Origin of the sequence: Butyricimonas hominis, assembly GCF_014287455.1 — a bacterium.
Taxonomy (GTDB): domain Bacteria; phylum Bacteroidota; class Bacteroidia; order Bacteroidales; family Marinifilaceae; genus Butyricimonas; species Butyricimonas muris.
In genome coordinates this window covers 865072-912044 of record NZ_JACOOH010000001.1, presented here as the reverse complement: position 1 = coordinate 912044, position 46973 = coordinate 865072, and the positions used below count along the sequence as shown (strand labels likewise).

The 46973-nt window shown below is 44.6% G+C and carries 30 protein-coding genes (1 of these 30 running past the window's edge); 1 reads left to right on the top strand and 29 read right to left on the bottom strand.

Features of this window, described 5'->3' with window-relative positions; genetic code table 11:
* Positions 1-67: 67 nt before the first annotated feature.
* From H8S64_RS03535 to H8S64_RS03400, 28 genes are all read right to left on the bottom strand, one after another.
* Positions 68-712, bottom strand: coding sequence for a RagB/SusD family nutrient uptake outer membrane protein (locus H8S64_RS03535; RefSeq protein WP_186974961.1), 645 nt, complete (start codon positions 710-712; stop codon positions 68-70).
* A gap of 12 nt (positions 713-724) precedes the next feature.
* Positions 725-4303, bottom strand: coding sequence for a SusC/RagA family TonB-linked outer membrane protein (locus H8S64_RS03530; protein WP_255469408.1), 3579 nt, complete (start codon positions 4301-4303; stop codon positions 725-727).
* 166 nt (positions 4304-4469) lie between these two features.
* Positions 4470-5639: a FecR domain-containing protein gene (locus tag H8S64_RS03525; RefSeq protein ID WP_186974959.1), complete on the bottom strand. Its 1170-nt coding sequence runs from the start codon at positions 5637-5639 to the stop codon at positions 4470-4472.
* A gap of 103 nt (positions 5640-5742) precedes the next feature.
* Positions 5743-6255: a sigma-70 family RNA polymerase sigma factor gene (locus H8S64_RS03520; protein WP_255469407.1), complete on the bottom strand. Its 513-nt coding sequence runs from the start codon at positions 6253-6255 to the stop codon at positions 5743-5745.
* Positions 6256-6483: 228 nt separating this feature from the next.
* Positions 6484-7752, bottom strand: coding sequence for a thioredoxin family protein (locus H8S64_RS03515; RefSeq protein WP_186974957.1), 1269 nt, complete (start codon positions 7750-7752; stop codon positions 6484-6486).
* A gap of 14 nt (positions 7753-7766) precedes the next feature.
* Positions 7767-8894, bottom strand: a complete 1128-nt coding sequence (locus H8S64_RS03510) for a retropepsin-like aspartic protease (protein WP_186974956.1) — start codon at positions 8892-8894, stop codon at positions 7767-7769.
* 3 nt (positions 8895-8897) lie between these two features.
* A complete protein-coding gene (locus H8S64_RS03505) occupies positions 8898-10619 on the bottom strand; it encodes a S8 family serine peptidase (protein ID WP_186974955.1) in 1722 nt (573 codons plus the stop codon).
* A 155-nt stretch (positions 10620-10774) separates the two neighbouring features.
* Positions 10775-11788, bottom strand: coding sequence for a peroxiredoxin family protein (locus H8S64_RS03500; RefSeq protein ID WP_186974954.1), 1014 nt, complete (start codon positions 11786-11788; stop codon positions 10775-10777).
* Between the two features lies 1 nt (position 11789).
* Positions 11790-12758 carry a hypothetical protein gene (locus H8S64_RS03495; RefSeq protein ID WP_186974953.1) on the bottom strand — a complete coding sequence of 323 codons (969 nt, stop codon included), beginning with the start codon at positions 12756-12758 and terminating at the stop codon, positions 11790-11792.
* Between the two features lie 11 nt (positions 12759-12769).
* The gene (locus H8S64_RS03490) at positions 12770-14311 is read right to left on the bottom strand and encodes a RagB/SusD family nutrient uptake outer membrane protein (protein ID WP_186974952.1); all 1542 of its coding nucleotides are present in this window, start codon (positions 14309-14311) and stop codon (positions 12770-12772) included.
* A gap of 12 nt (positions 14312-14323) precedes the next feature.
* Positions 14324-17869, bottom strand: coding sequence for a SusC/RagA family TonB-linked outer membrane protein (locus H8S64_RS03485; protein ID WP_255469406.1), 3546 nt, complete (start codon positions 17867-17869; stop codon positions 14324-14326).
* Between the two features lie 155 nt (positions 17870-18024).
* Positions 18025-19194, bottom strand: coding sequence for a FecR family protein (locus H8S64_RS03480; protein ID WP_186974951.1), 1170 nt, complete (start codon positions 19192-19194; stop codon positions 18025-18027).
* Positions 19195-19285: 91 nt separating this feature from the next.
* Entirely contained in the window at positions 19286-19837 is a 552-nt protein-coding gene (locus H8S64_RS03475) for a sigma-70 family RNA polymerase sigma factor (RefSeq protein WP_222621131.1), read from the bottom strand.
* A gap of 263 nt (positions 19838-20100) precedes the next feature.
* Positions 20101-21381: a thioredoxin family protein gene (locus tag H8S64_RS03470; RefSeq protein WP_186974950.1), complete on the bottom strand. Its 1281-nt coding sequence runs from the start codon at positions 21379-21381 to the stop codon at positions 20101-20103.
* A 52-nt stretch (positions 21382-21433) separates the two neighbouring features.
* Complete coding sequence (locus H8S64_RS03465; RefSeq protein ID WP_186974949.1) at positions 21434-22237, bottom strand: coiled-coil domain-containing protein; 804 nt, start codon at positions 22235-22237, stop codon at positions 21434-21436.
* A 12-nt stretch (positions 22238-22249) separates the two neighbouring features.
* Positions 22250-22951, bottom strand: coding sequence for a hypothetical protein (locus H8S64_RS03460; protein WP_186974948.1), 702 nt, complete (start codon positions 22949-22951; stop codon positions 22250-22252).
* Entirely contained in the window at positions 22936-24513 is a 1578-nt protein-coding gene (locus H8S64_RS03455; RefSeq protein WP_186974947.1) for a RagB/SusD family nutrient uptake outer membrane protein, read from the bottom strand. The genes H8S64_RS03460 and H8S64_RS03455 overlap by 16 nt, the downstream gene beginning before the upstream one ends.
* A gap of 11 nt (positions 24514-24524) precedes the next feature.
* The gene (locus H8S64_RS03450) at positions 24525-28058 is read right to left on the bottom strand and encodes a SusC/RagA family TonB-linked outer membrane protein (protein ID WP_255469405.1); all 3534 of its coding nucleotides are present in this window, start codon (positions 28056-28058) and stop codon (positions 24525-24527) included.
* Between the two features lie 118 nt (positions 28059-28176).
* Positions 28177-29322 (bottom strand): FecR family protein, encoded by a 1146-nt coding sequence (locus H8S64_RS03445; RefSeq protein ID WP_186974945.1) that lies wholly within the window; start codon positions 29320-29322, stop codon positions 28177-28179.
* A gap of 407 nt (positions 29323-29729) precedes the next feature.
* On the bottom strand, positions 29730-30272 hold the full coding sequence (locus H8S64_RS03440; protein ID WP_186974944.1) for a sigma-70 family RNA polymerase sigma factor: 543 nt from the start codon (positions 30270-30272) through the stop codon (positions 29730-29732).
* A gap of 108 nt (positions 30273-30380) precedes the next feature.
* Positions 30381-31034: a hypothetical protein gene (locus tag H8S64_RS03435; protein ID WP_186974943.1), complete on the bottom strand. Its 654-nt coding sequence runs from the start codon at positions 31032-31034 to the stop codon at positions 30381-30383.
* A 563-nt stretch (positions 31035-31597) separates the two neighbouring features.
* Positions 31598-32692 (bottom strand): TlpA disulfide reductase family protein, encoded by a 1095-nt coding sequence (locus H8S64_RS03430; RefSeq protein ID WP_186974942.1) that lies wholly within the window; start codon positions 32690-32692, stop codon positions 31598-31600.
* Between the two features lie 98 nt (positions 32693-32790).
* The gene (locus tag H8S64_RS03425; RefSeq protein WP_186974941.1) at positions 32791-36096 is read right to left on the bottom strand and encodes a metallopeptidase TldD-related protein; all 3306 of its coding nucleotides are present in this window, start codon (positions 36094-36096) and stop codon (positions 32791-32793) included.
* 53 nt (positions 36097-36149) lie between these two features.
* Positions 36150-37712 (bottom strand): DUF4998 domain-containing protein, encoded by a 1563-nt coding sequence (locus H8S64_RS03420; protein WP_186974940.1) that lies wholly within the window; start codon positions 37710-37712, stop codon positions 36150-36152.
* Between the two features lie 3 nt (positions 37713-37715).
* A complete protein-coding gene (locus tag H8S64_RS03415; RefSeq protein ID WP_186974939.1) occupies positions 37716-39050 on the bottom strand; it encodes a DUF4959 domain-containing protein in 1335 nt (444 codons plus the stop codon).
* A gap of 35 nt (positions 39051-39085) precedes the next feature.
* Positions 39086-41008, bottom strand: coding sequence for a RagB/SusD family nutrient uptake outer membrane protein (locus H8S64_RS03410; RefSeq protein WP_186974938.1), 1923 nt, complete (start codon positions 41006-41008; stop codon positions 39086-39088).
* Between the two features lie 17 nt (positions 41009-41025).
* Positions 41026-44319 (bottom strand): TonB-dependent receptor, encoded by a 3294-nt coding sequence (locus tag H8S64_RS03405; RefSeq protein WP_255469404.1) that lies wholly within the window; start codon positions 44317-44319, stop codon positions 41026-41028.
* Between the two features lie 288 nt (positions 44320-44607).
* A complete protein-coding gene (locus tag H8S64_RS03400) occupies positions 44608-45645 on the bottom strand; it encodes a FecR family protein (protein WP_186974936.1) in 1038 nt (345 codons plus the stop codon).
* 100 nt (positions 45646-45745) lie between these two features.
* Here H8S64_RS03400 and H8S64_RS03395 point away from each other — a divergent pair, with 100 nt between their 5' ends.
* Complete coding sequence (locus tag H8S64_RS03395; protein ID WP_186974935.1) at positions 45746-46291, top strand: RNA polymerase sigma factor; 546 nt, start codon at positions 45746-45748, stop codon at positions 46289-46291.
* Here H8S64_RS03395 and radA read toward each other — a convergent pair.
* Positions 46286-46973: the 3' portion of a DNA repair protein RadA gene (gene radA / locus H8S64_RS03390; RefSeq protein ID WP_186974934.1), read on the bottom strand. The gene runs 680 nt beyond the window's last position; only the last 688 of its 1368 coding nucleotides appear in the window; its start codon lies beyond the right edge, outside the window; the stop codon is at positions 46286-46288. The two genes, H8S64_RS03395 and radA, sit on opposite strands and share 6 nt — an antisense overlap.

The window sequence follows — 46973 nt, the reverse complement described above, 5'->3', positions numbered from 1 at the left end:
CTTTATCCATTCAGAGTGAGAGAAAGGGGGACATTGTCTCTCTTTCCTCTCTGAAAAATAAATGTTTTTATTGCTTATTATCCGCACCCAAAAAGTTGCATTTATAAGTTGAACTCAAGTGTTTATAAACTTCTTCCACCGTATTCCGGGCAATATCACTTTGTTCCACGCCACTATTCAATTTTAACGGGATACCGAGTGCCTTCGGGTTATAATTATAAGGCTCCCCAAAAATATTTACCAAATTGAAAAAATAGAACCCTCTTAAAGCATACGCTTGAGCTTGTACCAATGTTTTTTCATTATACGTACCGTTCACTTTATCTATATAATCCAGTACCCCATTTACCCCCAAGATAAATCTATAATGGGATTCCCATATATCTTTATAAAGCGAATAAACCTTATTAAGTTCCTCGAACATATCGGGATGCCATGAATATAAATATTTGATAGCATTTGCTTTAGGTTCATCATAACTTGATATCGTTCCCGTTTGGGACGTATAAGTAATATCATCATCCAGCAAGTTGAGCCCGGCACTCAGAACGGTATACGTACCAAGCGGTCGAGGGTAACCGACACCCAATAACATCTCGTCCAAAGAAACGATATCCTTGGGAATATACAAGGTGTCGGATTTGGGTTCCAAAAAATTATCACAACCCGCCAAACCGAGAATAACGATTATTAATAATAAATTCTTTTTCATCTTGTTCATTCATTAAAATCCTACATTAATACCCAAAGAATAAGTCTGCGGAATCACACTTTGCACTCCATTAGTCATCAATTCCGGATCATAACCGTCAAAACGTTTATTGGCGATCACGAACACGTTGTTCACGGTTGCACTTAAGGCAAGCGTTTTAATTCCCACACGTTTGCATAAATCCAACGGCATATTCCAAGTCAAATTAATCTGACGACAACGCAAGAAAGAAGCATCCACCACCAAAGCATCCGAATTTCCCCAAATCGAGTACCAATTCAATTCCGTTTTATCCGGGAGCATTATTTTCGGGTCTATAATTCCGCGAGTCAAAGCCGGTATATTCGTCTTCGTTTCATCACCCGGTTTTTTCCAACGCTTCAACAAATCACGACTTAAATTCGAGTAAGGTTCCGGAACTTTTCCACTCAAAAACGAACCATAGGGATTCGGAAGACGTTTCTTACCACCCAGTATAAGAGCGAAATCGGAACTCAACACGAAGCTCTTGTAACGTATTCCCAGATTCAAACCTCCCGTGAAATAAGGATCTTTCTGCCCGGACCAAACCATGAACTTGGTCGGATCCATATTAGCATCCCGTTCCTCCTCCGGAACATCCATATAATTAAACACTGGACGACCGTCCTCATCGCTTAACCCCTTAAATGAAAACGACCAGAAACTTCCCACGGGGTATCCTTTCTTTGCCAACTCCGTGGTTTTCGCGTTAAGTAACTCGTAATACTTCGGGTTTGCCTTTGTTGCCGATTTTGCTTTATTCCAGTTTTTCGATGAATTCAAACTGACACTTACAGCAAAGTCTTTTGTCCGGACAGGCGTGAAAGCGACCGTAAATTCCAATCCTTTATTATCTATCAATCCCCCGTTAAGTTCCAAAGAAGTTTTCCCGTATTCATAAGCGACATCCTGCATCACGATAGCATTCGACGAACGAGTATAATACTCGGCAGTCACGTTAAACATCCTGAAAAGTTCCAGATCAAGCCCCAGATTCCACGAAGTCGTACGCTCCCAAGACAAATGAGGATTCGGCAGATCGGCAACCGACGACCAATATTGCTGGTAAGTATTATCAATACTTTCTCTATTCAGAATCAAGTCCATCGATTTATTTGAAAGAGCATTTCCCTGTATACCATAAGTAACACGGAAAGCCGCATTATTCAACCAATCGAGAGTCGACGCCATAAAAGGCTCTTCGGTAACCCGCCACAGCAAACCAAATGAATAAGTCGGGTCCAAACGCTTTTTCACATCTTGCCCGAACCGGTTTGACATATCATTACGAATATTGGCATTCAACACGTAGCGGTTCTTGTAAGAATATGCCAATGTCCCGAACCATGAAAAATAATTGTCGGTCTGATCGCTTTTATTCCAAGAGGGACGACCGTAAACGGAATATATATCCTCCAGCGGTCCCAAGGGCTTTTGGGCTGCATAAGGAGCGTTTATCGGCACTAATTTATCAAAATCCGTGGGACGAGCCAATTTATATCCCCGCTCGGGCATATATCCCCATACCATGTTTTCAAGAGTCATGTTACGATTGGAACGCACCTCCATCCCCAACATCACGTTCAAACGATGATCCGTGTCAAACGTTTTCGAGTATAACAATTTATTCTGCACGTTGTAAGAAGCCTGCGTAATCTCGTTCGTGTACAAAGACCCCCCGTAAGGTAGCATGGCTGCTTTGAACTCCGGATCGCCTGTCCCCTTGGAACCATAATCATACCCCCTGTATTCCTTGGCAATGTAATAGGTACGTTCCAACGCCTCAACTTCACTATTTTTGGTATAATGGTTGTATCCGCCAGTAAATTGGTAAGTCAGCCCGCTAATAATCTCCCATTTGAAATCAACAGACGAAGCTATCGTGAAATTACGTACCTTGGAACCACTGTTATCCCGCTCGTTAATAATATTATATCCTAACGATTCCACGTTCCCGTTATACGTGTAACTTGCCCGTTGCTGGTAAAACAAAAGATCCCCGTGTGCATCGTAAGCCGGAATGGCACGGCTAGTGGAAAGAGCGTAATCCATCGGATTCACGCCAGGCCCAAAACCATTCGTGAGCACTGATGTCCCGTTAGCCGTAACATCCAAGGTGATATTATTCCGCAATTTCGCGTTAAAAGCAATTCTTCCGGTATACCTCTCGTTATCGTTCCCGGTCTCTTGACCGTTCTCTTTAGTATACCCCATAGACGCGTTATAAGTAAATTTCTCCGAACCCCCGGAAACACTGACACTGTGCTGATGACTAAAAGCATTGCGGGTAAGCAGCTTCAACCAATTCGTGTTCACGCTTTCCAGCTCCTGTTTGCGTTTCAAGAAATCAGTTCGTGAAATATCCTTTTCTAAAAACATCCGGTACAACCCCTCGTAAACATCCATCTGTTTTATGGGCTTATACGTATAGAAAGAACCTTCCTCTATGGTTTCGTCAGCAAACGTCACCCGTTCTTGAGAATTCATTAAATTAAATCGATCGTATGTGGGACGAGCCGTAAACGAAAAATTCCCCGAGTAATTCACCGTCATGCGATCGGCTTTCCCTCGTTTCGTGGTAATCACGATAACACCGTTGGAAGCCTTCGACCCGTAAATTGCCGTGGCGGATGCATCCTTCAACACCGTGATCGTTTCGATATCCTGCGGGTTCAACCATGAAATCTGGTTACCGATAATCGTGGATAAATCCTGCGTCATCACGGCTGTTGCTGTCAATTTAATCGGGTCAGCCTGAATAATACCGTCTACCACCCACAAAGGATCGGTATTTCCCAATAACGTGGAAGCTCCCCGAATCTGAATCTTTGGACTCGTTCCCACGCGACTGCTCGTGTTCATCACGATCATACCTGCTACACGCCCCTGCAACATCTGATCGAGAGAAGAATAGTTCGGCATCATAATATCATCCGCTTTCACCGAATTATAAGCCCCCACCATATACCGGCGGTTGATACTCTGATAGCCGGTAACGACAATTTCTTCCATCGTGTTCAACACCTCTTTCATCACCACGTTGATTGTGTCTTTCCCTTGATACTTCATCTCCACGGTTTCCATACCTACAAAAGAGAAAACCAAAGAAAATTCATCCAAATTAGGAATCTGAAGGCGATATTTCCCGTCTTTATCCGTGGCGGTACCTATCGACAAGCCTTTCACCATTACCGTAACACCCGGTAGCGGGGCTTTCTTAACGTCTGTCACCAAACCGACTACCCGCACGCTCTTCTGTTGAACAACGGCAGTTTTTTTCACCAGCATCACCACGTCCTTGTCATACTTGAACGTGAGGGAAGAGCCGGCAAGCACATCCGCCAACACGTCTTTAACCTTCTTGTTCTCGACATCCACGTCGACCGTGGGAATCTCGTTCATCTGCTCCGCGTTGTACAAAAAACGCAATCCCGTCTGCTTGTGAATAGCATCGAACAACTCGTACAAGCTGACCTTTGTTAATTTTAACGTCACGTTCTGTTCCTGTCCCAAACCTTCCGCGGCAACAGAAAACACGAAAAACATGACAAAGAAGACTGTTAATCTCATGATTTTCCAATTTTTTTCGCGCACTCGACCCAAAAAGAGGCACGATGTTCTCTTTTTTTTCATACTTTTGTATAAGAATTTTTGTGTTAAACATGATAACCGCATCCCCCAAGATGTTGTTATCGGATTATTACAATCCGGAGAGTCGCCAAACTCTCCGTTTTTTTTATTTAGCACTAACTATCACTATTCTATCTTTCACGCTGAAACGTGCGTCCGAGGTATTCTCCAAGAAAAACAACAATTCCTGAATATCGGCATACCGCTGCATATTCCCGAAGAAACGCAAATCCTTAAGCGATTCGTTCTGGAAGAACACGTTCACGTCATACCAACGTGCAGCCTTTTCCATGATCGACTCCAACCGCTCGTTCACGAACACCACATCCTGACTCTTCCAAGCAATATAAGGATACACGTCGACCTCCTTCACTTCTGCTTTCCCGGTCGCCTCGTTTGCCACTCCCAGTTGGTTCGGTTTCAACCGTACCTCTCCCGCGGTACGATTCGCCTTAAAACCGACCGAACCTTTCACCAGTACCGCTTGGATTTCATTATTCTTGTAAGTATTCAAGTTAAACTCCGTGCCGTACACTTTCAGTTGGTACTCTCCGGAACGAACCATGAAAGGCTTTTTCGTATCTTTCTTCACGCTAAAATAAGCCTCTCCTTTCAAACGTACTTCCCGCTTATCGGCAGTAAACTTCACCGGGTACTCCAACTCCGAATCGGCATTCAACCACACCTCCGTTCCGTCTGCCAGAATCACGAAAAACTCTCCTCCTCTCGGCACGATAATCTTGTTATATATCACTTGGTTTGCCGTTCCCGCCTGTCCCGTGTTGTACTCGATTCCTTTACCGTCCTTCATCTTCACAACAGAACCATCCTGTTCCAGAATCGCGTTTTTATTGTCCGCCAAATCAATGACTTCACCGGAAGAAAGTACAAGACTCGCTCGCGGGAACCCATGACAGATCACCTCATTCCGGGCAATCGACTTTTTTTCGGGCAAAGGTTTATTCATCAAGTACACTCCACCCAACGCCACAATGATCGCTATCGAAGCAACCGCACCGTACCATACCCGACGCACTTTCGTCCCGTTTATCCGGCGTAACATCAACTTCTTCCCTTTCACGGCATCCACCAGTTGTTCCTTCCCAGCCCACCGGATATGCAAGCAATCCTTCACCAACCTATCGAACTCTTCTCTGTTCTCGGGGGCAGCATCCAACCATCGCTCTACAACAGCACTCTGCGCATCATCCAACTCCCCGTTGAAATAATCCAGCAACAACGTTTCCTTTTCCAGACCCAATAAATCTTTTTCCATAGTCCAATTTGTTTTCACACATAATACCGGAAAACTTCAAAAAGGTCTAATGGACTTGTGATTTTTTTTCAAAATTATTTTTTATCGTACAGGCTCAGTCCCCTTATCTCCAGCGACAATAGAAAAGCAAAAAGCCCGAGAACAACTCTTTATTCAACCGCTCCCGCAACTTCTTCACGGAGTTCCCCAGCAATGTTTTCACCGTGGAAACGGAAATCCCGTACCGTTCCGCCACTTCACGATACTTCAGTCCTTCCAAGAAAACACAATTCATTATTTCCCGGCTCCGTTCCGGTAATAACGCCATTTCTTCCAACACTCTCGACACGAGCTGGTCATGCCGTTCATTATACTCTTCGAAAACCAGCTCCACGTGATCCAATACCGAGGCATTCCGAAAAACATCCCGCTTTTCAATCCGCTTGAAACAACGATTACGCACGGACACGTGAAGAAAAGAAGACAACGTCTCCGGCTTGAATCTCAGATAAACCTTATCTTTCCAAATAGAAACAAATAAATCCTGCACCACGTCCTCCGCCAGATTCATATCCCGCAAAAAGGTATCCGCCCAAACCACCAAAGGTTTATAGTACGCATCAAATAACAGATCCATTCCCTTTTGGTTCATGGAAGACAACATGACACATATCTCTTGATCCTTTTTTCTCCCGGAATTATTCACTCGCTTTATTTATAATAATTAACTACTCTTTCATCTCAAATCCATATTGACAAAATTAGAAGAAATTATCATACCACCAAAAAGGAATGCTTAAAAATCCATTCTAAGACTTTTAAGCATTCCAAAAGAAGTGAGCATCTCACTGGCTGTCACAAGCACTTATTTCAACAACCGCTCTTGTATAATCTTCTCGTATTTCTCGGGATCTGCCCCGATTTCAACAATAGGCTTTCCGTTCACGGGCAAAAAGAACAAGGTCGGCAACGCGTTTATATTAAATTTATTGCACAACTCTTTTTCCTTGTCTGCATTCACTTTCAAGAAAATCACTTGGTCTTTATATTTTTCCGCCAATTGCTCCATCACGGGCAATAATCTCATGCAGGGACCGCACCACGAAGCCCAGAAATCAATTACAACTGGCTTGTCGCCCTTGTACGTGAACTCCGTCCCGTTCTTGTAATCATGAATGTTCTCCCGGAAATAGATGCCCGTGATCTCGTTCAGTTTCCCGGGTTCCAGCTTGACTTTTTTCTCCGTCACCTCATCTTTCACTTCCACGAGGTCAAAAGGTTGGAAATAAATTGTCTGGCGAGTGAAATCCACCGAGAGAATCCCGCGTTTCAATATACCCGCACCCACCACGGAACGTAGAAGGGAACCATTCACGGGGATTACCGTTTCTTGCAAAGATTCCCGTACAAAATCACATCGTGATGCCACCTTAGCGGGACTAGATACCGGAGTTTTGCCGTACCCGTTATACACGGGAACCGCATTTCCCGACGCCCCCTTCAGACGAGCAAAATCAGCCTCGTTCAATTCCACCAATCCCGAGTTCCAAGTATCCAATATACAAGAGAACGTCATGCCGTCTATCGTTACCGGACATTCCATCCCGACGCCTTGTAGCAGTTTGGCATTCGCGCGATGATCCAATTTCATGTAAACGGGACGATAAGGCTGTGACATCGTTATCTTTTCCCGACGGGAATCAATGGTTAAAACCACCCCCCGGAAAAGAGCCCCTCCCATGACACCGGCAACACCCAACTCCCGCAGATATGGTTCATCTTCCAGTATAAAAGCCCCAAGCTCATTAGCGAAAGCGCTATTCCCGAAAGAAATCGAATGAATCGACACGACCTTGGACGTCGGTACTTTTTTGAACTGGAACGTACTGTACGGGAGTTTTCCATTGCTACTCGGGTCGATATTCAACTTCTCCACGTACTCCGGCAATATTGCCGGATGTCCTGCCAAGTCTAACACGAAATCGGCATCCATTCCGTTCACGACACACGTTATAATGATTTTCCCGTCTACCACCCGGTAATCTCTTACCTCGGAAACGTTATTTTTAACCTGCGCCCACGATACCACGGGGAGCAAGACCACCAAAAGCCACACGAATAATTTACTTTTCATCTCTTGTTTCGATTTTAATAAATAATCACTTTCTCCCCCTCTCGAGTTTGAATCGTCAATTTTGTTTTTTTCTTTGCCTTCAATTCCGGGATTCCGTTAAGGATGCTCTCGCAAAAATCATATTTTCCAACAGGCTTCCCGTTAATTTTAAGCACCTTGTCGCCCATCTCCACGACATCTTTCATATCTCCCCACACGGCTGCAACCACCAAATCACCGTCTTTCACCTGCAATCCCACGTTATGAGGTTTCTCCTCCAACTCATTCTCCGGCTTATAGGATTCAAAATAAAAACGGGCACGGGGATAATCTATCGTCACCTTACCGTAATCCAGTAATTTGACGCCTAACAACGTGTAAGGAGGCGTGGCAGTTTCCGCTATCACGTTCTTGAATTTAGTCCCCGCCACGGATAACAACGGGAAGTTCACTCGCCGTGAAACACGCTCCGCGGCTATTCCCCCCACGCCGATAGAGCCCACGCTACGCCCCTCGGACAAAAATTCATAAGCGGAGCCGGATGGCAATGCCTCGAAATCGGATTCCTTCAATGAAAGAAATCTCGGGCAACCCGTGTCAAACAGGCAAATAATGTTGTGTCCGCTTCCCACTTGAAGTGATATAACAGGCATTCTCGCTTGCATGAAACGAGCCATTTTCCGAAGCGACACGCTAGACTCTTTCTCGGCGGTGGTGATGGTCACGGTCTTCTTTTGCCCGTCGATCACCACGATTGATTGCGCCAACAAATCGCTCCCTATCAAACCGTCGATCGGAAAACAAGCCAAAGGCGACGGTTCCGGCAGTTTCATCGCCGGCACATTCTTGAAACGAAACACGTTATCGGGGGTTTCCATACTATCGATCTGCACAAGCGGGTAAAATGACTTGCGCCCGTTCGCGTCGGTCACTTCCAAGGAATCCGTCACTGCCAGCCCGTACTCCCGACAAAATTCACCCGTCAAGGTAGTTCGGGATGCCCCCGTGTCGAAAATAAACGAACGTAGAGTCCCGTTCAATTTCATCTCCACAACCATCTTGCCCCCGACCATCCGGTAGGGCAATTCAGCCTTGTATTGCTGCGCGATCGACGGGAAAACGCTCACGCAAAGCAAGCATAAAATGATAATCTTGTATCTCATAGCTTATTTGCTTAATTTATCAGCGGCTTTCACGGCTTCCAAAGCATTCACGATACCACCGGAAAGGCACAATTGTTCAAAAAGATACAGGTCGACGGCATTCTTCCCTCCTCTCGTGACGTTCTTTTCCAATTCCACGCCCTTCCGGGAGGTCACCGTCTGTAACAATATATCACGAATCTGGCTACCCGTCAATTTCGGATAATACGTCTTAATCAAAGCCGCAACACCCGCTACCATGGCGGAAGCCATCGGCACACCATTCCCGTACTGGTAGATATCTCCCGTGCAAGCGGACAATACTTTTATCCCCGGGGCGTAAATATCCAACTCCTTCGCCCCGAAATTCGAATTCGCAGACGGCATTCCTTCTTTGTCGGACATTCCCACCGTCATCAGGTTGGTCAATTCTTTTCCGCCATCCATCCAACGATTCGGGAAAAACGTTTCCTCGCTCATGTCACGGGACATCTCGTGCACGGGGACGATAACCAATACCCCTTTTTGTTCTGCATAGCGAATCGCCTCGCTTATCCATTGCTTTTGCACCTCCGGGTATAACGAGTTCTGTTGCGGCAACACCACGACAGAAGCCCCGTGCTCCACGGCATAACGAATCGCTAAAGCCATGTCTTTCAAGTAAGGTTCCCCCGCTCCGGCTTCTACCACCAAGGTCATGATCCTCGCTTGTTCAGCGATGGGATTGTTGCGTCCTTCCACATCCCGTTGTCCGGCAATCACCCCCGCGATCATCGTCCCGATAGCGGCATCCGCGGTCAACAACACGTTATTCCCGTACGCACGATCATTTATATCCAGATAATTGTCACCCACGATCGCTTGACGCCCGTCATTACCGTATCTCGCTACCGCCTGCTCATATTTCTTTTTTTGATCCGCGAGATAAGTCTCCGACAAAAAAGCATCGCGATTACGCTCCCACTCGTCATTTTTCATCATATGAGCCCTCATTTGCAACGCCGCAATCATTATTCCCCGGCTTGTGGGATCCTCTGCTGTTTTAGGCGAGCACATCTTCACGACATCTTCGACCGTGAATCCTGTCTTTTTTAGGGAAACCGCCCGTACCTCCCGGTCGAACAGCCCCATGTAATACCGGGAATTATACACCGAATTTATGGCTCCATAAGCCTGCAACAACCGGGACTCCCCCCGAATCACGGAATTGAAGTAATTATATTCTTCCATATTCTCGGGTGCAGCACACTCCTCTCTTTTCCCGCTGACAAAGGTGTAAAATTTACCCCCGTCTTTCATGATATCCCCGTACTTGTCTTTCAGGCGCAAGAACTCGCGTTCTCCCTCCCGGTTCACGAATGGCATCACCTGCCCGTCTTTGCCCCCGATGAAATTCCAGCCGTTCACGTCGTCCACGTACCCGTTTTTATCGTTATCCTTCCCGTCGGCTTTCTCTTTCGGATTCTTCCAGATATTCGCTTTCAACGCCTCGTGTTCCGTGTCGATACCCGTACCGATAAGCGCCACGATAGGTTTTGCTTTCGCTTTCTTTCCTTTCAAAAATTCATACGCCTCGTTTACACCAACGCCGTACACACCGTCTTTTTCAAAAGAACAATTATACCAGTCCCTATTCGACTGTTTTTGCTCTTCCACCTTTGAATTTTGTTTCACCAATTGAGCCTTTGCCGCACTACCAATAGCGACCAATACACTCATCATCAAGATTGTAAAATACTTTTTCATCATTACAGTTTTTTATTTTTTATACAAAACGAACCCTTATTCGATTCAGTGATTTAATGATTTACGATTCAGTGATTCACTCAAATCAATCACAAAACCAATAATCACTCAATCACCCAATCAAAAAAATCACCTAATCCAAAATCACTGAATCTCTAAATATTTCTCGCTTTTTCTATTGCCTTTTTCACCTCGTCGCCCCGCAAGTCACGGGCTATGATCTTACCCTCTTTATCGATTAGAACGATAAAAGGAATCTGATAAAAACCGTAGGCATCCTGAATTACATTTTGCTTGTTCCCTTTCGTGAATCCTTCCCGGTTCCACAAGGTCACCCAAGGCAGTTTATCCTCCTCGACCATCCTACGCCAATCTTTTTCCCGGTTGTCCATGGATATCGTGATAACGACAAGATCATCCCCTTTCATAGAGTCGTACTCTTTAACCAACTTTCTCGCTTCCGTGCGACATCCCCCGCACCAAGAGGCAGAGAAATCCAACAGTACCAATTTCCCCTTGAAATCACTTAAGCTCACGTCATTCCCGTCCAAACCCACGAAAGTAAAATTGTAAGCCTGCTGCCCCAAAGCAAATTTCCGGCGACGTGCCACCTCATCCACGAGGTATTTCACTACCCGCGATTCCCTCTCGTTCTCGGGAATCATATCCAATATCTGCCTGTAAGACTCGTAATCCAGATCAAAGAATCCCTTGTTCAAATACATCAACGAAACTCGTACCACGGGATCCAGTGCCGAATCGTTTTTCACGGGATTCTGGATCTCCTCCCGCCTAGAACCCGAAGCCCTGAATTTAGCCATAATATCCATATATTGCATATACAGATCAATCCCGTCGAACTCTATGGAACTCTCTTCCGGTCGGTCCTCATTCAAAAATCCTTTCAATATTATAGGACTATCCGTGAGGATCATCATTTCCGAGTAACTTCCGAAATGGACGTTATACAAATCTTTCTTGATACGTACCGGTTTGGTTTTGAATTCCTCTCCACTCTTCACCGAACACTCGACAATCGTATTCCCCGACAAATCGGTCACCTTGATTGTCAACGGACGTAGCGTCCGCAGTTTCCCCTTCAGGGAAAACTGCGCGGAAACGCTAAACGTCAATAACATAAATAAAGTAGATACGAATAATTTCATCATATTAATCTTCTTTCAAAGCCGCCATTCGAGTAATATCCCAATCGTATTTATCTTTCATGTATTTCACCGTGAAATCATAGTACCGGATGATCAACGGGTACTTGTCTTCCGGGTACTTGATCAATACCGAATCACGGGTGTAGCGCATTCCCAATTTCAAATAATTAGAGAAATTGGTTTTGGCATCCATGGTCAGCGTTGTCTGGAGAGGTGTGAAATCGTAAGCCGTCACGAGCATACTCCCGGGATAACCGAGTTTCATATAATAATTCTCGGCATTCACCGAAGTGCTGAATTTTATCGAATAATCGAAAACTCCTCCCGTTTGAAAATCTGCCGGAATCGCGATCGTACCTTTATCCACCATCTTGGTCAAAATGTTTTGCAGGATAACGGTACGCCGTATCTTATACTCCCACGGGGTTTTCGGCAAATCGTAAGGCTTATACGGTCTAATGATTATACTCCCGTAATCATAGTAAGCCAAATTTTCCTCCTTCGCACGGAAAGAAAACGCCCAATAATCCAATCCGCCCCAAAAACAGAGCAAAGGAGCGTATCCGCCTGTAAAACCTCCTGCTTGACGAAGATCATCGACCAAATAGATATAATTGGGTAACACACCTTTACACAATTCCGGTTTCAAGAAACCAAATACATGATTCTTGAAAAAATCGGTATAAAATATCGCGTACTCGTCACTCAAGGGTTCCCCGTAATATTTTATCGTGAACGTCCCGGACCAAGCTTGATTCAAATCCAAGGTATCGAAAGCCGTGTAAATGGGAATCGTTCCGAAGGTATTCGCGATTTCCAACAAATCTTGATCCCAAGCGTTATTCCCTTGAGGAAATTCAAAACGACTAATACTCGAAGCATCCTCAGAACGGGGATACAATTTATCCTCATCGTTACAAGCAACTAACGTTGCCAACAAGAATATCAAACTAAAGGCATACTTGTATTTCATGGTTCCTCGTTTTATTGTAATGTTTTCTCGGTTGTTAATTTATTCTGAGTCAGGGCGGAATTACGCTCTATCACGTTTACAGGGATCGGCAAGGTGTAGGCGGCATCACCCTCCTCCATCACGTACTTGCCTAAATTTACCCCCAACTCCACCCAGCGACGCTCGAAACGAGGCATCCCGTAACGACGCAAATCAAACCAGCGCTGTCCCTCGAAACAGAGTTCCCGACGACGTTCTTCCCGGATAAAATTCAACAGCTCCTCGCCGGAATAATTTACCTCGTAATCCGTATCCGCCGCGTATCGCTTCTCACGTAAATCATTTATCATTTTCAAAGCCAAAGATTCGTCCGTGTCATAGATGGCTTCCGCGAGTATCAAATAAGCCTCCGACAAACGAAGTGACATACCGAACTCCGTTTTAGCTTTTACTTTATTATTATATTGCATCCCGCACTTGCTCCACGGGAGATAGTGCCCGGCAACCGGCTTCAGTTGCTCCGGTTTCGCACTCATCGGTCCGCGTAACTCTTCCACGAGATAGAGTGTCTTCCGCAAATCCTCTTCATCTTTATAACAAGCAATCAGATCACGGGAAACATTCACGTAATAGCCATAGGTGGTTCCATCTTCCATTCTTTCCGAACCCCCGATGATCCCGGTAAAATCCCCCGAATTCCCGTACACCCAAATGGTTTCCGGGTTATCCAATGACACGTAATTGGGATAAGAAGCATCTTCCCCTGCCGTGATGGTTGTTTTCTTCACGAACGATTTCAAGTCATACAACTCGAACCCCCAATCCCCGATCACTTTCTTCGCGTATCGGGCAGCCCCTTCCATATCCTCCATGTGCAGGCATACGCGGGCATGGAGTAATTGCACAGCCGGTAAATTTATACGGTAACCCGCCGCATTCTGTTGATCCGTCGGCAAGAGCAGGAAATTCTCTTCCGCGGCATTCAAATCCTTCACGATCTGCTCGTACACCTTGGCAACCGTTTCCCTTCTCTCGAAACTACTTAACAAATTACTCGTTAATTTCAAAGGCACCCCGTCGGCATTCTTATCGTGATTGTACGGTTCCCCGAAAAGGTTTACCAGATTGAAATAATAGAACGCACGCAAAGCATAAGCCTGCGCGGCCACGTAAGCCTTCTCCTCTGTCGAGCCCTTCACGTCGTCCAGATAATCCAAAGCGGCATTCGCTCCCAAAATATACTGGTAATACTTGTTCCATTCCGAAACGGAAGTTTGCGAAGGGTATAACTCAAACATATGAGGATTCCATGAATAGATGTATTGCAAACCGACAATCCCCTGAGTAGAGGTCTGCAAAATACAGTCTTCACTCATCTCGATATCATCGTCAAAAGCATGGTGAAGATTGAACAACCCCTCGGAAGTTGCTAACGGGTAAGCATCTCCCAACAGCATCTCGTTCAAAGCATTGACGTTTTTGGGCACGTATTCACTGGGAGAATCCGGTTCCAAAAAGCTCGAACAAGCACATAAACTCGTGAGCAAAATTATATTGAATAATATCTTTTTCATATATCAAATCATTTAAAAACCAACATTAATTCCGACCGAATAGGTCTTGGGCATCACTCGATTGGGCATCTCCGGGTCAAAACCGTTGTAGCGCTTGGAAGCAATGACAAACAAGTTATTCACGGAAGCCGTCACCGTCAAACTATTTAACCCGATCCGTTGTGCCATCTCGTTGTTCAATCTCCAACTCAAGTTTAATCCCCGGCAACGCAAGAATGACCGCGGTACCGTCAACGCATCCGAATTAGCATAAGCGGTAAACAAATTATACCTGGAATTTACCGGTATTTCCATCGTGTAATTTTTACCTCCAATCACGAATCCCGGGATACTCGTGTGCGCCTCGTCACCCGGTTGTTTCCAGCGTTTCAGCAAGTCCCGGTTAAGATTATTTTCCGCGTCCGGCATATAAATCCCCGAATCCAAATCACGATAGGGAGAACTCAAACGGGCAACACCCCCTAACAACAACGAAAATGAAGTTGCCAACGTGAAAGAACGATAACGAATATTCAAATTTACCCCTCCCGTGAAATAAGGGTCTTTCTGACCGGAGTATTTCAAGAAACTGGTCATGTCCCCGTTGTACTCCTCTTTCGACATAATGCGATTGAACATCGCGCGACCGTTTTCAGGATTCAACCCGGCAAAGTCAAACGACCACATACTTCCTAACGGATAACCCTTTTTCAAAATTCTTTCAGTAGTTCCGTTCAAAAATTGACCCAAATCGGCAACTTCTTTATCGACTTTCCCCCCGGAGTTCCAGTTCTTGGAAGAGTTCACGCTCATGTTAATACCGAAATTCTTCGTATTCACCGGAACGAAAGAAACCGTAAACTCGATACCTTCGTTGTAGATTATCCCACCATTGACAGACATGGCATCTCTACCGTTCTCGAAAGGAATGTCCTTGGAGATAATCGCGTTGGAACGCCGGATGTAGTAATCGATATTGGCATTCACTTTACCGAAGAACTGCAAATCCAACCCGAAATTCCACGAATGTGTGCGTTCCCAAGAGAGGTTCGGGTTAGGAATAGAATTGATGGACGAATAATACTCGTTGAATATCCCCAATACCCCATTCTGGTTCAATATTAAATCCGGACTGAGATTCGTCAAAGCATTTCCCTGAATCCCCCAAGTCGCTTTCAAATTCACGTTTGTCAATACCCGTTGGTTCCGCATAAATTCCTCCTCAGTCATCCTCCATGATAAGCCAAAAGAATAAGTCGGGTCGAATCGTTTATTCGTGTTCTGCCCAAAACGATTGGAGGCGTCATTACGCACGTTGAAATTAAAAACATACCTGTTTTTCAACGAATAAGCCAAGGTCGCGAAAACAGAGAAGAAATTATCCGTCTTTTCGCTCAAAGTACTTCTACCGTTGTATAAATCTTCCAATATCCCGTAACCCGTCAAAGAGGCACCTCCCCCCACGGGAACAAAATCTTCCGGCAGAGTAGGACGTACCGTCAAATTGCCCCGGTCGGGTACATACCCGTAGCGTGTGTTTTGATCGTTTTTGTTTTTCGTGGAACGGGCTTCTATCGCCACCATGGCATTCAAGCGGTGATTCTCGTTAAACGATTTCGAGAACATCAATTTATTCTGGACGTTATACGAGGTTACCGTGGCAGCAGAACTGAACAGCGTTCCCCCGAAAGGCAAAAGAGCCGCACTAAACCACGGGTGTTCGGCGCTCACGGAACCATAATCATAACCCCGATACGCCGAGGCGATTGCCGTAGAACGCTCCAACGCCCATGATTGGCTGTTCGTCGTGTTGTACGAGTACCCACCGGTAAACTGATAGGTCAGCCAACTCAATAATTTCCATTGAAAATCAAAACTCAACTTCAAACTACCCGTGTTGACTTCCGAACCCGTGTTTTCCAATTCATTGAGCACGTTGTAACCGATAGATTCTATTTCTTTATTGTACTTGTATTCCAGTCTTTTCCGGTAATAGGAATAACTTCCGTCTTCCTCGAATGCCGCGATGGAACGGCTTGTCGTCAAAGCATAATTCAAGGGGTCTACCCCGTTGAACCCTTTGTTTGTTCCGGTTGTACCATTCAATGTCAAGTTCACACGAATATTATCACTCATATTCAAGGTCACGGCTGCCCGTGCAGTCAAACGCTCGGAACTATTTCCTTTCTCCTGCCCGTCATTTGAATTATAACCCACGGAAAGAGCGTAATTCACCTTATCCGACGCCCCGGTAACACTCACGTTATGATTGTGCCCGAAAGAAGTCCGGGTTAACAAATCCAACCAATCCGTGTTCACCGTTTCCAAGTAATTACGTGTTTTAATAAATTCATCCGACGTCATTTCCCCGTTCTGGAACATCTTCAAGGCTCCCTCGTAAGTATTAATTTGTTTTATCGGCTCAAATTTATACCTCAATCCGGCGGCAAAAGCATCCTCGCTGAATTGCACTCGTTCCTGCGAATTCATCAAATTGAAATTCTTGTATCTCGGACGAGGGGCTATCGAGAAATTACCGGCGTAATTGATAGACATACGTCCCGTCTTTCCTTTCTTCGTCGTGATCACAATCACACCATTGGAAGCCCGGGAACCGTAAATAGCCGTGGCAGAAGCATCTTTCAACACCGTAATGGTTTCAATATCATTCGGATTCAACCAAGACACCTGATTCCCAATTATTTCCTTCATATCCAAAGTCATGTTGGAACTGGCATTAAGGGAAATCGGGTCGTCCTGAATAATCCCGTCCACCACCCAAATGGGATCTTGGTTTCCCAATAACGTGGAAGTACCGCGTATCTGAATTTTAGGAGTAGCACCCGCACGGGTACTGGAACTCAATACCATCATACCCGGCACCTGTCCCTGCAACATCTGGTCGATAGTGGCATAAGCAGGCATCATGATATCTTCCGCTTTCACCGTGGTATAGGAACCCACCATATCTCTCCGGTTCACGTTCTGGTAACCGGTACTGACCACGGTTACCTCGTCCATCTCGTTCACGGTTTCCCTCAACACCACGTTGATCGTGTCCTGCCCCGTGTATTTCACCTCTTTAGATTCCATCCCGATGAAAGAGAATATCAATGTCAGATCTTTCACCTCCGGCAATCTCAACACGTATTTTCCGTTCCGGTCTGTCGCCGTCCCTATCGTCAACCCCTTCACCATGACGGTTACTCCCGGCATGGGATTCTTTTGCTCGTCGGTCACCTGCCCGGCAATCTTAATTTCCTTCTTTTGTTGCACCGTCGGAAGTTTACGGATCACTATTACTTGATCTACGATCTCGTAATCAAAACCGTTCTGCCGTAACACCTGATCCAGCACTTCCCGCAAGGTTACGTCCTTCAACTCTACATTTTTCACTTTTGTATTCCCTAGAATCTCCTTCCGGTACACGAACTCGTAATCCGTGTTCTCCTTGAGATATTCCAACACGTTTTCCAGCATTTCATCATGAAACACCACGTTCAATTTCTGCTCCTGCGCGTACCCCATGGCACTCGCTGTCCCGAACGTCAATAGCAGAACAAAAAACTTCAATGTCATAACTAACAGAATTTTTCGCAATCTTCCTTCCGGAAGACTACACGTTGTACTCTTTTTTTTCATACATTTGTAAAGCATTACAGTTAAACATGCATCTGCGACCAACAGATGTTTTGTAATAGGGGAATCGACCAAATTCCCCTTTTTTATTTATATCACTGGTATACAGTCACCGTTTGTCCCGATACCTTGAATTTCACTTCACCCGTTCGTTCCAGAATATCCAGAATTGACTCGAAGGAAGCATACCGTGGAATCTTTCCCTTAAAAGTAATATCCTTGGCGGCTTGATTCTGGTAGAAGACGCTGAAATCATACCAACGAGTCAACTTGGACATAATCTCTTCCAGCGTCTTATCCTCCAACACGAACATCCCGTTCCGCCAACTCACGATATCCCCCGTGTTCACCTTTCGAGTATATACATTCTGTTTCCCGACTACGGACTGCATACCGGGGGTTAATTCCAGACTCTTTCCATCGGTATCTACTTTTACTTTTCCCTCCACCAACGTCGTGTAAACGTATTCTCCGTCGGGATAAGCATCCACGTTAAACTCTGTTCCCAGCACCTCCACTACTTGACTCTTTGTTTTCACCCGAAACGGGCGTGCAGCATCTTTCGATACCTTGAAGAATCCCTCGCCCTCCAACTCTACCACTCGTTCCTTGCCCCCGAAAGCAACCGGGTATTTCAATTTCGACTCTGCGTTCAACCACACTTGAGTACCGTCAGCCAGTATCAAATCGAACTCCGCCCCCTTCGGTACATTCAACGTGTTGAAGGCCAATGCCTGCTTACTAATGGCATCTTCTGCCAGATAAGCCAACGTCGAACCACCCGTTCTTGCCACGGTCACCCCTTCTTCCTTAAACCCGGCGGCAACACTATCCAACAGCACGACCGAACCGTCATTCAACTTCAGCGTCGGGCGCTGGGCGGAAATCAAGGCTATAGAGGGCATAGCGTCACGTTTCTCTTCCCGTTCACCCTTGAACAAGTAGAAACTGCCAACGACCAATAACACTACGGCGGCAGCCACACCAAAGCGCAATATCCTTAAACGCAATCCGGCACGGCGTTCCCGGTCGATTCTTTTCTGCATGGCATTCTTTGCCCGAATACCATTTATCTTTTTGTATTTAGCGTATTCTCCCGAAAAGAAATCACCTCTCTGCCAACGAAGAAACAACTCCTCGTTCTCGGGAGAGTTCTCCTTCCACACCTCCAACTCCCGCATCTCCTCGTCCGTGATTTGTCCGGCACGCTGGCGAGCCAACAATTTCGCTATCCGGTATTCGATTTTATTATCACGCATCATCATCGATTCTTTAAATTTACCCCTATAACGCAACCTCCCCCGAATGGGGTAATAGAAAAAGCATCTTTTTTCAAAAAAAATTATAAACCTCTAATTACAAGGAAAGAAATAAGAAAGAAAATAACGTAGATTCTAGTTTTTCTCTCAGAAAATCAAGGGCACTCGCTTTGTATTTCTTGACCGAACTATCAGATAATCCCAACTTCTCGGCAATCTCCACGTTTTTCAACCCCTCGATAAAACTCATCTCGAACACCATTCTCGCTTTCTCCGGCAACTCTTCTATCGCGTTGTACAAAATCGTCTGCGCCTCCTGATCGATTACCGAATTTTGGAAAAACGCTTCATTCTCCAATTGCGATACATAACGCTCCTTTGCAGAATTTTTACGGTGAATACTAATAATCTCGTTCTTTATCGAAGTATATAAAAATGACTTGAACGTGTACACGGAGTCAAATTTTGTCCGTCGCTGCCAAGCGCTGAAAATGGCATTCTGCACGCAATCCTCCGCCAGAAATTCACTCTCCCCTCCCAAATATTTCACGGCATAGAGAATCAGCCCGGGATATACCTCCCGGTACAACAAATCCAACTTCCCTTTCCGGAAATCAATCAATATCTGCTCTTCCCAATTCACTGCCATAATTTATATTGCAAGTATAAGCAAAAAATCACGGCTGTAGAAATTACAGTCGTGATTTTATCCTCCTAAATGACAATATTCGTTACATTGATTTCATAGACATAACATGATAACATATTTATACACCGAAGGGTGTAGCATAGATATTTTATACCTTGCCACACCCTTTACACACTACCAGCTTCCTCATTCAGACGCCATCATGAAAATCACGCACCATATTATGTTTTTCACTAACGTTCATACGTTCTCCCCCACAATCATCATAACCCTTGCAAACTCTGTTTGATAATCTCTTGCATTTGTTGCATCTGCATTTGGTCTTCTATTTCAGCACTGACCAAGTAAGCTTGATTGAAACATTGTTTCGCTTTCTCCGGATTATCGGTCTTCTGAAAACACTGACCTAACATAACCAGTAGCCGGGCACGAAACATGGCTTCCATATCCATCTCCAATGCCTTTGTAATCCACGGGATACATTTCGTGTAGGCATTTTGTGACATTTCTCCCTTGTACACAATAGCTAAATCCTCCAAAGCCTGCGTGTAATCCACCAAGGTTACCTGCTCTCCTTTACCCGTGAAATACTTGTCCATATTCTCAAAAAATGCCATCTCGTTGTGACGGTACAGATTATACGTGGCATCCGCCAACAAGGTCATCGCATCCAACACGGACAACGTACCGAACGAAAAACCGGAATATACCTCTTTCAAATCCCCGTTCACACGGCTCAACCGCTCCTTGTATGCCAGATTTCCTCTCCGGCACAGGCGGATAATATATCCGTTATTCATGCCGATAATATAGGAAGCAACGGCATCCTTACCGACAACAGTAACAAATTTCGGGTAGTTCGCCACCACAAAGTCAAAAATAGGATCTTCTTTATCCGTCTGCGGGTGAAACATGGTCAACAACGCGAAATCCGTCTCGTTAATCATGTTTTCCAGCTTCTTATTCTTTAAATATTCCGGGAAAAGGCTCTCGACACGGGTAGCCCATTTCTGCCGTTCGTAGCCGTTCCGAGTCATCATGAAAACAGGGACATTCAACAACAACTGTTGTTGCACGTCAATGTCCTTTTTATTCTTCTTGTATTTCTCGTACAATTGTTCAAAACTCAATTCCTCTCCTGCGGCTATTTTAGCTTCTCGTATCAACATATCGGGAGCGACAGCCCCCCGTACCCGCCGGATCTCTTTTTCATCTTTGGCTCTGACAAACACGAGAGTAGGCAAAGCCGTCACATCGTATTTTTTGGCAATCTCTTTATTCTCTTTCGCATCCGCATCTACCTGCACGCACACGAAACGGGAGTTAAAATAATCTCCTACTTCCGGGAGCGTAAAGACTTCCGCCGCCATTTGCTTGCAGGGGGCACACCAGTCCGCATAAAAATCGACAAACAAATCTTTATTCTCTTTTTTTGCCTTCTCCAAAGCCTCTTGAAAAGTACCTTTAAACAATTCCATTTGGGCAGCAACCTCCCCTGATGCTCCCCCTATCAGGAACACCATTAAAATAAATATCTTTCTCATACTATTATGCTTTATTACTTTCGGTCTATGCGAAGGCATAGACCGAAGCTGATTACTCTACATCTCCCCCTTCATCAATTTCATCCATAACCAGAAAGGTAAAAACATCTTCCAACACTTTTGTTCTTCCCTCATTCTTGATTTCCAGCGTTATCGTATACGCACCGACAGGCACATCCACGTCTATACCGACATAAATCCGACCGCCTCCCATAACACCCGCATAAGTCATAAACTTGGCGGCATTCTCCATGTTAGCACTCTTCACCCCGACAATCGAATACTGCAAAGGTTCGGTTCCCTTCACCCCCTGTATGCGTGACGAGGTCCATGGAAGTTTAAATTCGATACGATCCTGATAATCGGAAATTTTCTTCGCCATAATAGCCGGATCTTCCATTCCCAATCCTTCCGCTATTTCTTTCAATTCTTCGTTAATCTCATCCTGTTCATCCTGTATCGGATATACCTGCTCCCATACCTCATCAAAGAATATATCCAATTCCTCTAGTTTGGCATTAATTTCCTCTTCTCTATCCGGAGTGGGAGGATTCTCATAATCATACAACTCGTCAAGCAGAGCATCATATTCTTTTTGAGGTGCTTTCATTGACTCTCTCAGTACATCAAGTTGCTTCTCCAGCTCCACCAATTTTTCGTGTTGCTCCACCGTCTGCTCCTTAAAGGCATCCAAAATCCCTTGTAATCTTACGATTTCTTTTTTTACATTGATTATAGGCAAAGTATCGGGAGTATATCCGGCAATATCCGTGTACAAGTATCCGACCGTGATATCTTGGCAAGCAAAAAACAAACCGGAACACCCCAACAGTAATAATATTATTATTGTCTTCATCATCGTTCTGTTTTAAAAATCCCTTAACAAAAATTCATATCCCATCGCCTGCACCACGCCGTTATTTGTCTGTATATCTGTTGATCCTACAATCCAATTCTCCGCCGTGGACAACCGTTTAGCCATATTAAGCGAGGCATAGCCGGCATGTTGTACTCCCCCGTAATCTCCTCTCACTACCCACAGGAAAAGTTCCGACAACATAGTAGGCACCACAATCCCGTCGATCTCCTCGTATTCTTTCTTACTCTTACCATCAATCAACTTACGATTACCATCGGGGACATCATCCAGCATCAATCGCTTCGTCACAATCAGGCTTTTCAATAGAGGCACACACACGGACGCCGGAATATCCGTTACCCGATGCCAGTACTCGCTATCGTCCACCTCTTCTCCCGCGAGCTTATCTTCATCCAATTTCCGGTTGTAATCGAGCATATAGCGCACGATTGTATTATTCGTGATACCGAAAAAAGTAATCTGTTTGTACTCTCCCGTGCCCTCGAACAGCGGTTTCAACCCGGCGTGATCGATCATAATCATCGTCGAATCCCAGTTATACCGATCCGTTTTAAAGTACTCCCACATAGAGCAGTCATGAACGCCGTTTGCCAAACCGCTATCTATATAATTATATTTGGTGCATGAACATATCCCGATCATCCCCAAGAGCATCACCCCTCTCAATAGTTTATTTATTTTTGCTGCCATAACCAATAAGTATTTTGTTTCATGAATGGATTTTTCTTATCTGCACTATGCATATAAACCGGCAAATAAAGAGCCCCGTTCTTTACCTCCTCGTCGGTCAATGTCTTGTAGTTCCCTTTCAATTCATCCCGGAAATAACCGTTCCGCACAATATCGTAATAGCGTTGTCCTTCCCCGAAAAGCTCCCGCTCCCGTTCATGGAATATCTCCTTCAATAAGCGTTTTTTCTCCGTGGAACCGTTATACCCTCTCAATCCGGCACGATCGCGTACCCGGTTCAAATCCCCGACAGCCTCCGCCATTCCCAACTGAGCCCGGCACTCTGCCCGCAACAGAATCAAATCTGCCAAACGCCAGACGACACGATTCCCGTCCATAGCGATCAACTTAGACCCACCTTGAGTCACATTGGGGTTTTTAGAATAAGTTTCATCCCGCCATTTATTGATAAAAGCATAGCTGGAAACGTACTCCACTTCATACTTTTCACCGGTTTCCGGATCCTCCTTCTCGATAAGCAAGGTTTCTCCCAACTTATACCAAAACTCCTTTCTTCGGTCGTCCGCGGCCTCGTACATCGCCTCCACGGCACGAACCGTAATCCTTGGCATACTTCTAGCCGATGCTATTGTACTCGGATCGGTCACGCCATAAGGATAATGTACCAAACACAACCCGGGATAACGCATCTCCAGAGAACTACTATTATACCAATTATCATCCACGTCATTCACTTCTATTGCGAGAATAACTTCCTTCGTACCCCGTCCCTTGCCAAAAGTATTCTTGACAAGCGAGGCTATATCATCTTCCAAGCCGTAAGTTCCCACTTTCCCGTCGATCACGAGTGAAGCTTCCGCTTCCGCTTTTCTCCAGTACTCCTCTTTCCCGTAAAGCCCCCCCATCCACGCGTAAATATTCGCCAACAAGGTATGTACTGTTCCCAGACTGGCATACTGCCGGGAAGTTATCGCCCGTCCGTTGGCATCCGTCAAATGCTCGTACGTCGGCAAAACCCGCTTTGCAGCCTCCGCCCAACGAATAGCCTCCGCCAGAACCGAATCTACCGGACTTTTGGGTTGAACGGTCGGATCTTCCGAACCGGGAGCAATTGGAGCTTCCCCCCAGTCTTGAGCTAAACGGAAATACATCAACGCTTTCACAAAATCGGCTTGGGCAATCCAGAAATCAGCCCGTTCTTTCGAAATGTTTTCAAAACGGGAACGGTTTTCTCTTAACATATTTGCCAGACTGATCGCCCTGTAATGAGCTTTCCAATTTATCTCAGATTTATCCAAAAAAGATGCCGGGTTCAATTCCTGAAATCCCGCCGCGGTAGTATTCGGTCTGTCTATCTGCAAACCGGCATACCCGAACGCGGAAACACGGGGAATGGCACACACCAATTTTTCACTCTGAAATATCGAGATCAAAATTCTCTCCAGATCTTTTTCATTCTTGAAATAATTCCGGTAGGTAACAGACACCTCCGACTCCACATCCAGCCAGTCATCACACGAGAAAAGCGGCAGGAACAATATGAGAAACAATATTTTTTTCATGATTCTTCTCCTTAAAAGTTTATGGTTAATCCAATGGTAAACTTACGAGGCAACGGGTATCCCGATAATAAATCCACTCCCTCCGTTATATTGACAATCTCAGGTTCCGGACCGCTATAATTCGTAAGCAGGAACAAGTTTTCGGCAGTTAAAAAAACACGCGCACCGGATAACCCTATTTTCTTGGCAAAACGTTCGTGCAGGTTGTACCCCAAGGTCAACTGTTTCAAACGAAGCATATTGACATTCTCGATATCACAATCATAATTCCCGGTAAATTGATCATTCAGATCATACGAGATCAACCGAGGATAATCCGGATTTTTACTATTCGGTCCCGTCCACGCATTAATCCTATTCACATCGACAAACATAGGTCGCATCTCGCCCGGATCAACATTCAGGGAACGATCATCATATAATTTCAATATATGCCTCCCGAGAGAATATACAAAGAAAATATTCAAATCAAATCGTTTCCACCTGAGCTCGTTGGCAAATCCGCCATGAGCGAGAGGCAAGGGACTGGCAGCATAATACTTATCGCTCTCTGTAATCCTCCCGTCCCCGTTCAAATCAACCAATCGTCGGGTCCCGGGGAAGAATATATCTTCTATCCTTGAACCGCTGAGAGGCTGGGGTCTCGAATTAGACTGATAATAATAAGGCACCTCGTCCATACTGTTATAAAATCCGTCCGTTTTATAAGTTCTGATATTGTATAAAGACTTCCCGATAATATTATTATCAAAATCGTAACCGTCATTGCTTTTCTCAAAACGGTTCCAGTTCCGGGAAGCGTTCAGTTTAGCCCTCCACGACACGGCGGATTCCCTCAGAATATCCACGGTCAACTCCATCTCGATTCCTTCATTCGACACCCCAAGGGCATTTTGCCACTGAAAATACTGATAATTCAAATCACCGCCTAAATCCATCCGTTGCAATTGTCCCTTCGTGTAACGATAGTAATAATCACAGGTCAATTTCACCCGGTAATCGAACAGACTGATATCCAACCCGAAATCATATTGATCCGTTTTCTCCCAACTCAATTTACGATTCAATAATCCGCCATCCATATCAGGTCCCATGCCGGCCTGTCCAAAAAAAGACCCACCGGTATTCCCCATTAATCCGTGCGCGAGATAACGTTGTGAAAACTTTTGCCCCGAACGTCCCCAACTTACGCGGAGTTTCCCGAAACTCAACCAGTAGAGATTTTTCAGGAAAGATTCATCCGAGAAAACCCAGCCGACAGCCACGGAAGGAAATGTAGCCCACCGCACGTCCTCACCGAATACCGACGATCCATCCCGGCGAAGCGTGGTCTCGAACATATATTTCTCCTTGTAATTATACCGCAAACGTCCGAAATAACTATTCATCCGCTCTTCTTCCAAACTCGACTCGTATTCAAATGCAGATCCCCACTCGGGATTTGTTTCCCTGTCGGATTCTTTATTATTGTTTATCAATCCGTTACCCTCTCCCCATTCTCCTTTAGCGTAATGAACGAAATCATTAGGTCCGCCCTGCGCCGATCCCTTATTATTGTATGTTTGATCTTTCTGGAAAGAAAGTCCCAACAAAAAATCAAAATTATGATCGTTCTTTACCGTGAAATTGTACGATAATAAGTTCTCGTTAATTAATGACAAATTACGTCCGATAGTACCGTTTGTAACAGACCTGTGGAAATCCTTGTCAGCTGTACTCGGAGAAAAGTTGTTCTGATTCTGCTGATTGTAATCCACGCCACCGGAAACCCGCAAATGCAGGTTACGAATAATCTCATAATCCAATACCAAATTATAACGCAATGAATAACTTTGGTTTTTTTCTATATCCGCGTTCAATTCATCAAGTATGTATTTACTCACGTAATCATTGCCCGGCTTCAAAGACGATTCCGTCGCCACGTTGACACTAATCCCTTCCACTTTCTGTCCCTCGCCACCTCCACCCCGGCTTCTCTGGCTATAGGTCAATGACAACTGGTTATCCAATTGGATACGTTTGGAAGGATACGCTGTCAGGTTCGTGATCACGTTCACCCGTTCAAAATCAGTCCCTAATACAATACCCTCTTCCTTGTAATACCCGGCACCGATCATATAACGCATCGTTTCACTTCCTCCCATGGCCTGCAAGTTGGCATTTAACACCTTTGCCGTCCGAAAAGCATACTTCCACCAGTCTGTCGAATTATTGTAAAATTTATTCAAACTATCTTGTATCATAGCAGCTTTATACCCCTTGTCGGGAGTCCCGAAAAACCAGTCGTATACCGGATAATTGTTATCCTTGGTATAGTTATAAACCTCTTCATAGGAAGTTGGGATCACCCAAGTTTGATCAGCTTTCTGGTAAGGTTTTATCGTGTTCTTCAATGCCTGCATGGCATAGCGACGTGTCATATTTCCGCCCGTCTGCACGGGTGTCTTGGGTAACCAAGAGGCAGAATAGGAAGCATTCGCCGTGAATTGCGCTTTACCGGCACGTCCTTTTTTCGTGGTTATCAGAATAACCCCGTTACCGGCACGAGAACCGTAAATAGCGGCAGAGGCGGCATCTTTTAACACCTCTATGGATTCGATCATGGACGGGTCCAAGTCGGAAAGCGTGTTCGAGCCGGTAATCGGGGAAGTAAATGCCTGCATCGGCACCCCGTCCACCACGTAAAGCGGCGTCCCGTAGCTCCGGTCAGCACTCTCTTCTGCCGTTCCTCCTTTGGTAAAAAAAGAGTTATACCCCCGGATAGCCACGATAGCCCCTCCGCCACCGGGAGCACCGGACATATTATTCACTTCGACTCCCGCCATGTGTCCCTGTAACAGGCTTTCCAAGCTATGCGTGGGCAATTCCTTGATATCTTCCGCTTTCACGGAAGAAATTGCACTGATCACAGTCCGTTTTTTCTGGGAGCCATAAGCAACCACCTGCACTTCATTCAAGCCGGTAACTTCCTCCTGTAAAACAATCCGAATAGAATCCGTTTTTTCCGTGAATTCGAAGCTTCGGGATTTGTACCCCACGAAAGAAAATTCCAGCTTCCCGCTCTTGATTGGCAAAAGCAAGACAAATTTCCCGTTCTGATTCGTCGCCGTACCTACCGATGTATTAGCCAATCGGACGGTCACACCGGGTAATATTTCTCCCTTTTGATCAACCACAATACCTCTCACTTCCTTTTTTACCGGTTGTTCGGATTTATCCGCGGCAACTCCCGCTTTCAAGGAAAGTACAATAGTCTTGTCCGATATGGAATAAGTCCACACGGTTTTACGCAAACAACTATCCAAAACGGTCGTGAGCGGTTGCTCGTTCATCGATAAGGTAATTCCACTCACTTCCCGGGCTTGATTGCCTACAAAAAGATAGCGGTAGCCTGTCTGTCGCTTGATTTCGTCCAAAACGGACACCAAAGAAGCATTTTTCACGTTAATTGTCACCTTTTGGGCGGAAGCCACGGTAGCACTTAACGATAGAATCGCGCAAAAAAGAAGCATAATCATCTTTCGCGAAGACAAAAATCTTTTCATTTTTCCCCTCGCTGGGGAAAGTCGATTTTTTTTCATAGATTTGTCAAATTGGGTTAAACACTAAATTATACTCTGGATAACCTATATGATTCGGGAAACGGTCAGGTTTCCCGAATTTTTACAGTTCCTCTTTTTCCTTGGATAATATTTCTATTTTATCGTCATAATAGACCACTTTAATCTCATTCGTCAATTGCAGTATATTCAAAAATTCCTGTATCGATTCGTACCGTCTTAGCGAACCGAACAAACTTTCGTTTTGCAGTTTTTCGTCTATCACGACCTCGATATCGTACCACCGGGACAATTTTCGACCGATACCGGCAAAGGATTCTCCGTCAAAAATAAATTCTCCTTTCCGCCACCCGGTATACACTTCGGTACATACCTCCCGCACGGATAAGGTCGAATCCCCAAGGGCAAACACGGCTTGCTGTCCCGGAACGAGCAATTCGTCCCGCACTCCCGTGTGAACCTGCACTTTTCCCTCTTCCAGAGTTACCTGTACCGTCGGTTCGTCGGAATAAGACATCACGTCGAACGAGGTTCCCAGCACACGTACATCCACCTGCTCCGTTCTCACGATAAAAGGCACGCCCGATTTGGCCACCTCGAAATAAGCCTGTCCTTTCAAGCTGACCACACGGCTGTCCCCGGAAAACGCCACGGGATAGGACAATTCGCTCTCCGCGTTCATCCATACCCGAGTCCCGTCGGCAAGCACCAATTTATACTCGCATCCCTTGGGGATTACCAACTTGTGGATTAAAGGAGCCTCTACTTCCCGGACATTTTCCCGATAGCTTAACTCCTCCTTTTTCGTGTTGCTCACGATCACCCCTTGATTTTCAAAAGTAACTGCCGTCGCTAAATCAACCCGTCCCGTATCTCCCACGACAAGATAAGCCCCCGTATGTTCGCCGCCAATTGCCACCATTTCCTGCATCACAACAGGTTCCGACCGATTCACCCACGAAACAATAATTAACCCGGCAGCAACAGCCGCGGCCCCACTCCATCCGATCCTCCGGATACGTCTTACCCGGCGCACCTTTCTCTTGGAATTTACCTTTTCCAACGCTTGTTTGATATCGATACCCTCGAATTCACTCCATCGTTTTTCAAGTTCACTGCCGTCCAATCGCCCCCTCAACTCTTCCCGCACGTCCTTTTCTTCTATATATTTCTCCCATTCTTCCGAACCGGACCAGAGTTCACGAGCCACCTTATGGGCTAAATTGATATATCTTCGTAAATCTTTCATTCGTCATTCATTTATATCCATAACGACTAACGAATCCGAAGTGACTAAACAGACTCTGATTTTAACATTTTTAAATCTTTCCCGTGCGGTTATTCTCTACAATCCAATACGCATGAACCACGGTTTGAATAACATCACCGGAGTAAAACACCATTCAATACCGGATAATATGGAAGAACTATCTTTATCGGAATATTTAAATCCATTTCAAGGGCATTTCATATATACAAACCTATACCAAAAAACAATTACTCCACCACATTTTTTTATCCTGATAGGTGTTTCATGGGGGTAGAATAGAAGTATGATAGAAGTATCTCCCAATCAACACTCGGCAAGCCACCAAGTATATACCCGTTACGTTACTGACTTGGGTAGGTTTACCTATAATGTTCCAAGGGAACTCATTAAAGCAGTCTAAAGACAACCAATAAAAAGATTCGTGAAGGAAGCGTGTTTTTTAATAACGAGATACCCCGTTGCTTCTGAGCCCGCACGGTACTGGGCTCAATACCTAACTGCCGGGCTATTTCCGTGCTATTATAACCGAAAAGCGAGAGGCGCATCACTTTTGCACATTCGGCGGGTAATAATTCTATTTCCCGTTTTAAAATAGATAAAGTTTCCGTTTCAATGATCGATGCCAGTATCGATTCTTGCGATACCTCTGTCCCCACATTCTCTTGTTGATGTTTCTCTACGATTTTCAAATGCTTGATGTAATCCAGACAACGATTACGCACGATAACATAAAGATATGAACTCAACTCTTCTTCATCCTCAACGGGAATCCCTTTCTCGAACAACATGACAAATACATCCTGCACTACATCCTCTGCCGCTTCCATGTCCTTCAGCACACGGGACGCAAAAAACGCCAATTCCCGATAATACTTTTCGAAGACCCGTGTACATATTTTATCTCTATTCTTTTCCCGATCCAGAAGCATATTTGAAACATTTCGCAACAAATATACAATACAATTTCAAATATTAAAATTATATTTCTCACTGTATTGGTAATTATCACATCCATTTCGCTAAAACGATTCATATTTTCACTCCAGCGTTTTTAGTATTTTCAGTTGGTCGCATGTTCCGTACGTGTCGTAAACATACCAATTCATATTCTTGATAATGTACTCTTTCCCTAATCCGTCAAATCGATCGTCTGAAGACTGAAATTCAACTAGTTTTATTGTTTCACAGGTTTGCTTTTGCAAGTTATTGCAGAGGTCTTTCATCATGTTTTTCGGGAGAGAATCTAACATTTGAAATATATTGTCCGTCATTTCGAACCCAACAGTGAAAACACATCCTTCTTGATTGATATAAAGTAGAATAGCAAAATTTGCCGAGGATAAACACTTCTTTATTGATGTTTTTATCTCGGTCGGTACAACATTGTACCAGACACTGTCCTGCCAATTGAAAATAGACTCTCTTGTTTCGTTGGATATAAAACGAGTATTGATTCTACCCGGAGATTTACTCTCGAAATTTTGAAATTTCTTTTCAAAATCGGGAAGTTGTAATCTCCAATAATATATTTTCCCTGTTATATAAGAACTTGCTTTTATAGGTACAACTTCTAAACCGTTAATCACTCTTGACGGCAAAGTATCTACAATGACAGGATTTTTATCAACCTGAGCTTCAGCCAACGTGGCACATAAGAGACTGCTCAATAGTGTTTGAATTACTTTTTTCATAATTCATAGATTTTTAATTAATAATTCTAATTTGTAACCCGCGGGTACAAGCCAATCTTTATATTTTGCCAACAGATAAGGGGCATACTCGTCGTATTTTATTTTATACTAAAAGCTGACAATTATACGGCCTCGTCGGGTTTCCGTTTGCTGATAGTTCAAAATTTCATATTTAACACTTCGCACATGTTGTATATAATTTTTAGGTGGGAACGAACCCGGAAAAGGATTATCATATATCATGCAAGAGATTATAGAATCTCCGCACACTTGAAAATATTCCGGGATATACAGGTTTGCACCCTCTTCTCCAGCAAAAGCCTGAGGTGTTAAATCAATTCTGTATTCCCGACTATCTATTTTTGCACGGAGAGCTTCTTCAATCTCCTTTTTCGACAAGTTTTCATGTAACGAGGCACATGACGATAAGCAGATTAACGTACTTATTACCAAAAACAGGAGTAAGTTTTTTTCATAATCGCTATTTTAAGAAGTTAAAATAAAAAGCCGCCTCAAGGATGAGAACTGAGACGGCTTCGAGTTTAAACCACTCTTCTTTGAACCTATTCTTTCTTCTTTTTCAGCATCTCGTCAATCTTTTTTTCGAGGTCTCTGCCGCGAAGGTTTTTAGCCACGATACGGTTTTCCTCATCGAGGATAAAGGTGCAGGGGATGCCTTTCACGCAGTATTCGGCGGCGATTTCGGAACGTTGTCCTTTCAAGTCGGACACGTTTTTCCAGTTACAGCCGTCTTGACCGATAGCAGCCAACCAAGCCTGTTTGTTGTCATCAATTGAAACACTGATGATTTCCAAACCTTTCGGGCGGAAGCGTTTGTAAATTTTTATCAGATTCACATTTTCTCGTCGACAAGGACCGCACCAAGATGCCCAGAAATCAATGACTTTCACTTTCGCATTTGTCTCGTGCAAAGAAAGTACGCCACCATCGGACAACGCCGCACTGAAATTAGGGGCTATGGCTCCTATCGCTATCTTCTGTATTTTTTCCAGTTCGGTAGCGATTTGTTTGCCGAAAGGTGTAGCCTTAGCCTTCTCTCCCAGTATCTCGTAACGCTCTGCCAGTTTCGTCTCATCAAGGGTTTGCGGCAACTTGGCAGCTATCACGTAAGCAGCGACATACGTGTCATTGTATTTTTTTAATAGAGCCAATTCTTCAGCTTCCATTCGTGCGGCAATTTTCTTGAACTCTTGTTCTAGTTTCTGCGCTTGTGCCGGATTTGCCCGTGCTTGTGCTTGCAATTGCTGTCCGCTTTGCGCCAGATATTTGTCCAAATCGTTGAATTCTTTCCATATTTTCTGCGCTTCACCGCCACCCTCAACGATCAGCTCATTGGAGCCCACAGCAATCGTATAGTTCGCATTCTCCAGCATCAAAGCTGCTAATATTGCATTTTTTTTAGTTGGCATCAAGTATGCTAATGTCACCTCCGGCATTCTGCCTGTAAACTCAAAAACCCCGTTCGCAACCGTGGCCTCGCCTATGTCGACCATCCCATTTTCCGTGCTGGCAACCAGTAGTAATTTTCCGTTGACGGAGTTGTCCAACCGTCCCTCGATCTTGTAGCTATCACCTTGTGCCATACTCACGATAACACAACTTAATAACAAGCATACAGTAAATAAAATCTTTTTCATTTTCTCATTTAGATTTAAAAGAGGTGACCGAAAAGTCCGTATTTTATTCAGGATGACAAGCGGGGACTTTTCAGACAACCTCTATGTTAATGATTTAATTATTTCTGTTCCCGTTGTCTCGGGAGTTTTAGTACAGGTTCTTTTTCCGTTTTCGGGTTTGCCTTATCGATTACCAAACCGTCCACGATCATCCCGGCGGGATAGATCATTGAGGCGGGAGATGAGTTAGGCAAGTAGTTCATTACCTCCTCCTTTGAGGATATCGCAACTAGTTTCAATAACTTGGTCAAATCCGGCATACGGAAGCCCGTTGTACGAACCCGTGTCTCTTTTCCATCTTTGAGATCAACGCGGTAAACCACGAGTGCCGACCCAGAAATCCCTCTCACGATGTAAGCGCACGATTGTCCGGCTTCTTTAGCTGTCTTAAGCAACAATTTTTTCATTCTCTCATGAGTCATTGTTTTTTCCGCCTGCACGTGAATAGTACCCGTTCCGGTCGCTAGCGTAGGGCTTTGCGGTGACATCATGAAACGGGAACTACCGGTTGTTTCCGGGGCTTTCAATGTCGGGATACGACCGTTCAGCATCTTTTTGAACACACCTTTCTCGACAAGTACCATTTCTGCTTCCGGAGTCACACCGTCACCATCAATCTCGTAATAGCCATATAACGGCACGCCGTTATACTCTTTCATGGTCGTGTAATTTTTTACAGTCAGACGATTGTCCATGATTTTTTGCCCGAATTGATCTGCCAACCCACCTCTCGTCGGGGAAAGCGAACGGGCGGCGACTAATCCGCCACGATACAGGAGGTTGTTTGCCAGAATAGTTGCCACGGCTCCTCCCTCGAACATGATCGGACCATTGTAGTACTCTGCCACCGGCGGTGCCGCTTTCAATTGAAGTAATCCTTCGGCAAACTCTCTCACCCGTTCTTTCAACTTCTCGACGGAAGGAATTTCCGCCGGAGTCAATAGTGAAAGAGAGAATGAATCACCTAGATTCGAGCCATCATCTCCTCGTGTTTCGGCAGAAACTGTCACGTTCACGTATCCCCCGGGTTCCTTCAACTGTACCCCTTCAGTAGTTAGCCGGTACATATCTATCTCCGTTCCGTTGATTACCACACTGGAATTGTAAATATCCTTGTACTCGTTAAATACTGCCGATGCTTCAACCACGAGTTGTTTCAAAACAGCTTGGTCAATGTCATATTTCATTCGACGTTCCTGCAAGCGGGTCACAGCCGGTAATGGTTGCATATCCGCCAAAGCCGCTTCTTCTGGTGAAAGGGGATTTTGTTGCAGGTAATTCGCTTTCTGTGCCATCATGCCCAGCGAATATTTGTACATCATATCCGACGACTCCCAAAAACCTCGTCGTATCACGTCATAATCCACTTCCGACGGTAATTGTGCCGGGGCAATTTGTTCCGAGTACTGCACGTCACTGTTGTTCTGGTAATCCCCAAGCATTAACTGTGTGCCACCATTCATTTTCCATGGTGAAACACTCAAATGCAATAACCCTCCCAATGAGCCTACCGCTTGAAAATGACGGTAACGAGCTACCGTGTATGAGATGTAATAGGGTTTCGAACCACCCGGCAACACAAGGGCAGCGTTATTACGATCCAGTTCGGAACGCATGGCCGCGAAAATCGTTTCGTCCGTGTTACCGATAACTTTATTTTCCGGTTTCGGTGAAGGTAAAACCGGGGCTATATCACGTGCTTGTGCACGACGTTGTGTTTCTATCTGGCTCACGAATATCGTGGGTGATATTGCCGTCACGGGTACCCAACCTGATTCCGCACCACAAACGCCCGTGAAGACTTTTGGATTGTTACCGGCCGCCGTGATATTAGAAAACATTGACAAGGGTGTTCCGATCATGTCCACACCCCGCACCAGTTGATCCGGACGACCATCCACGAACACCCGGTACACTTCCAAGGGAGTCACGTTGAACGAGTTCAAACTTCCACCCTCGCCCGTGTACGTGAAACCGCTTGTCACGGTACGGAAATAATAACCGTATTCCTTTCCTTGTTTTTTAGCTTCAGCCGTTAGCATGGCACGCAATTCGTCTTCCGTGTAGGGGCGTGTCGTTTCGATGATCAGATTGGATTGTCGAGACACGGGATCACCTCCCCCGGAAGTACGTCCGTGACCATTGCTCTCGGGAAAACCATCCAGCGGAACCCGACTCATCAAAAATTCTTTCAACACACCATTCACCACGTTGTCCACCCGGCGCCCTTTCACGCCCTCGTCATCGTACACGTAGTGACCGTAAAGATCCGTATCGACATAAGATTTGAGTAACGGATCGCTGTAAACTTGAAATTCAGCGGGTAAGACTTGTTCACCTACCATTTTCTTGAACGTCTGCCCACCCGATTTCAAACGGTGACCTTCCAAACGATGACCGAAAATCTCGTGAAAGAATACGCCGCTTGCAGGTCCCGATAGGATTGCAGGACCCGTGTACGGGTCAGCTACCGGTGCGTCACGCAAAGCCAGTAATCGTTTGATCATATCCTGTGCGTCAACAATCATCCGATCATTATCCGGCAATTCGTCAGGCGTGTACGCGAAATAATCCATGTTCAGCGGCAACTCCATTCCATCATCAGCTTTCAGTGATGCCATCAACATCACCCGAGTAGCTACCCGGTTCTGCACCACTACGCTTCCCTCGCTGTTCACGAAATAGGTACGTAAAACTTGAAAATTAAAACTAGCAGATCCTTGGCGCAACTCGGGACAAGTCTTGAACACGGCGGAAACCTCATCCATTCGCTGTTCCCAAGCCCGTTTGATATCCATCTTTTGTTTTCCGGCAGCCACGGGAGCCTCGTAATAATGTTCCACCGGAGTCTTGGAAAAACACGGTGCTTTATCCTCGTCCGCCACGCTTACCGCGGCTTTCATCTTTGTTTGGTCATACATACTCCGGGCAAACTCGTAACGTTTCAACGTCTCCCGCCAGATCGCTTCCCGAATGGCATCCGCATCGTCGTTCAAAGGTAGAATTACTCCTTGTGCGCCTTGTGCGTTAGCCCCGGAAACACCGCCCTGCATGTTATACTTGAAGTTATCCAGTTCCGGGCTTCCCAAGCGAATTTGCGGCACCAGTGTCCGCATACGGTTTTCATTTGCCGATACCACAGCCCCGAACGAACTTACAACTGTAATGGTGTAGTCGTCCATCGCCCTCATATTCATATAGTAGGGTGCGTTCTCTTGCTTTTTTAACTCCTCCATGTTGTACTTCAACTCCTGCTTCATCAATTGCAGGAGGCGATCCTCCTGCTCTTGACCGAATACCCCGGAGAAAACCAATAACAGTACCCCACTAAAAAAGAGCCTGATTAAGTAATTGATTTTAAACATACTTTTTTAGTCGTATTTGATACACGGTCGCTCTCGCAACCGTGTATATATGATTATTTATAGATAACAACATCTCCTAACTTACACTTGGTCGTACCTCCTGCATTCACTCCGTCACGCAAGGTAAATTTGATATATTTTACCAATCGGCTACCCCCGGCATCGGAAATCGGTAATAGAGTCACCTCTCCCGAACCACGTCCCAAAATATTGGTCTCTAAAAATGTGACATTTTTCCAAATGACGCCATCGGTAGAAGTCTGCATGGTGATCGCAGAAGGAATTACATATGCTGCTTCCTTGTCCGCTTGCGGGTTATAATTCGGCTGTGCTACTTTTATCCCTTTGATCTCTGTTTCCGTCATGAATTCCATCATCATTTCATAGGTGCGTACAGATGTAAAAGAAGTTGTTTCCCACACGGTAGAGAAGTTGTCATCTAACAAATAATCCAAGTCCGCATAAGGATCAACGGGTGTGCATAAAATTCTGTTTCCATCGTTAAACATCCTTAACTCTTCCTTTTTTACGGTGTTTAATCGAGGTAACACAGGATACCCTTTGATATCCATATAATCTATATATTGGCTACCCAAATAATGTGCATTATAACCAGGACCGTAAGAATCGATCCTCATACCCAATATTTCGTTTGCCTTGTTCAATACCAGCATACTTTTTTTCAGAGGCCCCAGTAATTTACTCATGTCATACGGTGTATTGGGAAAGCGCTGTAAGTAACGATTTTTGCCGAATATGATTCTTTGCAGCTTCGGGCAATAAAGTACATCTTCAAAAGTTTCGATATCGTAATCGAACTCCAGTTCTGTCACATTATTGATAAACTCCTCAAACTTCTCTTCCTTTTCTTTTGTAGTCGTTGAGTAGCCATAACGCTGTTCTATCGCACTAACGAATCCCGCACTGTAAATCTTCTTTCGACTTACCGCAAACGGGTCGAAGTCGATCACATCTGGACAGTCCGCCACTTTCCCTTTGCGGAGTACATAGACCGTATCGGCAGGATTCATACTCACGTCATCAATCGTGATAAGAGTATTACTTGTTGCTTCACGGAACGTATAGTACTGAGTTTCTCCGTTTGTATCCTTGTATTTCAATTTCAACTCCTCGATATTCTCGTTCCAATGGTCGGAAAAGAAAATCATTTTATTTTTCAAGAAATAAGATTTCACGACACCCCTCGTGAAGGCAAGCATAATCTCGTGCTGCCTCGTGTAAGGACGTCCGTAGGTTGTTTCTCTTAACGACTCGTTCCCTGCCTTATCCATAGCGCAAACATCGAACCGATATGTCCCGTCCGCCAAATTCTTTAACTCGAAAGAATCGGATGTTTTCGGAAGTAATACCGAATCTTTAAGGTCTTCGAATGACCATATTACTTTTATTTTATCGATCGTGGCATCTGTACCATTTATCCAATCCACGACCAAACCTTCCCATCTGGGAGTAGCATGGACTTCCGTGCACATTGCCACGTAATGGATCTTTCCGTCTCCGGAAAAGTCACTATACGTATCCTCCAAGCTTTCGCTGCAACCGATCAGCAATGCCGCCGCCGCAAATAAGTTTATTATGTGTTTTCTCTTTCTCATGGTTTAGTTCTTTTTTACATAAACTTCTAGTTCGTGCAACGTGAAATACTTTTCCTTATTTCGATCTATTTCCGGATTCCTCCCCTTGAACGTATCATTTACTATAATTTTCAGATAGCGATAAGTTTGGGCGCGTGCAGGGAATACAACATCCACATAGACCGGATCTTTCTGGGCAAGTTCATTTACGTCTTGCGGGGCAAATTCCAGTTGCGATGTGAGATTCGACCATTTGTTTTTACCTGTAGCCAAAGAATCCTGATGCAATTTACCCAAGTACTCCCACTTGCCGGAATTCGGATCCGGAGATTCATTATTACCATACACCACCACCTTACAAGGCACTTTGTCTTCGTAAGAACCTAACCATACTTCTCCCAACGCGAACCCCGGAGTGGCATTAATTGCTCGTAGCGGGTAGAGGCAGTACATCCGGATCCAAGCCGGTATTTTCTGTTCTCTCATATCAAGTATGATAGGCTTTCCATAAGCCTGAGGACCTGCCAGATAGGTTGCATATACTTCCGTACACGGTTGACTTATCGGATTTTGGGAAGCCGAGGCGATCAAACGCTCTTCTCCTTTTAACTCCCCGTCGAACAAATATTTCACTCCTGTTTTCGCTTTTTCATTTTCCACGGAAGGTCCCTTGAAATCATCTGCCGTCATCGGCCATTTTTCAGTCTGATAAGCATCTATATCCGGATAGATTTCCTGTCTTACCCGATAGCCCTGAAAATCCTCCGTACGGATAACCACCGTGTTCTTCGCTCTTTCCTGCTGCACGACAAAATTCAACGTGTCTCCTGCCCGAACAATCGGGAAACTCTTTATTAAAATCGTGTCTTGCTGATTTGTTACGGGATTGGTTCCCAAATAAAAAACATGAGCCATTCCGGTTACAACCGAGGGACTTTTATAGATTACCCGGAAACCGTTCCATGAAGAATATACTTCAATATCGTTAAAAAATGCCCAAGGTGCGCTATCCAGCGTGTTGAACTTATATTCTAAGGGCTCGGATTCTACATTGTTCTGGTTGACAAAAGTGATGCTGGCACTTGCCTCTTGTGCTCTGGTAAAACCATCCAGCAGGAGTGAATCGCCACTGTAACCACAGGCTTTCAATACCTTATTCCCCTGTGCATCCAAATACCGAATGTTCATGGCAAAGATATCTCTATTATTCGGTAGAGTATAGTGCATCATCGCTCCGCCCGCCACAGGCATAAACTTAAGTTCCAAGCCTTCCGTTGATGTCTCGAAAATGACATTATCATCATTACAGGAAACAAAACCCAGTAACAGGAAGAATAATATCCATTTATGTTTTTTCATCGTCTGATATTTTAAAATGTATTGTGACTGTTCTTTTACCACCCCGGATTCTGTACCATTCCGGAGATTAAAATCTCTTCGGCATCAATCGGTTCGAAGTAGTCCCGGGGTGCCACGAATTTATTTTTGCTCCATACGACAACCGGTCCGTTCTCATTGTTATAGAATGATTGATATGTTGTTCCGAGGATATTCCAGCCGTATTGTTTCTGATTCATCTCCTGAGGTGCGATCAGCCAACGGCGAATATTCCAATAACGGTGTCCCTCGAACGCAAATTCAATATTACATTCCTGACGAATGATATCACGCATACCGACTTGTGATTCCACTTTCGTGGGGTTGTTGGAGTAACTCCTCCAAGCCTCCCGTACCGGTAGGATTCCTGCCCGTTTGCGTACTTCATCAAGCGGATTGTACACCCGATCATCCGGTGTCTCCAGATACTCGTTCCAAGCTTCAGCCTGCATAAGGTAAACCTCGGCAAGACGAATGATCGCGGCTGTTTCTATTCCCTGTAAGTTATTCGCATAACCTTGGGTGGGAAACCACGAGAAAAGGTGTTTTTTCAACCAGTAACCATTGATGTTCTGCCAAGTATTACTAACGATAATATCTGCTTGCGTACCCCAAGGCTCTTCATTTTTATGTGCTTGCACGAGTAAGTTATAATCATCTTGCAGCGTGTTATTTCCCCGTTGCCAGTACATCCGGTCGCCAGCAATACTGGCATAAAAACGAGCTTCCCGTTTCAAGTGAAGATTTACTACTGACGTATTCAACGGGATCACATTTTCGTAAAGCTGACTACTCTCGGAACCCAATTTGTAGCGATTTCCATAAGCCCAGTCATTGTCGGCATCAATCGGTAACCCGTGTTCCGTGTAATACATCTCCACCATCTTCATCGAGGGAGAGAGACAGCCGAGTGCACTACCTTCGAAGTTTTTATTATCGCCGACCAACCTCGGTAAAGTAAATGTATGAAATCCAGAAACATATTTCCATTCTAACAGATATTCTTGATTGTCAAAACGAGAGAATGTGGTATTCTCGATGTCATACATAGTGTTTAACAACTTTGTTTTTTTTGCACTATACCCGGAAGATAATTTTCGATCTCCCTGCAAACATATCTCGATTGCTTTGTCTGCAGCTTCGGCAGCCAACAACCATTTGTTCCGATCATAAGTTTTGTTAAAAAGCAGTTCTCCGTTCTTGTTCTTAAAATCGGAATAGAACACGTTCCCGTTAAAAAGAGGAGATGCGGCATAAAGCAGCACTTTGGCTTTCAGCGCATATAATGCTTCTAGACAGAACGTGTGTCCGTTGTTGGATAATCGCTGGTAATGCATAGGCATATATTTCATCGCCTCCTCCAGTAAATTGACGATTTCCTTGAAACAAGTATCCACGGGTTGACGCGGCAGTTGATACTTCGATACATCTAAATCTACCGGCATATTTTGGGGAATCAGACAAATAGGACCGTAACGACGTACCAATTCAAAATAGACAAACGCCTTCACCGCTTTCACGTCTGCTTTCCACCAGTTGCGATCGTCTTCATCAATATTATAAGTATGATCTATATTCTCGAGAAAAGTATTGCAGTTCCGAATAATAATATACATTCTATACCACAGGGAACCATAAGGTTTTTGTGACATTTGCAGCCCGTCAGCCACTTTCAATCCGTCAAGACCATACATATCCGAATTATATAAAGCCAAGCAGGTCACGTACTCGTCGGCACCCATATAGGAAATATTTGAACGAATATCCGTCATTACGGTATTCAAATCACTGTAAATCCCTTTCCACCATGCCTCTGCTTTTGTCCGTTGCTCGAAAATCGACTCCACCGTTTCGATGTCCTTTTCCGGTACCATATCGAGATAGTCACATCCGGGGAGGAGGAGAACAGCACAAAATATAGATAATAAATATTTTTTCATTGTTACATTTATTTAAATTAGAAACTTACGTTCAAGCCAACCGACCAAGTGCGTTGAATCGGGTAGTTAAAACCGCTGTCTCCCAATTCCACGTCCCAAATCTTGAAATTCGTGATCAAGAAAGGATTATTAACACGAGCATAGATTTTCACGCTTTGCATTTTCAATTTTTGCATCACCTTCTGTGGGAAATTATAGGCCAAATCGATAGAAGTACAACGCAGGAAGCTACATTCTTGCATAAAATAAGTCGATTTCCGCTCTTCAGCACCACTTTTCCAGTCTTCCTGAGGATTATGTACCTCGATGGATTGCGTGGAAAGACGCGGCCAGAAAGGACGTTCTTGCATATTATTTGTACTCCAGTGATCGTCATAAATAGCTTTCAACATCGCCCGATTCTTCACGAACGGGCTGATTTTCTGCGGGTCCACGAAGAAAGCCCGTTTTCCTGAGCCTTGAAAAGAGAAGTTGAACTCGATGTTTTTGAAAACAAAAAGCCCGCCAAACCCGTAAATAACACGAGGTGTACTGGGAAAACCAATGTAAGTGGCATCATTCACGTCTATCACGCCATCGCCATTCAAATCACGATAGCGAATATCTCCCGGCATCACATCTCCACCCTGCCGGGGAGAATTTGCAATTTCTGCCTCGTCACGGAAAAGACCTTCGGCTATGTAACCCACCTTTTGGGATAATTCATGACCTTTTTTCCGTTGCCATGCCGGTTTGTCGGTAGCCTCTTCAATTTCTTTAAATACAGCCTTATTGTAAGTGAACGTACCGTTCAGTATCATCCAGAAGTCTTGGGAAAACATATGTTGCACCTTACCCGCAAGGTCTATTCCCCGGGAACGGGATTTACCCACGTTCCCGATTTGCATCATCTCCAAACCGGTAGACGAAGGCATCGTGTAACGGTAGTCAAGAATATTGTGGCGTACCTCCTGATAGATATCTGCGTTAATATCCACGATCCCGCCGAAAAACTTAGCTTCTATACCGAAGTTGATTTGCTCGGCAATTTCCCACGTGATTTTATCGTTAGGATAAGCCGTGATTTTATATTTTTTCATCTGTTGTCCACCCGGAGAAGGATCCATAACGTTTTCCGTTTTTATTAAAGGTAAATGGGTGAAATGCGGATCATTAATAACCCCATCATTTCCGACCTTACCCCACGAAAGACGGAATTTCAAGAAAGAAAGCCAATGGGCTGTATGGTTCGCCAACAAGCTCTCTTTTGATGCGATCCAAGCTCCGCCGACCGAGGGGAAGAAGCCGAATCGATGATTCTTGGCAAAACGCTCGGAACCGTTATAACCGAAACTGGCTTCTAGGAAATATTTACTTTTAAACCCGTAGGTACCACGCATGGATAATCCCAAATTCCGACGAGGAATACCGTCCAGTACGGTCTGTGTCTGAGAGGTTGAATTCTCTTGCGCATTTAATACCGCTGTCAAACTGGTCTGGTGTTCTCCCCAAGCTGCCACGTGCAACCCCTGTATCTCGTAAGTCATCTGCGTGGATTGAGAACCACCACTTTGTTGTCCGTCTTTCTCCAATGTTCTTGATGCATTAAGCGAGTTTATCGCGTTTAGCTTATGCACACCGGTTTCAAAATCATAACTGGCTAAAGCATACCTATAAGGATCGGTAACATAAGCGTTGACATAGTATCCCTCCTGATTCAGCGAAACGGAAGCCCGTAATTCCAATCCTTTGAGAATGGGTGAAAGATTATGAATATACTCCGCCCGAGCTACCGCCGAGTAACGACGGCGATCTTTGTATCCCTTATGAAGTTCCATATAGGGATTAGCCGTATTCTGGTCTACGGCTCCGAAACGAAGATGCGGCCAGGCAAATGTAGCATCTCCCGGGTAAGTCGGAGCAAAATCCACAGGCGAAGCGTTGAAAGCCATACCGTAAGCCTGTGTTACATCTGCATAAGGACCGTGATATTTATCCAGATTGGCTGAGGAGTTAATGTTCAGGCGAATCCCAGCACTTAAGTCTATATTCAGGTTCGCGCGGAAAGAGAATGTACTATTTTCGATATTACATTTAAACTGGTTCAAACGGTCGGTTTTCAACATCCCCTCATCCCGGACGTAATTAACAGAAGCATAGTATTGAACCTGACGAGAACCACCCCGAAGATTTAGGCCTGCCCGATGATTAATGGAATAGTCGTGAAACATGATATCATACCAATCATTGGCGGGATATACCCAAGAAGGATAAAGAGGAGAACCTGTACGTTCGATGCGCTCCACACTATACTGGGGGGTTGCTTCAGGATCACGAGACAGTAATGCCCGATTGTACATTTTCATATAAGTAGTGGGATCCACCACCTCAATTTTCCTCGTTGGCATACTTACAACAGCTTCGTAACGGAAAGAGGTATAGACACTACCTTCCTGCCCTCTTTTAGTCGTCACAAGGATAACCCCGTTAGCTCCTCGAGCACCGTACATCGCCGTGGCAGAGGCATCTTTCATCACGCTGAAACTTTCTATATCCTCCGGAACCATACGAGAAAGATCCAATTTTGAAGATTCCACTCCATCGATTAATATAAGAGGATCAATGTTAGCACTCGTTTGGAATGAAGTAATACCCCGAATGTAGAATTTGGTATTCATCTCTTCTTCCGTCAGAGCCCCGGGAAGTCCTCCCGTCTGCCACCCGATCATTCCGGCGATTTTTCCAGCAAATTGAGATGTCAAATCACTACTTGAAGATTTTAAGTTTCTTGCATCAACAGTAGTAATTGCAGAGACCACACTTTCTTTTTTCTGCTCGCCGAAAGCCACGACGGTTACTTCCTCGAGATTCTCTTCCGTGGGAATTAATCGAATGTTGACTTTATCTTTCCCCTTTATTTCTACGACTCCTGTTTTATAACCGATAAAAGAAACCCGCAATACATCTGTTGCTCTTGCCGAAATAGAATAACGTCCATCGGCATCCGAGGATACTCCTTGAGTGGTTCCTTGAATAAGCACTGTTGCACCCGCGATCGGATTTCCTTTTTCATCCACGATTTTACCACTGACTTTAATCAGATTCACAACAGGTTTTTGCCTCAAAATAATCACAATACGATTACTTTCAATGATATAATCGTAAGGACTATTACCTAACAAAATATCCAAAGCATTTTCTACCGTTTCATCTTTCACCTCTAAAGAGAAAGGACGATTTTTATCTATTTTGTCATTACTTTGGAAACCATAATCTATTCCCGTCTGCCGATTAATCTCAGCAAGAATTTTCTCTAAAGTGGCATTTTTCATAGAAATGGTCACTTTTTTCTGGATATTGTCAAATATATGATTCGTAGCCCCGCACATACTCAATGGTATGGAACTAAACGTAGCAAGCATAAAAAAAATGCACAATACGTATTTTTTAGGCGATAAGCATACCGCTCTTGATTTTTTTTGCATAAATTTGTAATACTATTTGATTAAAAAGTAAATATCATTTAGTAACACATTGCGATCGCTAAAGGTCCAATTTTATGTAATCGCAATTTGCTCTAAGATTATCCCGCCTTGCGGGATATCTTTTTGGATTTTCTGTTATCTCTTTATAATGTAATGCCCCCTTTCTTTTACGAATTTACAATTTGTCATCAACTCGATAAACGAAATCACTTCATTGATCGGAGTTTTCTTGTTCAGATTCATGGTTACTTCAATTATTGTAATATCGACCTGTGGTTCAAATTCAACTCCATACCACGCAGAGATATCTTCCAATACTAAATTCAATTTTTTATCTTGATATTTAAATACCCCGTCCATCCATGCCGTAGCGTATCGGGTATCCACTTGCCGCACTTCAACATGACCGGAGCCGGAATCATAAGAAACTTGTTCACCCGGCGTAATTCGGATCTCATTTCTGTTAGGTGATTGGAACCCTATATTACCTTCAACCAACACCGCTTCGAGCGTATTCAATCGAGTTGTTTTAACATTGAATCGTGTTCCATAAACCCGAATTTTCGAACCGGATACATTTACCTCGAACGGTTTTTCCGACTTCGTAACATCAAAAAATGCTTCTCCGGAAAGCTCCACTTCACGCCGTTCCCCGATAAACTCGACCGGATATTTCAAACGACTTCCTGCATTCAACATTACCCGAGTTCCGTCGGCAAGCGTAACATTGTACATATATCCGGCAGGAATCACAAGTGCGTTGTACTCCACCCCCCGGGTATTATTCACCATCGAGTCATAAGCGATATGATTCTCTTCCACCCGAATATTCGACCCATTAATTGTTTCCCCTACATTTTCTTTCTGCAAGTTCACACTATTACCGCCGGAAAGAATCAACGTGGGAACAGCAACTTTATTTTCAACCTTCACGACCTTGGTCACCTTCACAGCTTCAACCAACTTATGTTCCGGCTCATTTATCCACAACAAAGTAAAAATTATCCCAAACAGAATCACTGCTGCTGCAGAACTCGTACCCCAAATCAAGCGACGACGCAACTTCATCCGGCGGAGACGTCTGTCAAAGCGAAGTCCGGCAGCCTCCACTTCTTTGTCTGAGGGGATTTTTATCGTATCTATGATTTTTTCTATATCTTTTTCAGTTTTCATAGCTTATGCTTTTACGTATATATAAATCGAAACATGAAAAACTACCGTGAAAAACTATTCTTTTTGAAAAAAAAATTACATTTGCAAAAATAGAAGGTATATGACGTTTCATTCAGACTATTCGGATGATCAACTTTTAAAATTATTTAATCAACGGGATGCACGTGTGTTCGGGATTGTTTATCGTATGATATACAGGGAACTATATCTATACGCTACTAGTTTGTTTGAATCTCTCAACATCCCGTCCGAAGATATTATCCAAGATGTCATGGCCGATATATGGAAGCGAAGTTCTGTTCAATTTCCCACGCTGGCATACATTAAGACATTCTGTTTTATCGCCCTGAAAAACGCATACAAGAATAAATTAAAACATTTGGGACATCAGCAACGTTTCGAATTGGAGTGTAAAGTAGAATATGAATTCTCGGACGATATGGAACGTGTGGAACTGTACAAAACCCTGTACGATTCCCTTCAAATCCTGCCCGAAGATTACGCCACAGTGATTCGTATGTATCTCGAAGGTTGGAAACCGGAAGAGATTGCATCAAAACTGGGTATCGCTCTCCAAACCGTCTATAATAAACGGCGGGAAGCGGTCATCATCCTACGAAAACACATGGTGGATAACAATCTATGAACCGAACAAATCCCTGCAAATATCTCCTATTCGGGACACGAATTTCACGTTTATATGTGCCGGAGTTTTGACAAGCGCCTTTTTATTCCCCGACGGCACGAATATCTGTTGGAACCCCAATTTCTCGGCTTCCAATACCCGTTGCTCGATACGACTAACGGCACGTATTTCACCCGAAAGCCCGACTTCCCCGGCAAATACCGTGTCCGACGGTATCGGGGCGTCAATATTCGAGGAAAGTACAGCCATAACCACGCCGAGATCCAAGGCAGGGTCACTCACCCGAATACCTCCCGCAATATTCAGAAAAACATCCTTTGCCGCCAAACGGAATCCTACCCGTTTTTCAAGCACCGCCAACAACATATTCAAACGACGAGTGTCAAAGCCCGTTGCAGACCTCTGGGGCGTCCCGTAAGCAGCCGTGCTTACCAATGCCTGCACTTCCAACAAAATCGTTCTGACGCCTTCCATCGTGGCGGCAACCGCCACCCCGCTTAAATTCTGGTCATGATTGGAAAGGAGCAACTCGGAAGGATTTGCTACCTGACGTAAACCGGATTGCAGCATCTCGTATATCCCGATCTCGGACGTCGAACCGAAACGGTTCTTCATGGAACGCAGGATGCGATACATGTGTTGTTGGTCACCCTCGAACTGTAACACGGTATCCACCATATGT

Coding starts and splice junctions, on each gene's coding strand:
- H8S64_RS03405 (WP_255469404.1), bottom strand. CDS start 44,319: ATGAAAAATGCCACTTTAGAGAAAATTCTTGCTGAGATTAATCGGCAG.
- H8S64_RS03425 (WP_186974941.1), bottom strand. CDS start 36,096: ATGTTTAAAATCAATTACTTAATCAGGCTCTTTTTTAGTGGGGTACTG.
- H8S64_RS03475 (WP_222621131.1), bottom strand. CDS start 19,837: ATGGCAGTGAATTGGGAAGAGCAGATATTGATTGATTTCCGGAAAGGG.
- H8S64_RS03525 (WP_186974959.1), bottom strand. CDS start 5,639: ATGGAAAAAGATTTATTGGGTCTGGAAAAGGAAACGTTGTTGCTGGAT.
- H8S64_RS03435 (WP_186974943.1), bottom strand. CDS start 31,034: ATGAAAAAAGTAATTCAAACACTATTGAGCAGTCTCTTATGTGCCACG.
- H8S64_RS03415 (WP_186974939.1), bottom strand. CDS start 39,050: ATGAAAAAACATAAATGGATATTATTCTTCCTGTTACTGGGTTTTGTT.
- H8S64_RS03395 (WP_186974935.1), top strand. CDS start 45,746: ATGACGTTTCATTCAGACTATTCGGATGATCAACTTTTAAAATTATTT.
- H8S64_RS03445 (WP_186974945.1), bottom strand. CDS start 29,322: ATGAAAGATTTACGAAGATATATCAATTTAGCCCATAAGGTGGCTCGT.
- H8S64_RS03520 (WP_255469407.1), bottom strand. CDS start 6,255: ATGGATCTGTTATTTGATGCGTACTATAAACCTTTGGTGGTTTGGGCG.
- H8S64_RS03495 (WP_186974953.1), bottom strand. CDS start 12,758: ATGAAATACAAGTATGCCTTTAGTTTGATATTCTTGTTGGCAACGTTA.
- H8S64_RS03410 (WP_186974938.1), bottom strand. CDS start 41,008: ATGAAAAAATATTTATTATCTATATTTTGTGCTGTTCTCCTCCTCCCC.
- H8S64_RS03500 (WP_186974954.1), bottom strand. CDS start 11,788: ATGATGAAATTATTCGTATCTACTTTATTTATGTTATTGACGTTTAGC.
- H8S64_RS03450 (WP_255469405.1), bottom strand. CDS start 28,058: ATGAAAAGATTTTTGTCTTCGCGAAAGATGATTATGCTTCTTTTTTGC.
- H8S64_RS03430 (WP_186974942.1), bottom strand. CDS start 32,692: ATGAAAAAGATTTTATTTACTGTATGCTTGTTATTAAGTTGTGTTATC.
- H8S64_RS03400 (WP_186974936.1), bottom strand. CDS start 45,645: ATGAAAACTGAAAAAGATATAGAAAAAATCATAGATACGATAAAAATC.
- H8S64_RS03485 (WP_255469406.1), bottom strand. CDS start 17,869: ATGACATTGAAGTTTTTTGTTCTGCTATTGACGTTCGGGACAGCGAGT.
- H8S64_RS03470 (WP_186974950.1), bottom strand. CDS start 21,381: ATGAGAAAGATATTTATTTTAATGGTGTTCCTGATAGGGGGAGCATCA.
- H8S64_RS03535 (WP_186974961.1), bottom strand. CDS start 712: ATGAAAAAGAATTTATTATTAATAATCGTTATTCTCGGTTTGGCGGGT.
- H8S64_RS03490 (WP_186974952.1), bottom strand. CDS start 14,311: ATGAAAAAGATATTATTCAATATAATTTTGCTCACGAGTTTATGTGCT.
- H8S64_RS03440 (WP_186974944.1), bottom strand. CDS start 30,272: ATGCTTCTGGATCGGGAAAAGAATAGAGATAAAATATGTACACGGGTC.
- H8S64_RS03460 (WP_186974948.1), bottom strand. CDS start 22,951: ATGGCAGCAAAAATAAATAAACTATTGAGAGGGGTGATGCTCTTGGGG.
- H8S64_RS03515 (WP_186974957.1), bottom strand. CDS start 7,752: ATGAAAAGTAAATTATTCGTGTGGCTTTTGGTGGTCTTGCTCCCCGTG.
- H8S64_RS03420 (WP_186974940.1), bottom strand. CDS start 37,712: ATGAGAAAGAGAAAACACATAATAAACTTATTTGCGGCGGCGGCATTG.
- H8S64_RS03510 (WP_186974956.1), bottom strand. CDS start 8,894: ATGAGATACAAGATTATCATTTTATGCTTGCTTTGCGTGAGCGTTTTC.
- H8S64_RS03455 (WP_186974947.1), bottom strand. CDS start 24,513: ATGAAAAAAATATTGTTTCTCATATTGTTCCTGCCGCTTTTCTCGTGT.
- H8S64_RS03530 (WP_255469408.1), bottom strand. CDS start 4,303: ATGAGATTAACAGTCTTCTTTGTCATGTTTTTCGTGTTTTCTGTTGCC.
- H8S64_RS03505 (WP_186974955.1), bottom strand. CDS start 10,619: ATGAAAAAGTATTTTACAATCTTGATGATGAGTGTATTGGTCGCTATT.
- H8S64_RS03465 (WP_186974949.1), bottom strand. CDS start 22,237: ATGAAGACAATAATAATATTATTACTGTTGGGGTGTTCCGGTTTGTTT.
- H8S64_RS03480 (WP_186974951.1), bottom strand. CDS start 19,194: ATGATGATGCGTGATAATAAAATCGAATACCGGATAGCGAAATTGTTG.